49 protein-coding genes and 1 pseudogene (1 of these 50 cut by a window edge) are annotated in these 56523 nt (G+C 73.7%); 24 read left to right on the top strand and 26 right to left on the bottom strand.

Annotated elements, in window-relative coordinates; translation table 11 throughout:
- The 4 genes from AC07DA_RS29990 to AC07DA_RS29975 all read right to left on the bottom strand — a co-directional run.
- Positions 1-226: the 5' portion of a VanZ family protein gene (locus tag AC07DA_RS29990; RefSeq protein WP_479131365.1), read on the bottom strand. 314 nt of this gene lie to the left of the window's left edge; 226 of the gene's 540 nt are visible here — the first part of the coding sequence; it begins with the start codon at positions 224-226; its stop codon lies beyond the left edge, outside the window.
- Positions 227-375: 149 nt separating this feature from the next.
- Positions 376-1038, bottom strand: a complete 663-nt coding sequence (locus tag AC07DA_RS29985; protein ID WP_479131364.1) for a DUF4230 domain-containing protein — start codon at positions 1036-1038, stop codon at positions 376-378.
- 105 nt (positions 1039-1143) lie between these two features.
- Positions 1144-1521, bottom strand: a complete 378-nt coding sequence (locus tag AC07DA_RS29980; protein ID WP_479131363.1) for an anti-sigma factor antagonist — start codon at positions 1519-1521, stop codon at positions 1144-1146.
- 228 nt (positions 1522-1749) lie between these two features.
- Positions 1750-2187 (bottom strand): MarR family winged helix-turn-helix transcriptional regulator, encoded by a 438-nt coding sequence (locus AC07DA_RS29975; RefSeq protein WP_479131362.1) that lies wholly within the window; start codon positions 2185-2187, stop codon positions 1750-1752.
- A gap of 104 nt (positions 2188-2291) precedes the next feature.
- Between AC07DA_RS29975 and AC07DA_RS29970 the strand changes: the two genes are divergently transcribed.
- The gene (locus AC07DA_RS29970; RefSeq protein ID WP_479131361.1) at positions 2292-3746 is read left to right on the top strand and encodes an aldehyde dehydrogenase family protein; all 1455 of its coding nucleotides are present in this window, start codon (positions 2292-2294) and stop codon (positions 3744-3746) included.
- Between the two features lie 23 nt (positions 3747-3769).
- Positions 3770-4918 carry an NAD(P)-dependent alcohol dehydrogenase gene (locus tag AC07DA_RS29965; RefSeq protein ID WP_479131360.1) on the top strand — a complete coding sequence of 383 codons (1149 nt, stop codon included), beginning with the start codon at positions 3770-3772 and terminating at the stop codon, positions 4916-4918.
- Between the two features lie 1055 nt (positions 4919-5973).
- On the opposite strand, the gene AC07DA_RS29960 is transcribed toward AC07DA_RS29965, so the two are convergent.
- Positions 5974-6924 carry an NADP-dependent oxidoreductase gene (locus AC07DA_RS29960; RefSeq protein ID WP_479131359.1) on the bottom strand — a complete coding sequence of 317 codons (951 nt, stop codon included), beginning with the start codon at positions 6922-6924 and terminating at the stop codon, positions 5974-5976.
- 71 nt (positions 6925-6995) lie between these two features.
- Here AC07DA_RS29960 and AC07DA_RS29955 point away from each other — a divergent pair, with 71 nt between their 5' ends.
- From AC07DA_RS29955 to AC07DA_RS29930, 6 genes and pseudogenes are all read left to right on the top strand, one after another.
- Positions 6996-7940 (top strand): GlxA family transcriptional regulator, encoded by a 945-nt coding sequence (locus AC07DA_RS29955; protein ID WP_479131358.1) that lies wholly within the window; start codon positions 6996-6998, stop codon positions 7938-7940.
- Positions 7941-8184: 244 nt separating this feature from the next.
- The gene (locus AC07DA_RS29950) at positions 8185-9954 is read left to right on the top strand and encodes an ATP-binding protein (protein WP_479131357.1); all 1770 of its coding nucleotides are present in this window, start codon (positions 8185-8187) and stop codon (positions 9952-9954) included.
- Positions 9955-9959: 5 nt separating this feature from the next.
- The gene (locus tag AC07DA_RS29945) at positions 9960-10370 is read left to right on the top strand and encodes a roadblock/LC7 domain-containing protein (protein ID WP_479131356.1); all 411 of its coding nucleotides are present in this window, start codon (positions 9960-9962) and stop codon (positions 10368-10370) included.
- A pseudogene (locus AC07DA_RS29940) lies at positions 10367-10737 on the top strand (DUF742 domain-containing protein). The gene AC07DA_RS29945 and the pseudogene AC07DA_RS29940 overlap by 4 nt, the downstream one beginning before the upstream one ends.
- The gene (locus tag AC07DA_RS29935) at positions 10718-11323 is read left to right on the top strand and encodes a GTP-binding protein (RefSeq protein ID WP_479131355.1); all 606 of its coding nucleotides are present in this window, start codon (positions 10718-10720) and stop codon (positions 11321-11323) included. Before AC07DA_RS29940 ends, AC07DA_RS29935 begins: the two are co-directional and overlap by 20 nt.
- Positions 11320-12570 (top strand): cytochrome P450, encoded by a 1251-nt coding sequence (locus tag AC07DA_RS29930; protein WP_479131354.1) that lies wholly within the window; start codon positions 11320-11322, stop codon positions 12568-12570. Before AC07DA_RS29935 ends, AC07DA_RS29930 begins: the two co-directional genes overlap by 4 nt.
- A gap of 51 nt (positions 12571-12621) precedes the next feature.
- Here AC07DA_RS29930 and AC07DA_RS29925 read toward each other — a convergent pair whose 3' ends face one another.
- A complete protein-coding gene (locus tag AC07DA_RS29925) occupies positions 12622-13653 on the bottom strand; it encodes a 7-epi-alpha-eudesmol synthase (RefSeq protein WP_479131353.1) in 1032 nt (343 codons plus the stop codon).
- A 389-nt stretch (positions 13654-14042) separates the two neighbouring features.
- Here AC07DA_RS29925 and AC07DA_RS29920 point away from each other — a divergent pair, with 389 nt between their 5' ends.
- Positions 14043-14435, top strand: coding sequence for a VOC family protein (locus AC07DA_RS29920; RefSeq protein ID WP_479131352.1), 393 nt, complete (start codon positions 14043-14045; stop codon positions 14433-14435).
- Between the two features lie 138 nt (positions 14436-14573).
- Here the strand turns inward: AC07DA_RS29920 and AC07DA_RS29915 are convergent, their stop codons facing one another.
- The gene (locus AC07DA_RS29915; protein ID WP_030845173.1) at positions 14574-14870 is read right to left on the bottom strand and encodes a DUF4235 domain-containing protein; all 297 of its coding nucleotides are present in this window, start codon (positions 14868-14870) and stop codon (positions 14574-14576) included.
- Positions 14871-14953: 83 nt separating this feature from the next.
- Positions 14954-15979 carry a glutathione S-transferase family protein gene (locus AC07DA_RS29910; RefSeq protein WP_479131351.1) on the bottom strand — a complete coding sequence of 342 codons (1026 nt, stop codon included), beginning with the start codon at positions 15977-15979 and terminating at the stop codon, positions 14954-14956.
- Between the two features lie 140 nt (positions 15980-16119).
- Here AC07DA_RS29910 and AC07DA_RS29905 point away from each other — a divergent pair, with 140 nt between their 5' ends.
- Positions 16120-17043: a cation diffusion facilitator family transporter gene (locus tag AC07DA_RS29905; protein ID WP_479131350.1), complete on the top strand. Its 924-nt coding sequence runs from the start codon at positions 16120-16122 to the stop codon at positions 17041-17043.
- Positions 17044-17435: 392 nt separating this feature from the next.
- Here AC07DA_RS29905 and AC07DA_RS29900 read toward each other — a convergent pair whose 3' ends face one another.
- Entirely contained in the window at positions 17436-18068 is a 633-nt protein-coding gene (locus AC07DA_RS29900; RefSeq protein WP_479131348.1) for a LysE/ArgO family amino acid transporter, read from the bottom strand.
- Between the two features lie 350 nt (positions 18069-18418).
- Between AC07DA_RS29900 and AC07DA_RS29895 the strand changes: the two genes are divergently transcribed.
- Positions 18419-19615 carry a cytochrome P450 gene (locus tag AC07DA_RS29895; RefSeq protein ID WP_479131347.1) on the top strand — a complete coding sequence of 399 codons (1197 nt, stop codon included), beginning with the start codon at positions 18419-18421 and terminating at the stop codon, positions 19613-19615.
- Between the two features lie 13 nt (positions 19616-19628).
- Complete coding sequence (locus AC07DA_RS29890; protein ID WP_479131346.1) at positions 19629-19829, top strand: ferredoxin; 201 nt, start codon at positions 19629-19631, stop codon at positions 19827-19829.
- A gap of 70 nt (positions 19830-19899) precedes the next feature.
- Here the strand turns inward: AC07DA_RS29890 and AC07DA_RS29885 are convergent, their stop codons facing one another.
- A complete protein-coding gene (locus AC07DA_RS29885; RefSeq protein ID WP_479131344.1) occupies positions 19900-20451 on the bottom strand; it encodes a TetR/AcrR family transcriptional regulator in 552 nt (183 codons plus the stop codon).
- 93 nt (positions 20452-20544) lie between these two features.
- Here AC07DA_RS29885 and AC07DA_RS29880 point away from each other — a divergent pair, with 93 nt between their 5' ends.
- Together AC07DA_RS29880 and AC07DA_RS29875 are read left to right on the top strand one after the other, a co-directional pair.
- Positions 20545-21003, top strand: a complete 459-nt coding sequence (locus AC07DA_RS29880; RefSeq protein ID WP_479131343.1) for a nuclear transport factor 2 family protein — start codon at positions 20545-20547, stop codon at positions 21001-21003.
- Positions 21004-21067: 64 nt separating this feature from the next.
- Positions 21068-21604 (top strand): flavoprotein, encoded by a 537-nt coding sequence (locus AC07DA_RS29875; RefSeq protein ID WP_479131342.1) that lies wholly within the window; start codon positions 21068-21070, stop codon positions 21602-21604.
- A 2-nt stretch (positions 21605-21606) separates the two neighbouring features.
- Here AC07DA_RS29875 and AC07DA_RS29870 read toward each other — a convergent pair whose 3' ends face one another.
- Positions 21607-22389 carry a hypothetical protein gene (locus AC07DA_RS29870; protein ID WP_479131341.1) on the bottom strand — a complete coding sequence of 261 codons (783 nt, stop codon included), beginning with the start codon at positions 22387-22389 and terminating at the stop codon, positions 21607-21609.
- Between the two features lie 339 nt (positions 22390-22728).
- Positions 22729-23568 carry a phytanoyl-CoA dioxygenase family protein gene (locus tag AC07DA_RS29865; RefSeq protein WP_479131340.1) on the bottom strand — a complete coding sequence of 280 codons (840 nt, stop codon included), beginning with the start codon at positions 23566-23568 and terminating at the stop codon, positions 22729-22731.
- Between the two features lie 62 nt (positions 23569-23630).
- On the opposite strand from AC07DA_RS29865, the gene AC07DA_RS29860 reads away from it, so the two are divergent.
- Together AC07DA_RS29860 and AC07DA_RS29855 are read left to right on the top strand one after the other, a co-directional pair.
- Positions 23631-24545 (top strand): helix-turn-helix domain-containing protein, encoded by a 915-nt coding sequence (locus AC07DA_RS29860; protein WP_479131339.1) that lies wholly within the window; start codon positions 23631-23633, stop codon positions 24543-24545.
- Between the two features lie 238 nt (positions 24546-24783).
- Complete coding sequence (locus AC07DA_RS29855; protein ID WP_479131338.1) at positions 24784-27402, top strand: ricin-type beta-trefoil lectin domain protein; 2619 nt, start codon at positions 24784-24786, stop codon at positions 27400-27402.
- 28 nt (positions 27403-27430) lie between these two features.
- On the opposite strand, the gene AC07DA_RS29850 is transcribed toward AC07DA_RS29855, so the two are convergent.
- Complete coding sequence (locus AC07DA_RS29850; protein ID WP_479131375.1) at positions 27431-28690, bottom strand: SLC13 family permease; 1260 nt, start codon at positions 28688-28690, stop codon at positions 27431-27433.
- Between the two features lie 129 nt (positions 28691-28819).
- Positions 28820-31207, bottom strand: a complete 2388-nt coding sequence (locus AC07DA_RS29845; RefSeq protein WP_479131337.1) for a SpoIIE family protein phosphatase — start codon at positions 31205-31207, stop codon at positions 28820-28822.
- A gap of 257 nt (positions 31208-31464) precedes the next feature.
- Between AC07DA_RS29845 and AC07DA_RS29840 the strand changes: the two genes are divergently transcribed.
- From AC07DA_RS29840 to AC07DA_RS29830, 3 genes are all read left to right on the top strand, one after another.
- On the top strand, positions 31465-34560 hold the full coding sequence (locus tag AC07DA_RS29840; protein WP_479131336.1) for a glycoside hydrolase family 2 TIM barrel-domain containing protein: 3096 nt from the start codon (positions 31465-31467) through the stop codon (positions 34558-34560).
- A gap of 164 nt (positions 34561-34724) precedes the next feature.
- A complete protein-coding gene (locus tag AC07DA_RS29835) occupies positions 34725-36968 on the top strand; it encodes a glycoside hydrolase family 9 protein (RefSeq protein ID WP_479131335.1) in 2244 nt (747 codons plus the stop codon).
- 68 nt (positions 36969-37036) lie between these two features.
- Entirely contained in the window at positions 37037-37828 is a 792-nt protein-coding gene (locus AC07DA_RS29830) for an alpha/beta fold hydrolase (protein ID WP_479131334.1), read from the top strand.
- Positions 37829-37844: 16 nt separating this feature from the next.
- Here the strand turns inward: AC07DA_RS29830 and AC07DA_RS29825 are convergent, their stop codons facing one another.
- Positions 37845-38777 (bottom strand): sigma-70 family RNA polymerase sigma factor, encoded by a 933-nt coding sequence (locus tag AC07DA_RS29825; RefSeq protein ID WP_479131333.1) that lies wholly within the window; start codon positions 38775-38777, stop codon positions 37845-37847.
- Between the two features lie 186 nt (positions 38778-38963).
- On the opposite strand from AC07DA_RS29825, the gene AC07DA_RS29820 reads away from it, so the two are divergent.
- The 3 genes from AC07DA_RS29820 (at position 38964) to AC07DA_RS29810 (ending at position 41515) form a co-directional block, all read left to right on the top strand.
- Positions 38964-39209, top strand: a complete 246-nt coding sequence (locus AC07DA_RS29820; protein WP_479131332.1) for a hypothetical protein — start codon at positions 38964-38966, stop codon at positions 39207-39209.
- Positions 39210-39212: 3 nt separating this feature from the next.
- The gene (locus AC07DA_RS29815; RefSeq protein ID WP_351351073.1) at positions 39213-39590 is read left to right on the top strand and encodes a toxin Doc; all 378 of its coding nucleotides are present in this window, start codon (positions 39213-39215) and stop codon (positions 39588-39590) included.
- A 290-nt stretch (positions 39591-39880) separates the two neighbouring features.
- A complete protein-coding gene (locus AC07DA_RS29810) occupies positions 39881-41515 on the top strand; it encodes an RICIN domain-containing protein (RefSeq protein ID WP_479131331.1) in 1635 nt (544 codons plus the stop codon).
- A 55-nt stretch (positions 41516-41570) separates the two neighbouring features.
- On the opposite strand, the gene AC07DA_RS29805 is transcribed toward AC07DA_RS29810, so the two are convergent.
- Together AC07DA_RS29805 and AC07DA_RS29800 are read right to left on the bottom strand one after the other, a co-directional pair.
- On the bottom strand, positions 41571-42740 hold the full coding sequence (locus AC07DA_RS29805; protein ID WP_479131330.1) for a lactate 2-monooxygenase: 1170 nt from the start codon (positions 42738-42740) through the stop codon (positions 41571-41573).
- 81 nt (positions 42741-42821) lie between these two features.
- On the bottom strand, positions 42822-43520 hold the full coding sequence (locus tag AC07DA_RS29800; protein ID WP_479131328.1) for an alpha/beta fold hydrolase: 699 nt from the start codon (positions 43518-43520) through the stop codon (positions 42822-42824).
- A 395-nt stretch (positions 43521-43915) separates the two neighbouring features.
- Between AC07DA_RS29800 and AC07DA_RS29795 the strand changes: the two genes are divergently transcribed.
- A complete protein-coding gene (locus AC07DA_RS29795) occupies positions 43916-44350 on the top strand; it encodes a protease inhibitor (protein ID WP_479131327.1) in 435 nt (144 codons plus the stop codon).
- A gap of 164 nt (positions 44351-44514) precedes the next feature.
- Here AC07DA_RS29795 and AC07DA_RS29790 read toward each other — a convergent pair whose 3' ends face one another.
- From AC07DA_RS29790 to AC07DA_RS29750, 9 genes are all read right to left on the bottom strand, one after another.
- Positions 44515-44724, bottom strand: coding sequence for a CDGSH iron-sulfur domain-containing protein (locus tag AC07DA_RS29790; RefSeq protein ID WP_479131326.1), 210 nt, complete (start codon positions 44722-44724; stop codon positions 44515-44517).
- Positions 44705-45358: a HemK2/MTQ2 family protein methyltransferase gene (locus AC07DA_RS29785; protein WP_479131325.1), complete on the bottom strand. Its 654-nt coding sequence runs from the start codon at positions 45356-45358 to the stop codon at positions 44705-44707. The genes AC07DA_RS29790 and AC07DA_RS29785 overlap by 20 nt, the downstream gene beginning before the upstream one ends.
- Positions 45359-45379: 21 nt before the next feature.
- Positions 45380-46387, bottom strand: a complete 1008-nt coding sequence (locus AC07DA_RS29780) for an iron-containing redox enzyme family protein (protein WP_479131324.1) — start codon at positions 46385-46387, stop codon at positions 45380-45382.
- Positions 46388-46537: 150 nt separating this feature from the next.
- Positions 46538-46726: a hypothetical protein gene (locus AC07DA_RS29775; protein ID WP_479131323.1), complete on the bottom strand. Its 189-nt coding sequence runs from the start codon at positions 46724-46726 to the stop codon at positions 46538-46540.
- A 60-nt stretch (positions 46727-46786) separates the two neighbouring features.
- The gene (locus AC07DA_RS29770; RefSeq protein WP_479131322.1) at positions 46787-47794 is read right to left on the bottom strand and encodes a Ppx/GppA family phosphatase; all 1008 of its coding nucleotides are present in this window, start codon (positions 47792-47794) and stop codon (positions 46787-46789) included.
- Between the two features lie 339 nt (positions 47795-48133).
- On the bottom strand, positions 48134-50959 hold the full coding sequence (locus tag AC07DA_RS29765) for an NHLP bacteriocin export ABC transporter permease/ATPase subunit (RefSeq protein ID WP_479131321.1): 2826 nt from the start codon (positions 50957-50959) through the stop codon (positions 48134-48136).
- Between the two features lies 1 nt (position 50960).
- The gene (locus AC07DA_RS29760) at positions 50961-53186 is read right to left on the bottom strand and encodes an NHLP family bacteriocin export ABC transporter peptidase/permease/ATPase subunit (protein ID WP_479131320.1); all 2226 of its coding nucleotides are present in this window, start codon (positions 53184-53186) and stop codon (positions 50961-50963) included.
- The gene (locus AC07DA_RS29755; RefSeq protein WP_479131319.1) at positions 53183-53989 is read right to left on the bottom strand and encodes a hypothetical protein; all 807 of its coding nucleotides are present in this window, start codon (positions 53987-53989) and stop codon (positions 53183-53185) included. The genes AC07DA_RS29760 and AC07DA_RS29755 overlap by 4 nt, the downstream gene beginning before the upstream one ends.
- A gap of 127 nt (positions 53990-54116) precedes the next feature.
- The gene (locus AC07DA_RS29750; protein WP_184980091.1) at positions 54117-54332 is read right to left on the bottom strand and encodes a type A2 lantipeptide; all 216 of its coding nucleotides are present in this window, start codon (positions 54330-54332) and stop codon (positions 54117-54119) included.
- Between the two features lie 674 nt (positions 54333-55006).
- Between AC07DA_RS29750 and AC07DA_RS29745 the strand changes: the two genes are divergently transcribed.
- Positions 55007-56368, top strand: a complete 1362-nt coding sequence (locus AC07DA_RS29745) for a S1 family peptidase (protein ID WP_479131318.1) — start codon at positions 55007-55009, stop codon at positions 56366-56368.
- Positions 56369-56523 lie beyond the last annotated feature (155 nt).

Raw genomic sequence — 56523 nt, 5'->3', positions numbered from 1 at the left:
CCGGCTGGTCGAGGTAGGCCCTGAGCGAGTCGCCCGGCTGGAGATTGGTGTGCGTCAGCGCCTCCGAGGCGGGCGACGGCTGCAGGGTCAGCCGTGCCAGCACCACGGCGAAGGCGACCATGAACGCGAAGGCGCACAGCATCGCCAGCAGCCGGAGGGGCAGCGGAAGCGGGCGTCGCTCGCTCCCGGTCCCCCCGGCGCGGGGGCGTGAGGCTGTACCGGCCATTTCTCCTCCAGTCGTCAACGTCCCTGCGTGGTACGGCGGTTACCCAGGGAAACGCCGACGATGCCGCCGTTTCCCGTTCCCACCGTCGGATTCCCGCCTTCCCCCGGAGCACTCGGCGGAGCCGCGCCGCACGCGGGCGGGTGAGCCGGTCAGCCTCCGTACGAGACGCGCACGTCCTTGAATCCCAGGGAGCGCAGCAGCCCTTCCAGCATGCCGGTGGTGTTCGACTCGGCGCGCGCGGTCAGCTCGCTCTCCTCGGCCGCGTCGCCGATGTGCCGCACCGCCAGCTGCTGCACGGCCTGTTCCCCGTTGGGGTTGTCCGAGAAGAGGTCGCCGAGCCGGTCGAAGAGGCCGCGCTGCTTGGACACGGCGTAGGAGCGGTCGGGGTCGAGGGCCGGCTTGCCCAGCCGGGCGTGGGGCAGCCGGAGCGTGGCCGACGTGCGGTCGGCGTTGACCTTCACGTCGTCCTCGCCGACCTTGCCCAGGTCGACGTAGGCGTCGACGGTGCCCGCCCCGACGTACAGGGTGCGGGTGCCGCGGATCGCGTCGGGGAGGAACTTGGCGTCCTTCTCCAGATCGACGACGACCTGGAAGTTGCCGGAGGCGGCGTCGTACCGGCTGATGTCCTGGATGGACTTCAGCAGCGCGGGGCCGGACCGGTCGTGGGTCTCGGTGCCGAACAGGTCCTTCAGGCCCGGGATCACGCTCAGCCGGATCCCGGCGAAGAACACGACGAGCACCAGCACGAGCGCGGCCACCACCTTGGCCCAGCCGGGCATGCGCCTGGGGAGGCGCTTGACGGGAGTCGTCATGCGACGGCCCTCCTTCCTACTCACCGCATGCCCACCACATCCCCTGCCAGACCGGTGAGTTGAGGATTCGGCGGTCCCGGTGGAGACACGCCGGGCGCACGGCCGTCACGGGCGGGGCGCCGCCCGGGCCTGCTCCAGCGCCGCGTCCAGCGTCGGCTGCGGGGGCAGTATCCGGGACAGTCCGGTGATGCGCAGCACGCGCAGGGTCAGCGGGTGCGAGCAGACCAGCAGCACGGAGCCGTGCCGGTCGAGGACCCGGCTGCGGGCCCGGTACAGCAGCCGCAGGCCCGAGCAGTCGAAGAACTCGATCCGGCTGAGGTCGAGCACCACCCGGGCGGCCGGGTGGTCGGTCTCCCGGTCCAGGTGCGGGGCGATCTCCGTGGCCGCCGCGAGGTCGATCTCGCCGCGGAACTCCAGCACCGTGTGCCCCCGTTCCCGGTGGACGCGCAGATGCCGGGTGAGCGGTGCAGGTTCCTGCCGCACGACGAGATCGCCTCCAGCCTGCTCCGTGCGTGGGGAGGGGCGCCGGTCCTCACAACCGTTCCCCGCCCTGCAAGTTACCCTCCAACGAGTGAATTTGAGCATGTTCGATTGACATATGTCTTTGAATTACAGCCGAGTTGGCCGAGGTTCGCGCGGGGGCGTACGCGGTCGTGAGCGCGGGCGCGTCACGGGGGCGTGTGTGACGGCGGGGGAGCCGGTGGCGTGCTGCTACGACAAGGCGTGCCAGGCCTTCCCGAGGGCCTGGCGGAACTGCTCGGTCTGGTGGGCCGTGAGGTTCCGCACCATCCGCTCCTCCAGTTCCCGGACGGGTCCGGCGTGTCGGGCGAGCAGCTCCCGGCCGGCGTCCGTGAGCAGGATCAGCAGCTCGCGGCGGTTGTGCGGATTGCGCTCCCGGCGTACCAGGGCGCGGCCCTCCAGGGAGCGGACCAGGTCGGCGATGGACTGGGCGGTGACGAAGGAGGCGCGGGCCAGCTGGGCCGCCGACAGTCCGTCGTGCCGCTCCAGCACGGTCAGCGCGGTGTACTGCAGGGCGGTGATCCCGGAGGGTCTGACCAGCTCGTCCAGGTGGGAGCGCACGACGAGCTCCACCTGCTTGACCATGTAGAGCAGGGACGGGGGCGCCTTGGCCGCCTGGGGGTCCAGCATGGGAAGCAGGCTAGACCATTGACAGGAAACCTGACCCTCGTGACACTGCGGACCAACAGGAATCCTGTTTGTTGAAATCTTGGCGACGACGCTGAGGAGTGGCGATGACCACCTTCCAGAGGGAACCCGGCCGGCTGTTCATCGGGGGCCGGTGGCGGGAGGCCGCCGACGGGGCGCGCACCGAGGTGGTCGACCCCTCCCGGGGCACGGTCGTCACCACCGTCGCGGAGGCCGGCCCGGCCGACGTCGACGCGGCCGTGCGCGCCGCCCGCGAGGCCTTCGACGACGGCGGCTGGTCCGGCCTGAGCGGCCGCGAGCGCGGCCGGGTGCTGCACCGGGTCGCCCAGCTGATCCGGCAGAACGCCGACGAGATCGCGGCCCTGGAGAGCCTCGACGTCGGCAAGCCGATCACCCTGTGCGGCGCGGTCGACGTGACCAACGCGGCCAACGACTACGAGTACTACGCCGGCCTCGCCCAGAGCCAGGACGGCGCCGTGCGCGACCTGCCGCTGAACGCCCTCGCCTACACCAGACGCGAACCGCTCGGCGTGGTCGCCGCGATCACCCCGTTCAACTTCCCGCTGATCCTGGCCGGCTCCAAGCTCGCCCCGGCGCTCGCGGCCGGCAACACGGTGGTGCACAAGCCCGCCGACGAGACCCCGCTCAGCGCCCTGTACATGGCCGGACTGCTCCAGGAGGCGGGTGTCCCCGACGGCGTGGTCAACGTCGTCACCGGCACCGGCCCGGTGGCCGGCGAGGCGCTGCTGCGCCACCGCGGCGTCGACAAGGTCGCCTTCACCGGCTCCACGGCGATCGGCCGGCACGTGGCGTCCGTCGCGGGGGAGGCGCTCAAGCCGGTCACCATGGAACTCGGCGGCAACGCCGCCCACATCGTCTTCGAGGACGCCGACCTGGAGAAGGCCGTCGGCGCGGTCATCAAGGGCTTCGTCTTCAACACCGGCCAGTTCTGCATGGGCGGCCCGCGTCTGCTGGTGGCCCGCTCCGTCTACCCGGCCCTGCTCGCCGTCCTCGCCGAGGCCGTCCCCGGTGTGCCGGTCGGCGACCCCCGCGACCCGGCCACCGTCGTCGGACCCATGGCGGCCGGGAGACACCTGCGGAAGGTCGAGCAGTACGTCGCCCTGGCCCGCGAGGAGGGCGCCCGCATCGTCTGCGGCGGCGAGCGGCTCGACCTGGACGGCGGCTACTACTACCGGCCCACGGTCATCGCGGACCTGTCGAACGACTCCCGCGTGATCCAGGAGGAGATCTTCGGTCCGGTCCTCACCGTGCAGCCCTTCGACGACGAGGACGAGGCCGTCGCCCTCGCCAACTCCACGCCCTACGGCCTGGCCTCGGGTGTCCAGACCGGCGACCTGGCCCGCGCGCACCGCGTCGCCGGACGGCTCCGGGCCGGGATCGTCTGGGTCAACGACTGGGCGATGCTCGACCCCGCGGTGCCCTTCGGCGGCGTGCGGGACTCCGGCCACGGCCGCGAGTACGGGCCCGAGGCGCTCGCCGCTTACACCAGGGTCAAGTCCGTCGTCGTCTCGCTCGACTGAGCCACCGCCAAGGAGTTCCAGCGATGCCCACCACCACCCGAGCCGCGGTCGTCGAGTCCGGCGGCGCGCCCTTCACCCTCTCCGACGTCGTCCTGGACGAACCCGGGCCCCACGAGGCGCTGGTCCGCATGGTCGCCGCCGGGCTGTGCCACACCGACCTCGGCGTGGCGAGCGGCGGACTGCCCTTCCCGCTGCCCGGTGTCCTGGGCCACGAGGGCGCCGGTGTCGTCGAGGCGGTCGGCTCCGCCGTCACCGGCATCGCGCCCGGCGACCACGTCCTGCTCTCCTTCACCTCCTGCGGCGACTGCCGCAACTGCCGTAACGGGCACCCCGCGTACTGCGCGACCTGGCTGCCGCTGAACCTGCTCGGCGGCAGCCGGGCCGACGGTTCGGCGACGATCAGCCGGGACGGCGAGGCCCTGGGCGGTCACTTCTTCGGGCAGTCCTCCTTCGCCGAACGGGCGCTGGCGGACGAGCGCAGTCTCGTCAAGGTCGACCCGGAGGTGCCGCTGGCGTCGATCGCCCCGCTGGGCTGCGGTGTGCAGACCGGCACCGGTGCCGTCTGGAACGTCCTGAAGCCGGGCACGGGAGACACGGTCGTCGTGCTGGGCGCCGGGGCGGTCGGCCTGTCGGCCGTGATGGCGGCGGCGCTCACCCCGGCCACGAGGGTCGTCGCCGTCGACCGGGTGGCCGAACGCCTCGCGCTGGCGCGGGAACTGGGGGCCACCGACACCGTCGACACCCGCTCCACCGACCTCGACTCCGCCCTCGCCGGGATCACCGGCGGCCGGGGAGCGGACGGCGTCGTGGAGACCACGGGCAACGTCGGCGTCCTGCGCCGGGGCGTCGACGCGCTGGCCGCCCGCGGCACCCTGGTCGTCGTCGGCGCCCCGCCCTTCGGCACCGAGGTCGCCCTGGACGTCAACGGCCTCCTCGGCGGCAAGCGGATCGTCGGCCTGACCCTGGGCGACAGCGAGACCCGGACCATGATCCCGGCCCTGGTCCGCCTGGTGAAGGAACACCGGCTCCCCCTCGACCGCCTGATCGGCACCTACCCCTTCGAGGACATCGACCGGGCGGTCCAGGACATGCGATCGGGCAGGACGATCAAGCCCGTCCTCACGTTCCGAGGCACACCGGCAGCCCAGCGCACCGCGGCGCCGAGCGGGTGACGCGGGCCGGACGGCGCCGGACACGCGGCGGATCGGCGCGGCGGCGGCCGAGCCGTGACGCGGGCTTGCGGGGCGGGGCGGCTACGGCGGCTCGGCGGGGCTGGACGGGGCTGGCCGGAAGACGCGGGGCACCACCTGTCCGGGTGCTGCGGCTGGGGTTGCGCGCGGTGGTGGGTCGGCGGGGCTGGGCGGGCGATGCGGGGCACCGCCTGTCCGGGTGCTGCGGCTGGGGCTGTGCGCTTGGCGGGAGCCGCCTGTGCGGACGCGGCGGCCGGGGGCTGTGCGCTTGGCGGGAGCCGCCTGTGCGGGTGCTGCGGCTGGGGTTGCGCGCGGTGGTGGGTCGGCGGGGCTGGGCGGGCGATGCGGGGGACCGCCTGTGCGGACGCGGCGGCTGGGGGCTGTGCGCTTGGCGGGAGCCGCCTGTCTCGATGCCGCGGCTGGGGCTGAGCGCCGTGGTGGGTCGGCGGGGCTGGGCGGGCGATGCGGGGGACCGCCTGTGCGGACGCGGCGGCCGGGGGCTGTGCGCTTGGCGGGAGCCGCCTGTCTGGATGCTGCGGCTGGGGCTGTGCGCTTGGCGGGAGCCGCCTGTCCCGACGCGGCGGCTGGGGCTGTGCGCCTGGGAGCCGCCCGCCTCACGGCAGCGGCGCGTCCGTTACCGGCTCCCGCCCGCCCGGAGCCCGTTCGCCGGGCGGCGTCGTCCGTCCCCCAGGACGGAGGGGGCCCCAGGTGAGGATGCCCACCCGGGGGCCTGTGCGGCCTCGCGGGCGTTGCCCCCCTGCACGGAGCCGGTTGGTTCGGGAGGGCTGCCCGCCTGGCGGGCGCTATTCGCACAGTTGGGAGCTCACCGAGCCCGGCCGGAGCTGCCCGACCGGCCGGGCGGCCCGTTCGCCCGGCGCGAGCCGTACGTCCGGCCGCAGCCGTCCGGCCGGTCAGGGCCTCCTCCCGCCGGCCGGGACTCCCTGTCCTTGCCGGGCCCGCTCGGCGGACTCTCCCGCCAGGCCGGCGCGGCAGGCCCTCGAAGGCAGCCCCCCGGGACCCTGCGGCGTTCCCCCCGCTCAGTCGTTCACCAGCACCAGCTTCCCCGTCGTGCGGCCCGTGTCGCCCTGGGCGTGGGCCTCGGCCGCCGCGGCCAGCGGGAACGTGCCCGCGATGGTGGCGCGGAGCGCCCCCGCCTCGGCGAGTCGCCCGATCGCCTCCATGCCCGCGCGGTCCGCGTCCACCAGCATGCGCAGCGCCCGGACACCGAGCCGCTCGGCCTCCGCGTAGAAGTCGTCCGAGCCGCCCGGCAGGATCGAGACCACCACACCTCCGGGCCGCAGCACGCGCAGCGAGCGCAGGGACGTGTCGCCGCCGATCGTGTCCAGCACCACGTCGACGTCCTTCACGGCCTCCGCGAAGTCGGTCTCCCGGTAGTCCACCGTCTCGTCCACGCCGAGCCCGCGCAGGAAGTCGTGCTTGCCCGCGCTCGCCGTGCCGATCACGTACGCGCCGCGTTCCTTGGCGATCTGCACCGCGACGTGCCCGACCCCGCCCGCGGCGGCGTGGATCAGCACGCGCTGACCCGGCCGCACGTCCGCGTACTCGGTCAGCGCCTGCCACGCGGTGAGCGACACCAGTGGCAGCGCGCCCGCCTGGACGTGGTCGATCCCGGCCGGCTTGCGCGCGAGGGCCCGCACCGGCGCGATGACGTACTCGGCGTGCGCACCGTGCCCGAAGGGATACGGCAGCATGCCGAAGACCTCGTCACCCGGCACGAACGCCGCCACGCCGATGCCGACCGCCTCCACCACGCCCGAGACGTCCCAGCCGAGCACGAAGGGCGGCTCACCGAGGAACCCGCCGGTCGCGCGGTGCTTCCAGTCGGTCGGGTTCACTCCGGCGGCCCGCACCCGGACCAGCACCTCGTTCGGTCGCGGCACCGGCCGCTCGATCTCCACTTCCTTCAGGACCTCGGGACCGCCGAGGACGTCCTGGCTGATGGCTCGCATCGTGTTCTGTGTGCTCATGGTGATCCAGCGTGCCGGTTCGCACACCCAGCGCCAATGGCAAGATTGCCAACATTCGATAGGATCGTGCCATGCGGCGTGAGCGAGTGGTGGTCCTGGCCCTGGACGGCGTCTACCCCTTCGAGCTGGGCATCCCCAGCCGGATCCTCGGCGCGGCCGACGGCCGGTACGAGGTGCTGACCTGTTCGGTCGACGGCGGCCCGGTGCGCACCAACGCCGACTTCGGCGTCACCGTGGAGCACGGCCCCGAGGTCCTGGCCACGGCGGGCACGGTCGTGATCGCCCCGGTCGCGCCCGACCGGCTGAGCGAGGAGGTGCCGGACGCCGTCCTGGCCGCCCTCGCGCTCATCCGCCCCGGCACCCGCATCGTCTCCATCTGCACCGGCGCCTTCGTCCTGGCCGGAGCCGGGCTCCTCGACGGGCGCCGGGCGACCACCCACTGGCAGGTCGCCGACCGGTTCCGGCGCATGTTCCCGCGCGTCGACCTCGACCCGGACGTGCTCTTCGTCGACGACCACCCCTTCCTCACCTCGGCCGGGGCGGCCTCCGGCGTGGACGTCTGCCTGCACCTCGTCCGCAAGGACCACGGCAGCGGGCTCGCCAACAGCGTCGCCCGGCGCTGCGTCGTCCCGCCGTTCCGCGACGGCGGCCAGGCCCAGTACATCGAGCAGCCCGTGCCCGAGCAGGGCGCCGCGAGCACCGCCGCCACCCGCGCCTGGGCCCTGGAACGCCTCGGCGAACCCCTGACACTGGCCGATCTCTCCGGCCACGCCCGGATGAGCCAGCGCACCTTCGCCCGCCGCTTCCACGACGAGGTGGGGCTCAGCCCCGGCCGCTGGCTCATCCAGCAGCGTGTCGCCCGGGCCCGGCACCTGCTGGAGTCCAGCGACCTGACGGTGGACCAGATCGCGGGCATGGTCGGCTTCGCCACCGGCGCCTCCCTGCGCCAGCACCTGCACGCGGCCATCGGGGTCTCGCCGCAGGCCTACCGCCGTACGTTCCAGACCGCACGCTGAACCGCGCCCCGCCCGCCTCAACTCGCCTGCTGCGGAAGAGCATTTGTCGACCTGTTGCCTTCTCTCGGAGCGTGACGGAACCCTCACCTCCGCCGGGGGTCGAGGTTGATCCTTTCAGGTTCAAACCCGATAAGGTTCCGATCGGCGCTGCGAGTTCGCGATCGCGTCCGGTCGATTCGCAGTGCGTACTCATGAGTGCGATCCACACCCCCCCTTGTCTGATCGTGTTGCTCGAAGGATGCAGATGGAACTCGCCACTCCGCCACCGGCGGCGCGGGCCCCTGTCGCCTGGTACAGCTGGTGGCTGATGCCGCTGGGCCTGGGAGGCGGGACGGTTGCCGCCACGTTCCTGAGTTCGCAGCGAATAACCGTGGCCGTCGCCGGAGTCGCGGCGACGGCGGCCGGCACCGTGTGCGTACGCCTGCTGCTGCGCACCCGGGCGCAGCTGCACCGGGCGGAGCGTTCCTTCCGCACCACGCAGACCGAGCACACCCTGCAGTGGCAGCAGCACGTGGCGGGCCTGGAACGGAAGTCCGCCGCCGAGCGCACCGCCCTGGAGTCCCGGCTCACCGAACAGAACGCCGCCTGCGAGCGGCGCCTGGCCGAGCAGAGCACCACGTACGAGACGCAACTCGCCGAGCAGTCCCGGGCCTACGAGGAACGGCTGACCGAGCAGGCCGCCTCCTACGAGGCCCAGCTCGCCGACCAGGCCGAGGTCTGGCGGGAGCAGCTCTCCCACCAGCTCGCGGCGGTCGCCCGGCTCGCCGACGAGCAACTGCCCGACGCCATGGACAGACTGCGCTCCGGCGAGGCGATCGACGACGTCCTGCCGACGGTCGGCCAGTGCGCGAAGGTCAGCGCCGAACTCCAGGCGGAGCTGCGCAAGTTGCTGCGCACCGCCCTGATCGGCCTGGAGGCGGAGTTCGACCGCTCCACCACCGCCGAACAGGCCGTCATCAGCATCGGCAACCGCATCCACGTCCTGACCAGCAAACTGCGCGGCCGGCTGCACGAGATGCAGGGCGAGCACGGCAGGCTGCCGGCCGTCGCCCGCGGCCTGATGGAGCTCGACCAGGAACTCGGCCCCGCCGACTCGCTCGCCGCCAGCATCGGTGTGCTCGGCGGCTCGGACCGGCCCGGCCGGCAGTGGCAGGAACCGCAGCGGCTGCTGAGCGTGGTGCGCGGCGGCATCGGCCGGATCAAGGACTTCCACCGCGTCCAGGTCCGCCACCTGCCCGAACTCGGTGTCGACGGCGGCCTCGTGGACCACCTCACGCTGATCTTCGCCCATCTCCTGGACAACGCGGCCCGCTACTCGCCGCCCACCGAGCCGGTGCTCATCTCCGGCAGGGAGGTGCCTAACGGCGTCGGGATCGAGATCCAGGACTCCGGCAAGGGCCTGAGCGAGGAGAAGAAGCGGGAGGCCGAGCACGCCCTCGCGGGCACCGCCCCCGGCGCGGGCCTCGGCGGCATCACCGAGGACGCCAGCATCGGCCTGCGCGTGGTCGGCGCCCTCGCCCGCCGCTACGGCATCCGCGTCACCTTCGCGGACTCGCCCTGGCTCGGCACCTCCGTGGTCGTCGTCGTCCCGCACAAGTACTTCAGCCCGCTGCCCTCGGCGACGAGCGTCCCGGGCGCGGCAGCCACCCCCGCCGCGCCCGGGACCGCCGCTCCCGCGGCCGGCCCGGCCCGGGACGGCACCCCCGCGCCGCCGCCGTCCGGGCAGGCGACCGCCGTCCGCGCCGAGACCGTGGACACCACACCCGGCGGCCTGCCCCGGCGCCGCAGCAAGCGCAACGACACGGACGCGCCGAGGCAGCCCGAGCGGTCCGAGCAGCCCGAGCACACGGACCGGACCACCGTCGCGACCGTGCCGCCGGACGCCTCCTTCTCCGGTCTCGCCGCCTTCGCCACCGCGGGACGCGCCGCCGCCGCGGCCCCGCGGGCGGCCGACGACCGCGACATCCCCGCCGGACGCGAGTCCACCGAGCACCGCACCGAAGAGAGCGACTAGTCCTCATGACGCACCAAGGAACAGACGTGAGCTGGGCGCTCCGCGATCTCGTCGAGAGCATCCAGGAGATCCGCTTCGCCCTCGTGGCCTCCAGCGACGGCAAGGCCATCACCTCCTACGGCGCCGAAGACCCCGACGACGTCGACCGCTTCGCCGCCGTGGTCGCCGGACTGCAGGCCCTGGCCCAGCCGGTCGCCGAGCAGTTCCCCAAGTACGCCGGGCAGTTGCGCCTGGCGATGATCGAGGTCGACGGCGGGCACCTCTTCGTCGTGCGCGCCGGTGTGGAGACGTACCTCGGCGTCCTCGCCAGGGAGGGCCTCGACCAGGGGCTGCTCGGGCACCAGATGAGGGACCTGGCCCGCAGGATGGGTGAGCTCCTCGGCACCACCGCGCGCCTGGAGGAGCACTCTGGATGAGTGCCCCCCGCAGGCCGTCCGACCCGTCCGTCTCGAGCGCTACTACGTCCTCACCGGCGGGCGCAGCGGACCGGGCGGTTCGGCCTCGGACCTCGACGTGGCGACCCTGGTGGTCGCCCGCGCCGCCCCGTTACCGGGCATGCAGCACGAGCACGAGGAGATCCTCCGGCGCTGCCGCGATCCGCTGTCGGTCGCCGAACTCGGCGCCCACCTCGGGCTGCCCTTCAACATTCTCGCGGTGCTGCTGTCGGACCTGCTGGAGGCAGGTCACGTCGAAGCCCGTCACCCCATCCCGGCGCACGGCGCCGGCCGCGGGCCCGACCTGGCGCTCCTTGAGGAGGTACTCAGTGGACTTCAAAGGCTTTGACCAACCCGGACAACGGGCGGCCGGGGACACCCGCTCGGTGAAGGTGATGATCGCCGGCGGGTTCGGCACCGGGAAGACCACCATGGTCCGGTCGGTGAGCGACATCAGGCCGCTCACCACCGAGGAGACCCTCACCGAGGCCAGCGCCGGCGTCGACCGGCTCATCGGGGTCGCCGACAAGACGCGGACCACCGTCAGCCTGGACTTCGGCAAGATCGACCTCAACGACAGCCTGGTGCTGTACCTGTTCGGCACGCCGGGCCAGGAGCGGTTCTGGTTCCTGTGGAACGGGCTGTTCAAGGGGGCGCTCGGCGCGGTCGTGCTGGTGGACACCCGCCGGCTGGAGTCCAGTTTCCGGGCGATCGAGGAGATGGAGCGCCAGGAGGTCCCCTTCGTCGTCGCCCTGAACGTCTTCCCCGACTCCCGGCACCACCCCGTCGAGGAGATCCGGGACGCCCTGGACATCCCCGAGCACACCCCGGTCGTGGCCTTCGACGCCCGGGACCGGGCCTCCAGCAGGGACGTCCTCGTCGCGCTGATCCACCACCTGAAGGAACGCCCGACCGTGGCCCTGGAGGCCCGATGAACGATTCGCCCGACACCCCCCTCCAGGCCCCACGCGGCTGCCCCGTCGCCCATCACGGGGCCGAACCGGTCCGCCTGTACGGCCCGGAGGCCGCGGTGGACCCGGCGAGCATCTACGAGCGGCTGCGCAAGGAGCACGGCTCGGTCGCGCCGGTCCTGCTCGAAGGCGACGTGCCGGCCTGGCTGGTCCTCGGCTACCGGGACAACCGGCGGGTGCTGGACAACCCCCGCCAGTTCAGCCGGGACGCGAGGATCTGGCGGGACTGGGCGGAGGGCCGCATCGAGGAGACCTCGCCGCTGATCCCGATGCTGGGCTGGAGGCCGGACTGCGTCTCCCAGGACGGCGAACCGCACCGCAGGCTGCGCGCCGCCGTCACCGACGGGCTGCAGGCCGCCGCCGCCCGGGGCGTCCGGCGCCACGCGACCCACTTCGCGAACAAGCAGATCGACGCGTTCGCCGACGCCGGGCGCGCCGACCTCGTGCGGGACTACGCCGATTACCTGCCGATGCTCGTGCTCACCCGCGTCCTCGGACTGCCCGAGGCGGAGGGGCGCGACCTGGTCCGGTCCTGCGCCGAGGTCCTCAAGGGCGGTGAGGACGCGCTCGCGCACGACGAACGCATCAAGACGATCCTCGCCCGGCTCGCCGAGCGCAAACGGACCGAACCGGGCGGCGACTTCACCACCGCCCTGCTGCGGCACGCGGCGGGCCTGGACGAGGACGAGGTGGTCAGTCACCTGCGTCTCGTCCTGATCGCCGCGCACACCACGACCAGCAACCTGCTCGCCCGGGTCCTGCAGTTGCTCCTCACCGACACCGCCCGGCTGTCCGGGCTGATCGGCGGGCAGCTGAACATCTCCGCCCTCGTGGAGGAAGTCATGTGGAACAGCCCGCCGCTGGCCGTGCTGCCGGGCCGGTTCGCCGCCGGTGACCTGGAACTCGGCGGCCATCGCATCCAGGAGGGCGACCTGCTGGTGCTGGGCCTCGCCGCGGGCAACGCCGACCCCGAGATCCGGCCCGACACGAGCGTGTCGGTGCAGGGCAACCAGGCGCACCTGGCGTTCAGTTCGGGCCCGCACGAGTGCCCCGGGCAGGGCATCGGCCAGTCCGTCATCGAGATCGCCGTGGACGTCCTGGTGCACCGTCTGCCGGGGCTTTCCCTCGCGGTGCCCCCGGAGGAGCTCAGCTCGACCGCCTCCACGTGGGAGTCCCGGCTGGACAGCCTGCCGGTCGAGTTCCCCGCCTGAGCGTGCGGCGGTGGCGGCCGGACCTCTCCGCCGCCGGGCACCACCGCCGCCTCACACGGTCAGCAGGTCGTCCACCGAGCCCCGCCCGGCCAGCTCGGCCGTGGCCACCGGGCCCTCTTTCGCCGCCGCGTAGCGGCCGGTGGTCAGCGCCCACTCGTAGTTGCCGCCGATCCAGTGCTGGATCGCCTCCACGCCCATCCGCACCCGGTCGCGCTCCGCCTCGTCCAGCCGGAGCTCGTCGCACATCCGCGGGACGCGGGCCTGGAGTTCGAGGTACTCGTCGAGGCACCCGGTCGTCATCCGGTACGCCTCGTCGGTCGCCTCCTGCCAGGAGCAGCCGCGTTCCCGGCGGAGCACGGCGATGAGGTTGTGGCCGTCGCCGCGGCGCTCCTCCCGCTCGAAGGAGTGGATGTCGTTCATGAACCCGATGGTGTCCGCGGCCAGATCGCGCATCCGCTCCATCACCGGATGCGCCATCGCCTGCGCCGGCACCTCGAAACCGCGGCTGCGCTCGCCCGCGTCGATGCTGTGGTGGATGCCGACCGTGCGGCGCCGGAACGCGGCGTACTCGTCGAGCCCCAGGGTGCCCTCCAGCCCTCGGGCGGCCAGGTCGACCTCCTCGCAGTGCGCCACCAGGAAGCGCCCCCAGGAGGCGGCGAACCGCGTCCTCCATGTCAGGGACATGCCATGAGAAAGATGTGTCCAGACCTCCGTCCACGCCAGCGTGATCGGACATATGACCCGGGGTGGCCTGCCGACGGGCCGCAGGGGCGTGACGACGAGCTCCCGCGCGACGTCCGCTATGCGGTCGGCCCGGTCCGGCCGGCTGGAGTCGAACTGGTCGTCGAAGAGGAAGGCCAGCGAGAACCAGTTCATCAGGACGACCATGTCGTCCGCCGAGGCGTACGGGTACGTGCGGGCGGCGGCCTGCGGCAGGTCCCAGGACTTGTACTCCTCGAACCCCTCCCGGCTGCGGACCAGGCGCATCTCCCACACCCAGCGCAGATGGCGGGCCCGGGCGTACTCCAGGTGCTCGCTCACGGGAGTGTCGAAGGGGAGGTCGAACCGGACGTCCTGAGGCATGCGCTTCCTTCCGGGAGACGGACCGCGGAGCCCCCCAACCCCTGCGAGCGGACGGCGCACCGCCACCCGCACACTCGAACTCGGCTTCGGGGTCCGAAAGTTGAACCGAGAAGCGGTAGCAGGCTGCCCACGGCGGGAACCAGCCATTCCGTGACCCCGCCGTGATCTCGGTTACTGCGGAAAGCGCCTGAGCTGCATACACTCCCTCCTTCCCCACGTGGTGCCGCGGCCGGTGCGCGCCCGGCGGGAGGCCGACGAGCCGGACGGCCGTGAACCCATGCGCCACGGACGGTGGTTGAACGCCGACTGAAACGGGCGGTCCGGGATATCCGCAAGGTACGGGGCCGCGGGGCACGACCGCCCCGCGGCCGGAATCCTGCGGAGGAGACATGGCACTGGTGAAAGCGGGGGTCATCGTGCTCGACTGCGCCGAGCCCGAGAAGCTCGCCGTGTTCTACAAGGAACTGCTGGAGGGGGAGGAGTCGGACGCGACGGCCAACCGCGTGGAGATCAGGACCGCCGACGGCTTCCGGATCGCCCTGCGGCGGGACATGAACGCCACCCCGCCCAGCTGGCCGCGCCCGGAGAACTCCCTCCAGGCCCACCTGGAGTTCGTGGTGGACGACCTCGACGCCGTGGAACGCCGCGTCGTCAGCCTCGGCGGCCGCCCCCTGGAGGCCAAGGAGGCCTCCGGCCCCCTGGAGGAGCGCGGCTACGCCGACCCGGCGGGCCACTCCTTCACCCTGCGCCGCACCGCCCCGACGGCACCGAAGCAGGGCTGACCCGGCGGGGGCGGTGCCCCGCTGCCGTGCTGCGGCCGGAGTCGCACCTCACCGGGGAGGCGCTCGGGACGCGGCCTGGGCACACAGAACGGCCCCGCCCGGTCCGGGCGGGGCCGTTCGGCGCCGGGGCCGGCCGCGTCAGTCCCGGCCGCCCTTCTCACCGGCCGGCCACGTGCCGGTCGAGCGCTCGATCGCCTTGGCGCCCGCGCGGTCCACGGCACTGCGCACCACGGCGAAGATGGCGCCCTGGATCGCGGCGGCCAGCAGGACCTCGCCCCAGCCGCGGTCCTTGTCCAGCGCGTCGGGCGCGTCCTCCTCGTGCCGGATCGCCATCCACGTCTTGCGGAAGGCGAGTCCGGCCAGCCAGCCGCCCGACCAGCCGAGCACGAACCCGAGCGGCTGGTAGGCGAGGGACATCTTCTTCTTCTTTGCCACGGGGATCTCCTTGGTGACTGAGTGACTGAGTGACTGAGTGACTGAGTGACTGAGTGACTGAGGACGGGACGGGCCGAACGTGGTCAGGGGGTGTGGGCCGCCGGGATCCGCTCCTCGGCGCGGACCGGTCCGGGCGGGGTGCCGTCGCCGAACGGCCGGCCGCCCAGCTCCTCGCGGTGGTGCGGCGTCAGCCAGCCGGACAGGTCCGGCCCCAGCGGCACGACACGGGTCGGGTTGATGCCCGTGTGCACCTGGTAGTAGTGCCGCTTGATGTGGTCGAAGTCGACGGTGTCGCCGAACCCGGGCGTCTGGTAGAGGTCGCGCGCGTACGCCCACAGCACCTGGTTCTCCGTCAGCTTCCACCGGTTGCACTTGAAGTGGCCGTGGTAGACGGCGTCGAAGCGGACCAGCGTGGTGAACAGCCGGATGTCCGCCTCGGTGATCGTGTCGCCGACGAGGTACCGCTGCCGTTCCAGCCGGGCCGCGAGCAGCTCGAGCCGCCGGAACACGCCCGCGCAGGCGGCCTCGTACTCCTCCTGCCCGGTGGCGAACCCGGCCCGGTACACGCCGTTGTTGACGCCCTCGTAGACGTCCGCCATCACCTCGTCGATCTCGTCGCGCAACCGCTCCGGGTACAGGTCGGGTGCCCCCGGACGGTGCAGGGCCGTCCACTCGGTCGCGAGGTCGAGCGTGAGCTGCTGGTAGTCGTTGGTGACGAGCTTCCCGCTGGGGACGTCCACGAGCGCCGGCACGCTGACACCGCCCGGGTAGTCCGTCTCCCGCCGGTCGTAGGCCTCACTCAGGTAGCGGATGCCGAGGACCGGGTCGCGCCCGTCCTCGTCCAGCGTGAAGCGCCAGCTGCGGTCGTCCTGGACCGGATCGGCGACGGCCAGCGACAACGCGTCCTCCAGGCCGAGCAGCCGCCGGGACACCAGCGACCGGCTCGCCCACGGGCAGGCGCGGCTGACGACCAGCCGGTAGCGGCCGGCCTCCACCGGCCAGCCGTCCCGGCCGTCCGCCGTGACCCGGTCCGCGAAGTGCGCCTTGGACCGTTTGAACGTCCTCCTCCCGTAGGCGCTGTTGCCGTCGTCGCCGTCGTCGCGGCTCATGGGGGTGACCTCCTTTGCCGTACGTGTTCCCTGGTGAACGCGTTCCCCGTTTTCCGCGGACGGCACGGTGTGAGCACCGCCGACCGGGGCAATCGGCGGGGGTGACTGAACAAGGATCTGATCGGAGGACACGCGTCACCGTGCTGGTGGCGCTCGCGGCCAACCTGGTGATCGCGGCCGCGAAGGCCGTCGGCGGCCTCGCCGCGGGATCACCCGCCCTGCTGTCGGAGGCGGCCCATTCGGTGGCCGACAGCCTGAACGAGGTGTTCCTGCTCGCGGCCCTGCGCCGCAGCCGCCGCCCCGCCGACCGGCGGCATCCCTTCGGCTACGGCAAGGAGCGGTTCTTCTGGTCGCTCCTCGCGGCGGTCGGGATCTTCGTGATGGGTGGCTGTTTCTCGTTCTTCCAGGGGATCGAGGCCCTGACGAGCGACTCGGAGGAGGACCTCGGCGGCTATGTCGCCGGCCTGATCGTGCTCGGCGTCGCCCTTCTCGCGGAGGGCGGTTCCCTGCTGCGCGCGCTGTACCAGGCGCGACGGCAGGGCGGCGCCGGTGACGGGCTGCGGGACCCGGCCCTGCGGACGGTCGTCGCGGAGGACGGCACCGCGGTGCTCGGCGTCACGCTGGCCATCGTCGGCATGGCGCTGCACATGGCCACCGGGCAGGTGGTGTGGGAGGCGGGCGCGTCGCTCGCGATCGGCACGCTGCTGGTCTACGTCGCCTACCGGCTGGGCCGGGAGGCCCGCGACCAGCTCATCGGCGAGGCGGCCGACCCGGAGGCGAGCGGCCGCATCCGGGCGCTGCTGCGGGCGCAGCCCGAGATAGACAGTGTGGAGGCGCTGTTCACGATGAAGACGGGCCTCGACTCGACCCTGGTGGCGGCCCGCGTGGACCTGGTGCCCGGGCTGGACAGCGAGCGCGTGGAGGAGGTCGCCGTCCGCATCAAGCGTTCCATCGCCAGCACGGTGCCGGAGGCCGACCAGATCTTCCTCGACGTCACGGACCGCCGCCTCGGACGCGAGGCAGCCGAAAGCCCCGCCGCGACGGGGGAGCGCGGCGGGGCCTGACCCACGCGTGCCCGGCCGGCGGCGGTTCATGCACCCGGGCGGAAACTTTCTGCCCCGCCACCCGCTGAGGCGGCCGCTCCGGTCCCGCGGACGTCCGGTCGGCGTCCGGGTGCCGGTCCCGGCCGGGGGACCGCGACCGGAGGCGCCGCACCCCGACTCCGGGCGCCGGAACACGCGCCCGAGGCGGCGGCCGTCACAGCGCGGGCGGCCCAGACCGCGGCCCCGCAGCCGGGCAGGCCTGCTCCGCCGGCTCCAGGACGGACACGGGGCCCTCCTCTCCTCACCCGTGACCTCACGGGCCGTCAGGTCCCGTTGGACGGGACCGTCCTGCCGTTGGGCGAGGGGGTGGCTTGAGGCCGGCGTACTCCACGCGCGGTCGCACGTGGAGTGCTTCACCGAGGCGCCACCGCCATCCGCACGGCCAGCGCCGTCATCACCCCGCTCGCGACCAGCGCCGTCACCAGCCGGCCGCGGTGCCCGGTCAGGGCCCGGCCCAGCAGCGCGCCGCTCCCGGCGAGCAGCACCTGCCAGCTGGCGGAGGCCGCGAAGGCGGCCAGCACGAACACGCCCTGCTGGAACGGCCCGGCCGGACCGGAGGCCTGCGACCCGAGCACGAGCGCGGCGAAGTAGATCACCGTCGTGGGGTTGAGCAGGGTGATGCCGAGCAGTCCCCAGAACGCCCGGCCGGGGCTCGGGGGAGCGGGGACCGTGCGCGTGGCGAGCCGGTGGTCCCGGTACTCGCGCAGTGCGCCGAGCGCGCCCCGCACCGCGAGCCCGAGCAGCACCAGCACGCAGACCCACCGCAGCGGCCCGAGCACCGGCCGCAGCGCACCGGCCAGGGCGGTCCCGCCGAGCGTCGCGGCGAGGGCGTAGATCCCGTCGGCGGTGGCGACGCCGAGGGCGGCGCAGACACCGGTGCGCAGGGACGTGCGGGCGGCGAGGGAGACGAGGTAGGCGCCGACGGCGCCCACGGGGACGGCGATGCCGTAGCCGGCGAGCAGTCCGGCGACGAGCGCGGCGGTCATGACCGGGGCGCTGCCGGACCTCCGGGGCGGCCGGACCGCTGCTGTCGGCGCGCGGCGTGAGCGGCGGCGGACAGCAGCGGGGAGGCGTCGAAGGAAGACATGGCTGGATCCTGCGGCTTGATCCGCCGCGCCGACAACCGGTTTTCGCTGCCGTACCCGCGCGGCCGCCCCGGCACGCGCCCCGGCCGCGCCCGAGCCGGCCGGTCGCACCCGCCGTTCGAACGGGGGGACGGCATTCCCCGGCCAACTTGCACGTCACCCCCGACATGGCCGAAGTTCACGTCGCCGCATAGATGCCTGGGGCATCTAATGAAGATCGGCACGACGCACACTTCGTCTGCGAGGTCTTCATGACGGACACGACCGCACCCGTCGTCTTCCCCCAGAGCCGGACCTGCCCCTACCACCCGCCCGCCGCCTACGAACCGCTGCGCACCGAGCGCCCCCTGACCCGCATCACCCTCTACGACGGCCGCGAGGCCTGGCTGGTCAGCGGACACGCCACCGCCCGCGCGCTGCTGGCCGACCCGCGCCTGTCCTCGGACCGGAACCGGCCCGGCTTCCCCGCGACCAGCGTGCGGTTCGCCGGGTTCCGCAACCGCAGGACCGCCCTGCTCGGCGTCGACGACCCCGAACACCGCGCCCAGCGGCGCATGGTCGTCGGGGACTTCACCCTGAAGCGGGCCGCCGAACTCAGGCCCCGCATCCAGCAGATCGTCGACGAGCGGCTCGACGCGATGATCGCCCAGGGTCCGCCCGCCGACCTGGTGAGCACCTTCGCGCTGCCCGTCCCGTCCATGGTGATCTGCGCCCTGCTCGGCGTCTCGTACGGCGACCACGACTTCTTCGAGGCCCAGTCGCGGCGGCTGCTGCGCGGCCCGGAGGCCGCCGACGTGCTGGACGCCCGGGACCGGCTGGAGAGGTACTTCGGGGAGCTGATCGACCGCAAGCGCGAGGATCCCGGCACGGGCCTGCTGGACGACCTGGTCCAGCGCCAGTCGCGCGAGGGCGGAGTCGACCGCGAGGGCCTGGTCGCGCTGGCCCTGATCCTGCTCGTCGCGGGCCACGAGACCACCGCCAACATGATCTCCCTCGGCACCTTCACCCTGCTCCGGCACCCCAAGCGGCTCGCCGAGCTGCGCGCCGACCCGGCGCTGGTACCGGCGGCGGTCGAGGAGCTGATGCGGCTGCTGTCGATCGCGGACGGCCTGCTGCGCACGGCCGTCGAGGACATCGAGGTGGCCGGGACGACGATCCGCGCGGGCGACGGTGTCGTCTTCGCGACCTCGGTCATCAACCGCGACGAGGCGGTCTACGCCGAGCCGGACACGCTGGACTGGAACCGCCCGGCCCGTCACCATGTCGCGTTCGGGTTCGGCATCCACCAGTGCCTCGGTCAGAACCTGGCCCGCGCCGAACTGGAGATCGCGCTGCGCACCCTCTTCGAGCGGCTGCCCGCCCTGCGCCTGGCCGCTCCGGCCGAGGAGATCCCCTTCAAACCGGGCGACACGATCCAGGGGATGCTGGAACTCCCCGTGCGCTGGTAAGAGGCTTCCGGACATGCGCATCGACATCGACAAGGACGTCTGCATCGGCGCGGGCCAGTGTGCCCTGACCGCCCCGGACGTGTTCACCCAGGACGACGACGGCTACAGCACCCTGCTGCCCGGCCGGGAGGACGGCGGTGACAGCCCTCTGCTGCGGGAGGCGGCCCGCGCCTGCCCGGTGGGCGCCATCACCGTCGCGGAGACGGTGGGCTGACGCCGCTCCCCGGGCGGGGTGGGGAACCGGCCGGTTCCCCACCCCGCCCGGGGGCGGTCCCACGCCCGGTTCACACGGCACGCAGCAGCAGCCGGGCCGCCTCCCTCGCCTCGGCCGCGGGCTCCGCGCTGCCGGTGATGCCCGCCGTCACCATCGCGCCCTCGGCCAGCAGGAACAGCTGCCCGCCCACCGGGGCGGGCAGGCCCGCCGCGGCGGCCAGGGAGTCGAGGTACTCCCTGAACGCCCGCTTGTGCGCCCGCACCCGGTCCGCCACCGGCGCGGACGTGGCGCCCAGTTCGCCGTAGGCGTTGATCCACGCACAGCCCCGGAAGCCGGGCTCGTCGAACCACCGGCCCAGCCAGTCGAACACGGCCAGGATCCGCTCCCGCGCCCCCTCGTGCCCCTCGACGTAGGCGGCCAGCCGCTCGCGCCAGCGCGTGTCGCGCCGCTCCAGGTACGCCTCCACGAGTCGCTCCTTCGCGGGGAACAGCTGGTAGAGCCGCTTGAGCGAGACCCCGGACGCGCTGCGCACGTCGTCCATGCCGACGGACCGCACGCCCCGACCGTAGAAGAGCTCCTCAGCGGCGTCCAGCGCCCGCTCCCGGGCCACCGAACTGTCCATGCGCGACCACTCCTTGACGCGAGAACCAGCGTTCTCCTACGGTAGCAGCCGGGTGGAGAACGCTGGTTCTCCACCGTTGCCCAGGGAGGGCCCATGACCGATCGTCCGCCCCTGCCGCCCTTCACCCGCGAGACCGCGGCACGGAAGGTGCAGGCCGCCGAGGACGCCTGGAACACCCGCGATCCCCACCGGGTCGCCCTCGCCTACTCGGAGGACTCCGTCTGGCGCAACCGCGACACCTTCGTCACCGGCCGCGCCGGGATCGTCGCGTTCCTCACCGCGAAGTGGGCGCGCGAGCGGGAGTACGCCCTGCGCAAGGACCTGTGGGCCTTCGACGGCAACCGCATCGCCGTCCGCTTCCAGTACGAGTCCCGCGACGCCGACGGGCAGTGGTGGCGCTCCTACGGCAACGAGCTGTGGGAGTTCGACGAGCACGGCCTGATGACCCGCCGCGAGGCGAGCATCGACGACGTACCGATCGAGGAGGCGGACCGCCGCATCCACGGCCCGCGTCCGCAAACGGAGCGGGGCCGCACCCTCCCGCTCCGGTGACCCGCTCCCGCTCCGGTGACACCTCCCCGGTGCGGGGACACGCGCGGTCACTAGGGTTGCGGGGATGACCGCACAGACCGCCCGCAAGCCGTTCCTCTACGTCGTCGTCTGCGCCGCCGGCATCGCCGCGGACGTCGGCCGACTCGTCGCCGCCGCGCAGGAGCGGGGCTGGGAGGTCGGAGTCATCGCGACGCCGGTCGCCATGAACGGCTTCTTCGACACCGCCGCCGTGGAGGCCCGCACCGGCCGCCCCGTCCGGTCCGCCTGGCGCACCCCGGGCGAGCCGCGCCCGTTCCCCGCGCCCGACGCCGTCGTGGTCGCCCCCGCCACCTTCAACACCGTCAACAAGTGGGCGGCGGGCATCGCCGACACCCTCGCGCTCGGCACCCTCTGCGAGGCGGCGGGCCTCGGGGTGCCGATCGCCGTCCTGCCGTGCGTGTCCGACGCGCTGGCGGCCCACCCCGCCCACCGGGCCGCCCTGGAACGGCTCGGCGGGATGGGCGTCCGCTTCGGGGAGCCGCACACCGGAGAGCCGGAACCGGACGGCGGGCGGCGGGACTTCGCCTGGGAGCGCGCGCTGGACCTGCTCGACCGCGGCTGAGGTCAGGAGCAGCGGACCGTCGGGCCCTCCACCATGCCGCCGGTGTACAGCGCCTGCCCGCGCGGCATCCAGTAGCCCAGCTTCGAGACCACCGTCGAGCAGGTCGACGCCAGCCGCACCTTCACCCGCACGGTCGCCGGACGCCCCGGCTGCAGGTCGGTGAGCGCGCAGTCCACCGCGTGTCCCAGCCGGTCCCGCGACGGAGCCCGGCCCACGAGCGGATTGACGCACCGCGCGTCCGCCGTGCTGATCCGCACCCCGCTGCCCTCCTCGCCGATCAGCCCGAACCGCGCGCTGCCGTCGCCCTGTTCGCTGTCGCGGTACACCCGGTAGGTCAGGGTGGTGGTGGTGCCGGACCGCAGGGAGTGCCGGTCGACCTCGACGCGGTGGGTGGGCTGCTGCCTGGGCGCGGTCAGGGTGAGCGTGGCCCGGACCGTGCCGCGCAGGTCGACCCCGGAGGGCGTGGACCGCACGTGCACGGAGGCGGTGACGTCGTAGGTGCCCGGGCCGGGGTACGGCTGGGAACCGGGCAGCGTCCCGGTGGCCACCGTCGCGCCGTCGCGCCGCGCCGTCCAGCTGCCCGAGGTCAGGCACGCGTACCGGACGGAGGTGCCGGGGCGGCGGCAGGAGGCGGGTGCCGAGACGGCCATCACCGGGGTGCCGCTGCCCGCGCAGAGACTGACCACGGCCCGCTCTCCGCCGGGGCCGCGCAGTACGCCCGCGGGCGCGCACAGCGTCGCCGGCCCCTCGGCAGCCGCCCCTTCGGGCAGGGGAGCCCCGGACACCCGCCCTCCGGGCGCCGATGCGCCAGAGGCCGATCCCTCGGTCACAGGTGCCCCGGCCGTCGGCGCTCCGGTCGCCGGCGCCCCGGCCCGGACCTCGGCCGGCGGTACCGGCCGGCTCCACGCGGTGGAGACGAGCGCGACGGAAACCGCGGCCGCCCCGGTCAGGATCCTGAGTGTCCTCCGTCGTGCCGCCACGTGTCCTCCCGTAGGTGACCGACCGGCCGGACGCCGGTCGCCTGCGCCGAGGATGCGCCGCCCACCGGGCCGGCCCGCCGCTCCCACGCCGGACGGTCACCTGAGAGGGGGGCGGCAATCGCCGCGGGCCGCCGGACGGCCCAGCTAGTGGGGCCCCCGCGGCGCGAACTCCGTGCCGCAGGGCCCCGCGCCCTCGCTCTCCGGCAGCAGCACCCGCGCCCCGTTCATCGACAGGGTCCGGTAGAACGCCCCGATCCGCTCGGCCGACCGCCCCACGTAGTGCCCGATGAACGACCGCCGGAACCGGTCGGCCGTACGGTTGGGCTGCGAGCCGTGCACCAGGCTGCCGTTGAAGAACAGCACGTCCCCGGGCCGCATGTCGACGGGCACGGCCTCCAGCCCGGGCGGCGGCGGCACGTACTCCCGCGCGAAGGACACCGCCGAGTCGGCGAGCTCCGGACAGAACAGGTCCATGCGGTGCGTGCCCGGCACGACCTCCAGACCGCCGTTGTCCCGGTCGATCACGTCGCAGGCCAGCCACGCCGCCACACACGTGCCCGGCTCGACCCGCAGGTAGAAGTTGTCCTGGTGCAGCGCCTGTCCCCGGGCGCCCGGCGGCTTGAAGTAGAACATGCTCTGCGCCGCCAGCACCTCCTCCCCGAGCAGCGCCTCCAGGACCGTCCGCAGCCGGGCGTCGAGCAGGACCTCGCGCGCGAGGTCGTCGATCTCGTGCGGGTGCATCACGCGCGGCCACACGTGCAGCGGATCCGCGTCCGGCCCGGACGCGCGCGGCTCGAAGTGCCCGGGCACCGGCCCCGCCTCGCGCAGCGCCGCGAACTCCGCGCACAGCCGGTCGGTCTCGTCCGCCCCGAAGAGACCGCGGACCACCGTGAAGCCGCCCTCCTCGAAGGCCTCCCTGTGCCGCCGGAGCAGCGTGTGGTCCAGGATGGGAGCGCCGGTGGCGCCGTTGCCCGTGACGGTCATGAACGCACTCCTCGGTCGGTGTCCGCCGGCCCTCACGCTAGGCCGCCGCGTCGTCGAGGAGGATGCCCGTGCGTGCTGACGGATTGCCCCGCACTGCTGCGCGGGGCGGCGGCGGTGACCCGGCCCCGCCGCCCGGCCTGGTCGTGCTGGGCCACTTCGACCAGGTCTCCGGATACGCGGTCAGCCGGCCGCAGGGTTCACCGAGTTGGCTCGTCACCTGGACCACCGCGGGCCGGGGCCGACTGTGGCAGGGCGGTACGCGGGCGTCGGCCGGCCCGGGCGAGCTCGTCGTGCTCGCCCCGGGCGTCCCGCACGGCTACGCCGTCGAACCCGGCGCCCGGCACTGGCGGTTCTGGTGGGCGCACTGCCAGGCCCGCCCTGCGTGGACGGCGTGGCTGCGGCCGTACGACGCCGGCGACGGGGTGTACGCCGTCCCGCCGGTCCCGGCCGCCCTGCACGGCCGGGTCGCGGCGGCCTTCCGGCGGATGCACGCCGACGCCCGCTGGACCGGGACCGGAACACCGCCCGACCCGGACCCCACGGACGGCCAGGTCGCCGTCGCGCACGGCAGCGCGGCCCGCGAACTCGCCCTGTGCGCCCTGGAGGAGATCGTCCTCCTGGCCACCGCCCCCGCCCGGCCGGCCGAGGCGCGGCCGGGTCTGGACCCCCGGATCCGCCGGGCCGAGGAGCTGATCGCCGCCGACCCGGCCGCCCCGCACACCGTCCGCTCGCTCGCCGAGGACGTCGCCCTGTCGCCCTCCCGCTTCGCGCACCTGTTCAGCGGGCAACTCGGCCAGTCGCCCATGCGGGCCCTGCGCGAGGCCCGGCTGCGGCACGCCGCGCGGCTGCTGGAGAACACCGACCTGCCCGTCGAACGCGTCGCCGCCGCCTCCGGTTTCGCCAGCCCCTTCCACTTCAACCGGGTCTTCCGGGAACGGTACGGGATACCGCCCGGCGCCTACCGGGCCCGCCGCTGAATCCGGGAAGAGAACCGAAATCCCTTTTGCTCGGCTGGTTGACATCCTGTCAAAAGGCGCTGGCCGCGCACGCAATGCACGAAACCGCGCGATCCCTTGTTCCCTGTCGCTGACCTGTGCAAAGGTGTGCGGTACCGGCGTGCGGACAACACGCCATTCTTTGTATGCGCGAGGCCGACGTGCCGGCATACCCCTTGGTCCGGACTTTATTCCGCATGTCCTTGAGAGGAATGCTGCCGTGAATGACGCAGGCCCGTCGAATTCCCCGGCCCCGTCCCGCGGGTCCGGAGCGACGGACGCGCAGCTGAGCGCCGAGCTCAGGAAGTGGACCGGGGCGACCCCGGCGCCGCATCCCGTCGGCGAGCTGCTGGACCGCCACTGGGAGGCGGGCTTCGCCTACGCCCGGCTGTGCACCGACGGCCCCCGTTCCGCCGGCGTGCTCACCACCGCCGCGTTCACCCGTCTGTTCGGGGAGGCCCTGCGCCAGAACGGCCCGGCCTCCGCCTGGCGTCCGCACCTGCTGGTGACCGTACGGCGCATCGCGGCCGAATGGGCCGGTGACCACCGACGCGACATGCTCCACCCCGACCTGTGGACCGGGGGCGGGGACCGGCCGGCCGCCCGGCTGCTGCCGCCGCCGCACCGGCGTCTGCTGTCCGGGGCCTTCCCACGGCTGCCCCAGGCCGCCCGTTGCCTGCTGTGGCACGTCGAGGTCGAGGCGGAACCGCTGACCACCCCCGCCGGGTTGCTCGGTCTGGACGAGGAGGGCGCTCGCGCCGAGCTGGAACGGGCCCGCGACCGGCTGCGCGAGGAGTGCCTCCAAGTGCACCGCGAGCTCGCCCCCGACGAGGTGTGCCGGCGCTACCTCCGCCTGCTGGACGTGACCTACCGGCGGGGCGGCCGTGACATCGACCCGGATCTACGCGCGCACATCGGCGGCTGCGGGCACTGCGCGGCCGCCGCCGACCAGCTCGACCACTTCAACCGGGGGCTCGGTGCCGCCCTGGCCGAGGCGGTGCTGGGCTGGGGCGGGCGGCAGTACGCCGAGGCACGGCTGCGCGGCGCCGTGGAGCTCCGCCCCGCGAGCGGCCTGCCCACGGGCGGGCCGGCCGAGGCGCCCCCCGCCGCCCCGGCCCCCGAGCTGTTCACGGCCCCGCTCGACCCGCCGCGTCAGGCCACCCCCGCCCCGGCCGGGCCCGCCCGGGACGCGTTCCCCGACCCGGTCGCCCTCGCGGGCGCGATCGGGGAGTCGTTCACCGACCCCGCCGGGCCCCCGGGCGGGAGCGCCCCGTCATCGGCTGCGGCGCGGGACGGCGGTGCCGCGTCACCGGCTGCGGCTTGGGAAGGTGGTGTCTCGTCACCCGCTGCGGCTTGGGATGGCGATGCTCCATCGCACGCTGGGGCCTGGGAGGTTGGTGTCTCGTCACCCGCTGTGGCCTGGGATGGCGATGCTCCATCGCACGCTGCTGCCTGGGATGCCGGTGTCCCGTCACCGGCTGGGGCGCGGGGCGGCGGTGTGGCGTCGTCGGCCGTTGCTCGTGGCGACGGTGCGGCGTCATCCGCTGCCGCTCGGGGCGACGGTGTCGCCTCACCCGCGGCGGCCCAGGACGGCGGTGTCGCGTCATCGGCTGCGGCGCGGGGCATCGGCGCCCCTTCCTCCGCCGCGGCCTGGGCCGGCGGCCGTGCCCCAATGGACGCAGCGGGCCGGGAGGGCGGCACCCCGTCACCCGTCGCGGGCCGGGAGGGCGGCGCCCCGTCACCGGCCGCGGCCCGGGGCGGTGGTGCCCCGTCGCCCGTCGCGGTCCCGGCCGGCGGTGAAGACGCGCACGCGCTCCTCGTGCCCGCGCCCGACACCACGGCACGCTCCCGGGTGAACGCCGGGCCGCGCGCCCCGGGTTCCCGCGCCGCCGCCCGAAGAACCGCCCACAAGGCGGCCCGCCGCGCCGCCCGTCGCCGGCACCTCACCGCGGGCGTCCTGACCGTCAGCGGGCTGGTCGTGCTGCCGCTGGCCCTGTGGTCCCTCGCGCACCCCGGGGACGGCGGCCCGTCCGGCGCCGGGCGGGGCGAGGAGGCACCCGGTACCGAGGCGGGCGAGCAGAGTCGTGATCCGTCGTGGGTCGGGGCGGGTGAGGCCGAGAAGGGCGCCCTGCGCGGGCGGCTGCACAACGTCGGCTCCGGCCTGTGCGTCGGCGTCGACGGCGAGAAGGCCGTCGAGGACGCGGAGGCCGAACTCGTCCCGTGCTCGGCGGACTCCACCCAGCAGTGGACGTACGAGACCGACGGCCTGCTGCGCAACGGCGCCGCTCCCGGCCTGTGCCTGGACTCGCGCCTCGGCTACTCCGTGCGGCTGGCCCCCTGCACCGGCGCGTCCCAGCCGGACACGAGGAACGTCCGCTACGACTTCACCCTCCAGGGCGCCCTGGTGCCCCGCACGGACCAGGACCTGGCCCTGGCCCCGGCGGCGACGGACGGTTCGGGATCCCTGGTCCTCAAGGCCCGCGCCGAGCAGGACGAGAAGCGGTGGGTGATCGACACCTCCAAGGCCGACCTGCGGATGGAGGCCGTCAACTGGGACGCCGCCCTGCCGTCGCCCCGGCCCACGCCCACTCCGACCCCGGCACCGGCCCCGTCGAGGACGACCGCGCCCCCGCCGGCCCCCCGAACCACGCCCGCCCCGGCGCCGGGCAGCACGACCCCCGGCGAACCCTCCTGCGCCCGCTACGGCCACCACTGCGACGACGACGGCCGGTACGGCGCTCCGGGGTACGGCTACCCGGGCTACGGCTACGGCTCTGGCGGTCAGGGATACCGCGACGGCTACGGCGGCTACGGATACGGCGGGGACGGCCGCCGCTGACCGCGGGCCAGCCGCAGCTGCCCGTTCCTCACACCCCCAGGACGCGCAGCGACAGCCACAGCGCCGCCACGGCCGGTACCAGCGCGGCCGGCACCGCGAGGAGTCCCAGCCGGGTGAACTCCCCGAGCCCGACCCGGTGCCCGTGCTGCCGCACGATCCGCCGCCACAGCAGGGTCGCCAGCGACCCGGCGTAGGTCAGGTTGGGGCCGATGTTCACGCCGAGCAGCACGGCCAGCACCGCGCCGGGGCCGGACCCGGCACTCAGCGGCAGCAGCACCAGCACCGCGGGCAGGTTGTTGATGAGGTTCGCCAGCACGGCGGCCAGGGCGGCCAGGCCCAGGAGGGCGAGCAGACCGTCACCGCCCGGCAGCACCCGCTGGAGGGCGTCGGCCAGCCCGTGGTCGACGACCGCGCGCACGACCACGCCGAGCGCGAGCACGAACGCCAGGAAGGCCGGCGCCGCCGAGCGCACCACCGTCAGCGGGGTGGCCCGCCGCCGCAGCAGGGCCCGTCCGGCCAGCACGAGCGCTCCGGCCAGCGCGGCCCAGGCCGGTGACACGCCGACGGCCGAGGCCACCACGAACCCGGCCAGTGTGCAGCCGACCGTCACGAGCGCGAACAGCGGGAGCGGCTCGGGCGGCCCGGTGGTGCCGGGGGAGGGCAGCGGGGCGCTGAGCTCGTCGTCGAAGAACCGCCGGAACACCAGGTACTCGGCGGCGATCGCGACCAGCCAGGGCAGCGCCATGAGGGCCGCGAACCGTGTGAAGCTCAGCCCGCTCGCCGTGAAGGCCAGCAGGTTGGTCAGGTTGGAGACCGGCAGCAGCAGCGAGGCGGTGTTCGACAGGTGGGCGCAGGCGTACAGGTGCGGACGGGCGCGGACGCCCATGCGGGTGGCGGTGGCGAGCACGACCGGGGTGAGCAGGACGACCGTGGCGTCGAGGCTGAGCACGGCCGTGATGACGGAGGCGAGGGCGAATACCGCCGTCAGCAGCCGGGCGGGGCGCCCCGCGGCCCAGTGGGCCATCCACGCCCCGCAGGCGGTGAAGAGGCCCTCGACATCGCAGAAGTGGGCGAGCACCAGCACGGCCGCGAGGAAGCCGACCACGGGGCCCAGCCGCTCCATCTCCTCCCAGGCGTGCCCGGGCGAGACGAGTCCGGCGGCGACCGCGAGCGCGGCGGCCGGCACCGCCAGCACGGCCTCGGGCAGCCCCTTGGGGCGGGCGACGGCCCACAGGAGCACGGCGGCCAGCAGCGCCACGGACAGGACTTCGGCGAACGGGGTGTGCAGGGGAGTCCTCCGGGACGCGGGCAGATCGTGCCCGCCGAGGGAACCAGGCGCAGGTAAGAGAGGCGTAAAAGCCGCGTCGGCGCCATGGGCGCGTTCCCCGCGCGGGGCATCGCGCCGGCCCGGGCCGGGTCAGACCTCGTCGAGCAGCGCCAGCTCCGCCCAGATCGTCTTGCCCTCGGTGGTGTGCCTGCTGCCCCACCGCTGGGTCAGCTGCGCCACCAGGAGCAGGCCCCGGCCGCCCTCGTCCCAGGTCTTGGCCCGCCGCAGGTGCGGCGCCGTGTGGTTGGTGTCGGAGACCTCGCAGATCAGCGTGGACGCGTCGTGGATCAGCCGGAGCCGGATGGGCGGGGCGCCGTAGCGGATGGCGTTGGTGACCAGCTCGCTCACCACCAGCTCCGCCGTGAACGTGGCCTCCAGGAGTCCCCAGCGTTCGAGCTGGTCGACCACCTGCTTGCGGATGGGGGCGACCAGTGCCGGGTCGGCGGGGATGTCCCAGGTCGCGACCTGGGAGGAGGGCAGGCCGCGGGTGCGGGCGAGGAGCAGGGCCACGTCGTCGGCGGAGCCGCCCGGCGGGAGCAGGGCGTGCAGCACGCGGTCGCAGGTCTCGTCGAGGGAGTCGGCGGGCGCCGACAGGGCCTCGCGGAGCATCCGCTGGCTCGCGTCGACGTCCCGCTCGCGGCCGGCGAGCAGCCCGTCCGTGTGGAACGCCAGGACGCTGCCCTCCCGCAGGTCCACCTCGGCGCACTCGAACGGCAGCCCGCCGACGCCGAGCGGGGGGCCCGAGGGCAGCTCGAGCTGCCGGGCCGGGCCGTCCGGCGGGGCCAGCAGGGGCTGCGGGTGCCCGGCCCGGGCCAGGGTGCAGCGCCGTGACACCGGGTCGTAGACCGCGTACAGGCAGGTCGCGCCCACCTCGCCGGCGCCCGCGTCGCCGCCGCCGGATTCCTGGGAGAGCCGCACCACCAGATCGTCGAGGTGGGTGAGCAGCTCGTCGGGGGCCAGGTCGATGTCGGCGAGCGTACGGACGGCCGTGCGCAGCCGGCCCATGGTGGCCGAGGCCTGGATGCCGTGGCCGACGACGTCCCCGACGACCATGGCGACCCGCATGCCGGACAGCGGGATCACGTCGAACCAGTCGCCGCCCACGCCGGAGCGGGTGGCGGGCAGGTAGCGGGAGGCCGCCTCCACCGCCGCCGTGCGCGGCAGGGTGCGGGGGAGCAGGCTGCGCTGGAGGGTCAGGGTGGTCTCGCGCTCGCGGGAGTAGCGGCGGGCGTTGTCGATGCAGACGGCGGCGCGGGCGGTGACCTCCTCGGCCAGCAGCACGTCGTCGTCGGTGAAGGCCTCCGGGCGCCGGAAGCGGGTGAAGACGGCGACGCCGAGGGTGGTGCCGCGGGCCTGCAGCGGGACGGACATCGTGGAGTGGATGCCGTACTCGCGGACCCGCCGGAAGCGGGCCGGGTCCCAGGCGAGCCACCGCTCCAGGTCGGCGGAGGACCCGGAGGCCACGACCGTGTGGCCCGCCACCAGGGAGGCGGCCTGCGGGGAGTTCTCCGGGTAGACGTCCACCTGGCCCGGCTTGGCGACCGCCTCCGGGCTGCCCGTGTTGACCGACTGGTGGGCGGCCCGGCGCAGGCTCACCGGCGGCGCCGGCGGTCCGGGCGGCTCGCCGCCCTGCGCCGGCGGGTCGAGCAGGTCGACGCTGACGAAGTCGGCGAGCGCCGGCACGCACACGTCGGCCAGCTCCTGGGCCGTGCGGGTGACGTCGAGGGTGGTGCCGATGCGCACGCTCGCCTCGTTGACCAGTTGCAGCCGCTCCCGTGACCGGTACTGGTCGGAGAAGTCGTGGGCGGTCACGCACACGCCCCGCACCCGCCCCGCGTCGTCGGTGAGGGGCGCGATCCGGGCCAGCCAGGCGTGCGGCCCGCGGTCCTCACCGGTGGCCTCCATGTACGTCTGCATGTCGTGCCGCCGGCCGGTTCGCAGCACCCGGCGCAGGTGCTCCTCCAGCTCCCGGTTCTGCGGCCGGCTGCCGATGTCGGTGGGCCGCAGTCCGCGCAGGCGGTCGGCGGGCAGTCCGACGAGGTCCGCCATGGCGTCGTTGACGCCGTGCAGCCGCAGCCGCTCGTCGAAGATCATCGTGGCGCAGGGGGACTGCGTCAGCGCCGCCCGCAGCAGCGGGTCGTCCGGGGCGTCGCGGTCCGGCATCTCCGGCGGGGCGACGGCGAGCCACTCGGTGGCCTCCGGGCCGTCGGGAGGCCGGCGGTGGGCGAGGACCCACACCGACACCGTGCGGCCGTCGCGGTGGCGCAGGCCGAGCGTGCCGCTCCAGCGGGCGTCCGCGGGGGCGGGCGGTGCGTCCGCCCCGTCGGCCAGCAGCTCCGCGGCCGGGCGGCCCACGACCTCGTCGGCCGTGTGTCCCAGCAGGCGGCGGGCGCCCTCGCTCCACCCGGTGAGCGTGCCGTCGGCGGCGATGACGGCACGGGCGGCCACGCCATCGTCCAACGGCTCGTCCGGGCTCATCGTCGCCACTCCATACGGACACTCACAGTGATCAGGGAGGTCGCTTGAGTTCCAGACTAGTCCGTGGACGCCCGGCGTGGACGGGTATCCCCCCAGCGGTCCGGCCCGGTGCGGTCAAGGCCGCGATCCGGTCGATGTGCCGGCGGGCGGAGAAGCCGCCGCCCGCACCCTTGACGGCCCCGTGTGACACCTCGACAGAATCTGTTTGTTCACGATCAGTTGTGAGTACTTCTGGGCCCTAATGAGGGAGAGCCGTCATGTCGGTTACTCGCAGATCGGTCCTGCTCGCCTCGGCGGCGGCACCCGCGGCCGGAGCGCTCCTCGGCGCCCCGGAGGTGTGGGCCGCCGAGGAGGCGCGCGGCGCGTCCGGCCGCCGCACCGTCGCCCTGCGCGACGGCTGGCGCTTCGCGCTGGCCGATCCGGACGGCGTCACCGACCCCACCGGCGCCTACGCCGACGCCGCCCGGCCCGGCTACGACGACTCCAGGTGGCGCGAGATCACCGTCCCGCACGACTGGAGCATCGAGCAGACCCCCACCACCGAGCACGGCACCACCAGCGGCACCGGCTTCCTTCCCGGAGGCCTCGGCTGGTACCGCCTCGCCTTCACCCTGCCGCCCGCCCTCGCCGGCCGGCGCGTCTCGGTGGAGTTCGACGGCGTCTACATGGACGCCACCGTCCACTGCAACGGCACGGAGGCCGGCCGCCACCCCTACGGCTACACCGGCTTCGCCCTGGACCTCACCGACCTGGTGCACACCGACGGCACCACCGAGAACGTGATCGCCGTCCAGGTCCGCAACCGGCTCCCCAGCAGCCGCTGGTACTCCGGCAGCGGCATCTACCGCGAGGCCCGGCTCGTGATCACCGAGCCGGTGCACGTGGCCCGCTGGGGCACCCGCGTCACCACGCCCGAGGTCACCGCCGAACGGGCCGTCGTGCGGGTGGCCACCACGGTCGCCGACGCGTCGGGCACGGGCCCGGACGTGGAGGTCGTCTCCCGGATCACCGACCGCGGGGGCCGGACGGTCGCCCGCACCGCCTCCACGGTCACCGTCACCGGCGAGCACACCGAGACCCACGAACTCACCGTCCGGCACCCCGAACGGTGGGACATCGCGGCCCCGCACCGCTACACCCTCCACACCGAGCTGCGCGTCGACGGGCGGACCACCGACACCTACCGCACGGTCTTCGGCATCCGCACCTTCCGCTTCGACCCGGACGAGGGCTTCTTCCTCAACGGCACCCACCACAAGATCAAGGGCGTCGACCTCCACCACGACCTGGGCGCGCTCGGCGCCGCCGTCAGCGCCGACGCCGTCCGCCGCCAGCTGGAGATCATGCGGTCCATGGGCGTCAACGCCCTGCGCACCGCCCACAACCCGCCCGCGCCGGAGGTGATCCGGGCCTGCGAGGAACTGGGCGTGATCATGCTGGTCGAGGCCTTCGACTGCTGGCGCACCGGGAAGAACCGCTACGACTACGGCCGGTTCTTCGACGAGTGGGGGGAGAGGGACGCCACCGAGATGGTGCTGGCGGCCCGCAACTCGCCCGCCGTGCTGATGTGGTCCATCGGCAACGAGGTCCCCGACTCCACCTCCACCGCCGGCCTCGCCATGGCCGACCGGATCATCGGGGCGATCAAGGCGGCCGACGACACCCGCCCGCTGGTCATCGGCTCGGACAAGTACCGCCGCCTGCCCGCCAAGGGCTCGGCGGCCGACCTGATGCTGGCCAAGCTGGACGGCCTCGGCCTGAACTACAACACGGCCAAGTCGGTGGACCAGCTGCACGCCGCCTACCCGCACCTGTTCCTCTTCGAGTCCGAGTCCTCCTCGGAGACCTCCACCCGCGGCGCCTACCAGGAGCCCGAGCACCTCAACACGGGCGAGAACCACACCCCCGGCAGGCGCTCGACCTCCTCCTACGACAACAACCTCGCCTCCTGGACCATGAGCGGCGAGTACGGCCACAAGAAGGACCGGGACCGCAAGTGGTTCGCCGGGCAGTTCCTCTGGTCGGGCATCGACTACCTGGGCGAGCCCACGCCCTACGACGTCTTCCCGGTCAAGGCGTCCTTCTTCGGCGCGGTCGACACCGCGGGCTTCCCGAAGGACATGTACCACCTCTTCCGCAGCCAGTGGACCAGCGAGCCGATGGTCCACCTGCTGCCCATGACCTGGAACCACGCGCCGGGCGACACCGTCGAGGTGTGGGCGTACGCGAACGTCGACACCGTCGAGCTGTACCTCAACGGCGTGTCGCTGGGGGTGCGGCGGTTCGACACCAAGAAGACGCTCGACGGCCGCGCCTACCTGGAGACGACCGAGCCGACGGGCGACGACAAGACCGTCACCGACGGCCCCTGGCCCGGCAGCTACACCAGCCCCAACGGCAGCGCCGGCAAGCTCCACCTGACCTGGCGGGTGCCCTACCGGCCGGGCGAACTGAAGGCCGTCGCGCGGCAGGACGGCAAGGTCGTCGCCACCGACGTGCTGCGCACCGCGGGGGCCCCGCACGCGATACGCCTCAGCGCGGACCGCTCCTCGGTCGCCGCGGACGGCCGGTCCCTGGTGTTCGTGACCGCCGAGGTCGTCGACCGGCACGGTGTCGTGGTGCCCGACGCGGAGCACCTGCTCTCCTTCGAGGTGGCGAACGGCTCCCTCGCCGGGCTCGACAACGGCCGCCAGGAGAGCGCCGAGCGCTATCAGGCGAGCACCCGCACCGCCTTCCACGGCAAGGCCCTCGCCATCGTCCGGTCCGGCACCCGGACGGGCACGGTGAGGGTCACCGCCCGCGCCGGCGGCCTGCGGGCGGACGCGGTGGCCGTGCGCGCCACCCGGGCGGCGGACCGGGCCGAGACGGCTCCGCCCGCCTTCCGGCCGGAACACCCGCGGCCGCTCGACCACCCCCACGCGGACGCCAGTTACTCCGGCCGCCCCGACACCCTGCCCGCCGCCATGCTGGACGGGGACCCGGCCACCGCCTGGTCCAACGGCTTCTTCAAGCAGGCCACGGCCCTGCTGCCCGCGTTCGACGGGGCACGCGCGGAGGACTGGGTGTCCGTCGACTACGGACGCGTCCGCGGCTTCGACCGGGTGGAGGTCTCCTTCACCGTGGACGCCACGCACAGCCTCCCCGCGGCGATCGAGGTGGCGGTGTGGGACGGCCGCGCCTGGCGGGCCGTGCGGGACACCGCGGTCGACTGGGCCACCGCGTCCGGATCTCCGACCGTGGTCACCTTCGGCGCCGTCCGCGGCTCCCGGATCCGCCTCACCCTGACCAGCCGTCACCCCGACGAGGCCCGGGGCGCGATCCGCATCAGCCGCCTGGACGCCCCGGCGGCCTGACCCCGCCCCGCCGCGGTCCGGACGGGGCCGAGCAGCCCCCGGCGAAGACAGTCCTGTCCGGACCGTTGACGGGGCGTCACGTCAGCCACAACCATGGCCTGCGTCCGCTTCTGGGAGCGCTCCCATGAGGAGCGCCACCCGCACCTCCCCAGAGGAGCCCAGGCGTGAAACGACGCAGAACCGCCCTGCTGTCCCTGACGGCCCTGCTGGCGACCGCGCTCACCGCGCTGCCGTCCGCACCGGCCGGGGCCGAGGAGGCCGAGCAGGTCAGGAACGGCACCTTCGACACCACCACCGAACCGTGGTGGACGACCAGCAACGTCACCGCCGGTCTGTCCGACGGCCGGCTCTGCGCCGACGTCCCCGGCGGCACCACCAACCGCTGGGACGCCGCCGTCGGACAGAACGACATCACCCTCGTGAAAGGGGAGTCGTACCGCTTCTCCTTCCGCGCGACCGGCAGCCCCGCCGGGCACGTGGTGCGCGCGATCGTCGGCCTGTCCGTGGCGCCGTACGACACCTACCACGAGGTGACGCCGCAGCTCAGCGTCTCCGGCGACACCTACTCCTACACCTTCACCTCACCCGTCGACACCGCGCAGGGCCAGGTCGGCTTCCAGCTCGGCGGCAGCGCGGACCCCTGGCGCTTCTGCATGGACGACGTGTCCCTGCTCGGCGGGGTGACCCCCGAGCCGTACGAGCCCGACACCGGGCCCCGGGTGCGCGTCAACCAGGTCGCCTACCTGCCCGCCGGGCCGAAGAACGCCACCCTCGTCACCGACGCCACGTCCGGGCTGCCCTGGCAGCTGAAGAACTCCGCGGGCAGGGTCGTCGCCCGGGGCACGACGGTGCCGCGCGGCGTCGACGCCTCCTCCGGGCAGAACGTGCACTCCGTCGACTTCGGCGCCTACCGCAAGAAGGGCTCCGGCTACACGCTCGTCGCCGACGGCGAGACCAGCCGCCCCTTCGACATCGACGCGAGCGCCTACGAGCGGCTGCGGCTGGACTCGGCGAAGTACTACTACACGCAGCGCAGCGGCATCCCGATACGCGACGACCTGCGGCCCGGCTACGGCCGCCCGGCCGGTCACGTCGGCGTGGCACCCAACCAGGGCGACACGGACGTGCCCTGCCAGCCCGGCGTCTGCGACTACACGCTCGACGTGCGCGGCGGCTGGTACGACGCCGGCGACCACGGCAAGTACGTCGTCAACGGCGGCATCTCCACCTGGGAGCTGCTCAGCACCCACGAGCGCGCCCTGCACGCCCGCACCGGCGACCCGGACAAGCTCGGCGACGGCAGCCTCGCCATCCCCGAGAGCGGCAACAAGGTGCCCGACCTCCTCGACGAGGTGCGCTGGGAGCTGGAGTTCCTGCTGAGGATGCAGGTGCCGGACGGCGAGCCGCTGGCGGGCATGGCCCACCACAAGATCCACGACGAGCAGTGGACCGGCCTGCCGCTGATGCCGCACGACGACCCGCAGAAGCGCGAACTGCACCCGCCGTCCACGGCCGCGACCCTGAACCTGGCCGCCACGGCCGCTCAGGCGGCCCGTCTGTACCGGCCCCACGACAAGGCGTTCGCGGGCAAGGCGCTGGCCGCCGCGCGCAAGGCGTGGTCGGCGGCGCTCGCCCACCCCGACCGCCTCGCCTCCGAGAGCGACGGCATCGGCGGCGGCGCCTACGCCGACGGCGACGTGTCCGACGACTTCTACTGGGCGGCGGCCGAGCTGTACCTCTCCACCGGCGAGCGGCAGTTCGAGGAGTACCTGCTGAAGTCACCGGTCCACACGGCCGACCTGTTCAAGCCCATCGGATTCGACTGGGCCCGCACCGGCGCGGCCGGCCGTCTCGACCTCGCCACGGTGCCCAGCAGGCTGCCCGGCCGGGACAAGGTGCGCCAGTCCGTGATCAAGGGCGCCGACCGCTACCTGGCCACCCTGAAGGCACACCCGTACGGCATGCCGTACGCCCCGGAGGGGAACAAGTACGACTGGGGCTCCAGCCACCAGATCCTCAACAACGCCGTCGTCCTCGCCACCGCGTACGACATCACCGGCGCCTCGAAGTACCGCGACGGCGCGCTGCAGAGCATGGACTACATCCTGGGCCGCAACGCGCTGAACATCTCCTACGTCACCGGCTACGGCGAGGTCAGCGCCCAGAACCAGCACAGCCGCTGGTACGCCCGCCAGCTCGACCCGAACCAGCCCAACCCGCCGCGGGGCACCCTCGCGGGCGGGCCGAACTCGAGCATCCAGGACCCCTACGCCCAGAGCAAGCTGCAGGGCTGCGTCGGCCAGTTCTGCTACATCGACGACATCCAGTCCTGGTCGACCAACGAGCACACGATCAACTGGAACGCCGCCCTGACCCGCATGGCCTCCTTCGTGGCGGACCAGGGCTAGCCCCGCCGCCGGTGCCGGAGGCGTCCGCGCGACAGGACGCCTCCGGCACCCGCGCGTAGCCTGGTGCCATGCACGCGGTGCGGGTCGACGGCATCGAGGTCGCGTACGACCGGGTGGGCCACGGCCCGCCCCTCGTGCTCGCGCACGGCGCGACGACCGACGCCCGCCTGTTCCGCGGGCAGCTGCGGGACCTGTCCGACGAGTTCACCGCCGTCGCCTGGGACGAACCGGGCGCCGGCCGGTCCTCCGACGTACCGCCCTCCTGCGCCCTGGCCGACTACGCCCGCTGCCTGGCGGCCGTCGTCCGGGACGTGGGCCTGGGCCCCGCCCACGTCCTCGGTCTGTCCTGGGGCGGGACGGTCGTGCTGGAGCTCTACCGCAGGCATCGCGAGCTCGTGCGGACGCTGCTCCTCGTCGACACCTACGCCGGCTGGAAGGGGTCCCTGCCCGCGGCGGAGGTCCTGGCCCGGGTCGAGGGGGCCGAGCGGATGCTCGCCGTCCCGCCGCGGGAGTTCGCACCGACCATGCCCGGCCTGTTCGCCGGGGCACCGCCCGCCGACGCCGTGCGCCTGCTCTCGGTGATGTCGGCCGACACCCGGCCCGGCAGCATGCGCACCGAACTCTCCGTCATGGCCGAGGCCGACCTCAGCGACCTGCTGCCCGAGATCACGGTGCCGACGCTCCTGCTGTGGGGTGAGCTCGACCGCCGCTCCCCGGTGGACCTGGTCGCCCGCGCGTTCCTCGCGGCGATCCCCGAGGCCACGCTGGTGGTGCTGCCCGGCGTCGGGCACCTCAGCAACATCGAGGCCCCGGAGCCGTTCAACCGGACCGTCCGGGAGTTCTGCCGCACCCGCTCCTGACCCGCCCCGCCCGCGCTCACACCGCCGCCCGCGCCAGGTGGGCCAGCTTGTCCGGGTTGGCCACGACGTAGATGCCGCGCACCCGGTCGCCCTCGGGCGTGAGGTCCAGGACCAGGACGGCGAAGGGAGCGTCGCCGTCGAACAGCACCGCCGCGTCGTCGCCGTTGACGCGCCGGTAGCGCCACACGGGGTGGTCCGGGCCGCCCCGGCCGGACGTGAGCAGGCGGGTCACCTTGTCCCGGCCGTGCACCGGACGCAGGCCCGCCCGCCTGCGCTTGCCGCCGGCGTCCGTCCACGCCGTGACGTCCGGCGCGAGGACCTCCATCAGCTCCCCGATGTCCCCGCCGAGCGCCGCCCGCACGAACCGCTCGGTCGCCTCCCGCCGCACCCGCGGATGCGCCTGGTAGCGCGGACGTCGCGCGTGCACGTGCTCCCGGGCGCGGTGCGCCAGCTGCCGCACGGCGGCGGGGGAGCGGTCGATGATCCCGGCGATCTCGGCGTGCGGATAGCCGAACACCTCGCCCAGTACGAACACGGCCCGCTCCAGCGGCGTCAGCGACTCCAGGACCACCAGCATGGCCAGCGACACCGCCTCGCCGCGCAGGGCCGGGCCGTCGGCGGTGCCGGCGTCCTCGTCGGCGACCAGCGGCTCGGGCAGCCACGGGCCGACGTACGTCTCGCGCCGGCGGCTGATCGCGGCGCGGCGGCGCAGCGCGTGGTTGACCGCCACCCGGACCAGATAGGCGCGGGGGCTGCCCACGCCGGCCAGGGGGGCGCCGCCGCCGCGTGCCGTCCAGGACAGCCACGTCTCCTGAAGGACGTCCTCGGTGTCGGCGACGCTGCCGAGCATGTTGTAGACGACGCCGAACAGCAGCTCGCGGTGGTTGACGAACACCCCGGTCGCCTCGTCGAGCCGGGCGTCGGTGCCGGGTGCGGAGATCTCGGTCATGCGTGGCCCTCCCGTGGACGCTCACCCCTGCGAGCCGGGCAGGGCCCCGGAATGTGACATGACGACGGGGGCCTGTGACCCACATCTCACCCTCCGGGACGGCGGGGCACCTGGGTGGTACCGCCCCGTATCCGCTGTGACCTGCGGGTATTTACGGGCCAGTACCCCGGGCGCTACCGTGAAGGCATGCCAGCTCTCAACGTCGAGTTCAGCGAGCGCGAACTTGAGGACCTGCGGCAGATCGCCAAGGAGCGCGGTACGTCCATGAAGGCGCTCGTCCGGGAGGCCGCCGCGGCCGACATAGCCCGCCACCGGGCGCTGCAGGAGGGCGCGGAAGCCTTCCGCCGGTTCTTCGCGACCCACGCCGACGAGTTCGCCGCCGCCTTCCCCGACGACGAACCGCCCGTCAAGGGCGAGGGGCGGGCCGCCTGACCGATGGCACCCGTCCTCCACATCGACGTGCCCTGGTTGCTCCAGCGCCACGAAGAGGTCCTGCCGGACCAGCCCACGATCAACGACTTCTCCGCGCTGGTCGCCGCGGTCGCCCGGCACCGCGTCGACCCGCCGCGCCTCGGTGTGAATTCCGACCCCGCCTGGCGGGCGGCCGCGCTGCTGCACACCCTCGCCGTGCTCCGCCCGCTGCCCTCGGCCAACGCCCGCTTCGCCTGCGCGACCGCCGTGGCCTACATGTTCGTCAGCGGCGTCGGCATCGACCCGCCGTACGGCGCCCTCGTCGATCTGGCCCGCGATCTGATGTCCGGCACGACCGACGTCTACGGCGCGGCGGACCGGCTGCGCGCCTGGCAGATCTAACAGGGTCGAAAACCGGTGCGACCTGCGGCAAGGCGTTCTGCTTCTGACTTTCTGTCAATGGCGGGGATGTGGTCCGTGCGCCTTGTTGGCCGTGTGGGGACTGTGCAAGAGTGCAACGCACGTGCGGGGGGAATGGCCAAGAGTCGCACGGCATTTGTTGACCGGGTCCGATTCGCCGTCGGCGAATTCGCGCCCCCCGCGCCGCGCCCGAAAAGGTACGCACCAACCGGGCTCCTTTTTCGGCGGCAGGACTTCTGTGTGCCACCTGCGCGTGGGAAGGAACCATCTCAGTGCCCACCCCCCACCCCCCTCGTCCTCCCTATCCCCCGCCCGGCGGGGATCCGGGGGAATCCGACGAAAACCTCGCCGCCCCCTTGAGAGGCAGCCCGGAGGGCGGGGTAGCCGCTCATTCCGTGGCGCTGCTGATGGCGCGGCACTGGCAGCCGGTGCACGACTACGCGGTCATCTGTCTCGCCTCCTCGGCGCAGGTCGCCGCCATGGTCACCGGGACCGCGTTCCACCGGACCCTCAACCGCCTCGCCTTCGGCGAGTCGGCCGTCGCGCTGCGCCCGGCCCTGCTGGTGACCGTGCGCGACACGATCCGTGAGTGGTCCGGCGACGATCGAATATCGGCCGTTCTGCCCGCGCTGCAGAAACCGGCCGGAGGGCGCGGCCTGCGCGCCGCCACCTCCATGACACCCGAGAATCGGGTCCTCGCGGAGCGCGCGTTCCAGGCACTTCCCGCGGCCGCGCGCGGTTTGCTCTGGCACGTCGAGGTCGAGGCCGATCCCATAACCGTCCCGGCCGGTCTGCTGGGCATGGACACCGACCTCGCGTCGGCCGCCCTCGAACAGGCGCGTGACACATTCCGCGAAGGCTGTGCACGGGCCCACCGCGAACTCGCGCCGACGCAGGACTGCCGGTTCTACAACCGCCTGCTCGACGTCCCGATCCGCCGGGGCGGCGCCCTACTGCCGGACGTCCAGGACCACATGGACCAGTGCCGCTACTGCCGGGACGCGGCCGAGCAACTGAGCCACTTCGAGGGGCCGCTGGGCCCGCTGATCGCCGAAGCGGTGCTCGGCTGGGGCGCCCGCCGCTACCTCGACTCCCGTCCGGGCCGGGCCTCGCCCGGCGCGCGGAGCGCTCGCGCCGGGCGCCGCGGCGGGCGGCGTGGCACCGGCGGCCACCGCCTGCTCTCCCGGATCCCGCTGCCGGCGCGCCGGACAGCGGGCGCACGGGTCCCGCAGGCACTGCGCTCCTCCCGGGCGCTGCTCTCGGGCGTCGGCGCCGTGTCGGCCGGGGTGCTGACGGCCGTGCTCATCCTCAGCGCGACGTCGTACGACGGCGGGGAGGCCGACCCGGCCGGTTCCAACAGCGCCGCCGGAGGCGACGGCGCCACCTCCGCGACGCCCCCCGGCACGGCCGGACTGCCCACGGCGCCGGGCGTGACGCGGCTGCGCAACACCGGTGCCGGCCTCTGTCTCGACATCCGGGACCTGCCGAAGGAGGGCGCGGGGGCGAAGCTGGCGCCGTGCTCGGCGGTGTGGACCCAGCAGTGGACGTACGAGAAGGACGGGTCGCTGCGCAGCGTCGCGGATCCCGGGCTGTGCCTGGACTCGCACAAGGACGCCGGCGTCGTGGTCCTCGGCACCTGCGCCGACGAGGATGCCGAGCGGGGCGACGACGTGCGCTACGACCTCACCGTGCGCGGCGAACTGCTGCCCCGCTGGGACGAGCAGCTCGCCGTGGCCCCGGCCGGCGACGACCCGGACGCCGACATCGTCGTCAGGGTCCGCGACCGCTCCGACGCCCAGCGCTGGCAGGCGGAACCCGTGCCGACGGCGTCGGGTTCCCTGTCGATCGAGGAGCGGGAGAGCCCGGCGGCCCGCCAGGTGACCGCCCCGGCCGGCCGCGCCGGCTGAACCCGGGCCCGCGGCGAACGGGGCCGCGCGACGCTCGGGCCGCGCGGCCCCGTCGTCAGGCCGGGTCCTCGACGAGGTCGTCCGGCCCGGCCGTGCCCGGCGTGGCGTGGCCCGCCAGGGCGAGGGTCAGGTCGAGTTCGGCCAGCAGGCAGCGGATGACGTGCTCGACGCCCGCCTGCCCGTCCAGACCGAGACCGTAGACGTACGGGCGGCCGAGCAGGACGGCGCGGGCGCCGAGGGCGAGGGCCTTGAAGACGTCGTCGCCGGTGCGGACACCGCTGTCGAAGAGGACCGTGAGCCGGTCGCCGACGGCCTGGGCGACGCGGGGCAGCGCGTCCGCCGCCGCCACCGAGCCCGCCACCTGCCGCCCGCCGTGGTTGGAGACGACGACGCCGTCCACGCCCGCGTCCGCGGCCAGCCGGGCGTCGTCCGGGTGCAGGACGCCCTTGAGCACGATCGGCCCGTCCCAGTTCTCCCGCAGGAACGCCAGGTCCGGCCAGGTCTTGGCCGGGTCGGAGAACAGGCCGACGAAACGCATCACGGCCGCGTTCGGATCCTCGTGCACCGGCTTGGCCAGGCCCGCTAGGAAGGCCGGGTCGGAGAAGTAGTTCGCCGTGCCGACGCCGTGCAGGAACGGCAGGTAGGCCTGGTCGAGGTCGCGGGGCCGCCAGGACAGCAGCGGCGTGTCCAGGGTGACGACCAGCACGCCGAACCCGGACGCCTTCGCCCGGTTCAGGAAGCTGCGCGCAACCTCCGGGTCCTTCGGCCAGTACAGCTGGAACCACCGCTCGGCGTCGCCCATCGCCTCGGCGACCCGCTCCATCGGCGTGCTGGACGCCGAGGACAGGATGTACGGCACGCCCTGGGCGGCGGCGGCGCGGGCCGCGGCGGACTCGGCGTCCGGATGCATGATCGACAGCACGCCGACCGGGGCGAGCGCCAGCGGGGCCGGCAGGGAGCGGCCCAGCACCTCGACCGACAGGTCACGCTCGTGCACGTCCCGCAGCATGCGCGGCACGATCCGGCGCCGCTCCAGGGCGGCCCGGTTGGCCCGGGCGGTGCTGCCGTTGCCCGCGCTGCCCGCCACGTAGCCGACCGGCCCGGGCCCGAGCCGCTGCTCGGTCAGCTCCTCCAGCCGGGTCAGATCGGTGGGCAGCCGCGGTACGGCACCCGTCATCCCGTTCAGATAGATCTCGTACTGGAAGTCCGCCCAGTGCTTGCCCACCGTACGTACCCGCCTCTCGTCGTCTCCTCGTCGAGACCGTGCCGTACGGGGACGATACCGAGCGGTATGGACGGTGCCCGGTCAGGGGCGGTCCGCCGCCGCGCGCAGGACGCGGGCCAGTTCGCGCGGCTCGGAGAACATCGGCCAGTGGCCGGTGTCCAGCTCCACCCGTTCCCAGCTGTCGCCGCGCAGCAGGCTCGCCACCGCCGGCATCGGCTCCTCCCCGTCGAGCAGGCACTTCACGTAGGTCGCCGGGAGGCGGGCGAGGGAGCCGGAGAGCTCGGCCGGCTCGGTGAGCGTGACGCCCGGGTGCGGTGTCGCCCCGCCGAGGAACCGGGCGAGCTGCTCGTCCGTCAGCCCCTGGCCCGCGCAGTCCTCCGGGCCGGGCGGCGGCCAGCACCCGCCGTGGTCGTCGAGCGCCCGCCGCACGTGTTCGCTGGGCCAGCCGGACAGGAACGACTCCCCGTGCACCGGCACGTTCGCGTCGACGAACACCACGCGCTTGAGCCGCCCGCCGATCCGCTCGGCGGCCTGCCCGACCGGGACGCCCGCGTAGCTGTGCCCCACCAGGACGACGTCGCGCAGGCCGAGGCGCTCCACCTCCTCGACGATGTCCCGCACGTGTGCCTGCCGCCCCGGCACGCGCCTGTCCTGCTTCTCGGCGAGACCCGTGAGCGTGAGCGGGTGGACGCCGTGGCCGGTGCCGCGCAGTTCGGCGGCCACCTCGTCCCAGGCCCACGCCCCGAGCCACGCTCCTGCCACCAGTACGAGATCACTCATGCCGGCAACGTAGCCGAGGGGTGTGACAACGCCGCCGGCCCGACGGGCGCGGGGCGGACGGCCGGGCCCGCCGCACGACGAATACGCGACGGGAGCATGAACGCAAGCGGTTGCAAAGTGGTCAGCCACGAGCGGAATCGGAATGTTTCAGGCCTATTAACCAGCATGTGGAAATCGGCCATCTGGCCGCTTCGCGACACCGAAGTCCGTGCGGTTACGGGCTTCACCCGCTCCGGTTCCGTAACTTCTCGCCACTGATTCAATACGCAAGGTTACTGAAACCCGTGGGGTCGATGTGTGTTTCCGTCGCGGACTCGGCAGACTCGCGCTCGCCGACCCGGCACCTACCGGGCACGGGACGGCACACCCTGTAGTCGAGCGGAAGGATGCACACAATGCGGACCACCGCGCGCTGGGCCATGACTGTCGGAGTGACGGCCACCGCCGTCTGCGGACCCCTTGCCGGGGCCGCGCTCGCCGACCCGGGTCAGGCCCCCACCGCGCTCTACGCCCCGTCGGCCCTCGTCCTCACGGTGGGCCACGGCGAGAGCGCGATCTCCGCGACTCCGGAACGCGCGGTCACCCTGACCTGTGCCCCGCGGCCCTCGGGCACCCACCCGGCCGCCGCCCAGGCCTGTGCGGAACTGCGCGGCGTCAGCGGCGACCTCAACGCCCTGACCGCCAAGGAGGGCGTGATGTGCACCAAGCAGTACGACCCCGTGGTCGTCACCGTGGACGGGGTCTGGCAGGGCCAGCGCGTCTCCTACGAGCGCACCTTCTCCAACGAGTGCATGAAGAACGCCTACGGCACGGGCGTCTTCTCCTTCTAGGGGCCGGCACTCCCATGAACCGGGATCGCGCCGTTCCCGTGAGGCACAGCGGGCCGTGGCTGGGGAGCCGGGCCGTTGTCACGGGGAGCCGCGATCTCGTCCAAGGGGGCCGGCGGGCGGAGTGGGGCCGCCCGCCGGCCCTCGGGCCTCAGGTGTCCCGGGGGTCAGGCCCGGTCGCGGTGGCTCGTGTCGCACCACGGATAGCGGCGGCTGCGGCGGCAGGTGCACAGCGCCACGCGGAAGCGGTCGGAGGAGACGACGGAGCCGTCCTCCAGCTCGACCTCCACCGGGCCCTCCATCAGCAGCGGACCCTTGCGCTGGACGGAGACGCGGCGCGGTGCGCCGGGCGACCGGTCAGACGGGGAGTTCGGCACGGATCACCACCAGCTCTTCCTTGTCCTCGTCGGCGGACAGCAGCCCCCGCTCCCGCAGCCACCGTTCCCGGCCGCGCAGCACGGGACCGAACGCGATCCGCTCGCGCCGGGTCACCGCGGCCTTCAGCCCGGCGGCACGCAGCTGCGACACGGTCAGATCGGGACCGCTGAGCGCCGACTGCACCAGCAGCAGCACCCCGCCCGGGCGCAGCAGTGCGGGCGCCTCCCGGCAGATCCGGTCGACGACCAGCCGCCCGTCGCCCCCCGCGTCCCACGCCCGGGCCGCACCGCGCGGCGCGCGGTGGCCGTCGGGAGCGGGCACGTACGGCGGATTGGCCAGAATGAGGTCGAAGGTCTCTCCGCGCACGGGACCGAAGAGGTTGCCGTGCCGGATGCGGACACGCAGCCCGGCCAGCCGGGCGTTCAGCCGGGCCGCCAGCACGGCGCCCCAGGACACGTCGACGGCGGTGACCCGCAGACCGCGCCGGGCGGCCTCCAGGGCCAGGGCGCCGGACCCGGTGCCCACGTCGAGTACCTCCGCGCCCGGCGGGAGCGGTTCGTCGGACAGGGCACCGGCCAGCAGCTCGGTGTCTTCCTGCGGGGCGTACACGCCCGGGAGTACCAGTGGATTCACGGGCGCCGAGTACCCCGCTGTTCAGGAGATATGGGTCGCCTCGCGGGCAAGCGGTTGACACAGTGACGAACGTGACGCGCGCCAGTCCGCCAGCAGCCGGGCCCCGAGACGCTCCTCGACGAACTCGGTGGCGTCGATCCCGAAGGCGACGTCCGCGGCGAGGTGCGGCTCCTGCTCCAGCAGTCCGCCGATGACCTCGTGCCGCACGACCTGCTCGTGGACCGCGTCGGCCTCGACGTGCTCGTCGTAGAAGTGCTCGGCCGCGGGCCCGGCGCCCGTGCGGCGCATCGCCTCGGCGAGTCGCCGTGACCCCGGCGACGAGGTGATCTCGACCGCAGCGAAATGGCCGACCAGGGCGCCCCTGAGCGACCGGTGCAGACCGAACAGGGACATCATGTTCACCGTGACCAGCGCCTCGGCGGACGCCGCGTCGAGGTAGCGGCCGTACGTGGTGTCCAGGCCCAGGTCCGTCATCAGGTCGGCGAAGAGGCGGGCGTGCACCCGGTCGGCGCGGCCCCCGCCCCACTCGTCGAACTCCACCGCCGCCATCCCCGCCTTCGCCCGGCCCCACAGCCGCGGCAGCACCCAGGCGTGCGGGTCGGCCTCCTTGAGGTGGTACAGGGAACGCTGCGCCGCGTATTCACGCAGGTGCCACAGCTCGCCCTCGTCGCGCAGGAAGTAGGAGACCCCCTTGCCGTCCACGGGCTCCACCAGCAGCTCCGCCAGGGCGTCGTCGACACTGTCGTGGACCTGCGCGTCGGTGCGCAGCGCGGACAGGAAGCGGTGCTCCATGGCCGCGCGCACGCGCAGCAGGTCGGGGTCCCACTCGCGTTCCGCGGGAACCCCCGCGAAACCGCGGTAGTGCAGCTCGTAGCAGAGATAGAGGGCGAGCTGGAGGTCCTCGCCGTACACCGCGGCCCGGGCGACGTCCTCCATGCGGGGCAGCCGGCCCGCGCCCCGCAGATACGCCTCGACGCCCCTGCTCAGCGGGCCGCGCGGCGTCGGCAGTCCTGGTTCTTCGTGCTCCATGGGCGCCGGGTACCCGGACGGGGCGCAAGGTCACCGCCGGAACCGGAGATCCCGGTCATGGCCCCGCGGCGACGGCGCGGGCCCGGGGGGCCGGCGGCCGCGTGGTGCACCGCCGTGACCGGCCCTCCGGGCCCGCACCGGGAACGCCTCTCACTCTCCTTCGACCCGCTCCTGGGCGCCGGTGTTGGGAGAGATGGCGTCACCGGCCTCACCCCGGTGGCGCCGCCGCTCGGCGGAGTCCTGGGTGCGCGTCTCGGCGTCCTCGATCTCGCGCAGGACCTCCTCGAGAGCCGTCTCGGGCTGCTTGCCGGACTGGTCGCGGTCCTGGTCGTGGGACACGGGGTCTCCTTTCCTCGGTGCGGTGTGCGCATCGCCGGTGGGTGCGCGGGGTGGCAGGCCTCAGTTCGAGGCGGTCGCGATGCGCAGTGGTACGGGCTCGGCCGGGGCGGTCTCCGCGTTGCGCCGGATCACCTCAGCCCACCAGGACGGGCCGTCCTCGATGTGCCGCAGCATCACGCCCTCGCGGATCGCCCAGGGACAGACGGTGAGGGTCTTGAGGCCGGTCAGTTTCATCGCCGTGTGCCCGACCACGGCGCCGGCCAGGCTCTGCGCGGCCCGCGGGGCGGAGATGCCGGGCAGGCGCGCGCGGTCGGCGGCGGGCAGCGCGGCCAGCTGCGTGATCGCCTCCCGCAGGTCGGCCCGGCGCATCTCGCGGTCCACGAACGGGCCGTGGCGCCCGGGTGCGGCACCGCACAGCCGGCCCAGCTGCTGGAAGGTGCGGGAGGTGGCGACCGCGGTGCGCGGGCCCTCCCAGCGGATCCGGGCCGCGACGTCCCGCAGCTGGTGGCGGACCTTGCGGCGCAGTTCGCGCAGCCGCTCCGGGGAGGGCGGGTCCTCGTCCTCGAAGTACTCGTGGGTGAGCCGTCGCGCCCCCAGCGGCAGTGACGCCACGAAGTCCGGCAGGCGGCCGCGCCCGAAGGCGACCTCCAGGGTGCCGCCGCCGATGTCGAGCAGGGCGAGCGGGCCGGAGCGCCAGCCCATCCAGCGGCGGGCCCCGAGGAACGTCAGTTCCGCCTCGACCTCGCCGGGCAGCGTGCACAGGTCCACGCCCGTGCGGGCCCGCACGGCCTGCAGGACCTCCAGCCGGTTCGGCGCGTTGCGCACCACGGCGGTAGCGAAGGCCAACGGTTCGGCCGCGCCCCACCGGCCGGCCGTCCTGCTCGCCTCCGCCACCGCGTGCACCAGCTGCTCCACGGCCTGCTCCGGAATGGGTCCCCCCGGTGTGACCTGCTCGGACAGCCTCAGACGCCACTTGGCGGTGTGCACGGGCAGCGGCACCCCGTCCTCCGCGTCCGCGACCACAAGTCTGACCGTGTTCGATCCCACGTCCACCACGCTGATTCGCATGCGCGGTGGGTACCCATTTCCGGCCCGGACCAACGGATGGGTGCGGGTGACAGGGCGAGGATGCGCCACCGGACGGCGGGAGGGGGCGGCCGCGTGCCCGCACGGGCGCGGGACCAGGGTGACGGGTGCGCCGGCCGCACCGCGCGAACGCCGTCGGTGACGACCCAGGCCACGCCCCAGGTCAGCGGTACGTCCCAGGCGTGCGTCCCGGGTGCGGGAGCGGCCACCCGCGGCGCGCGGCGCGCGGACGCGGACCAGAAAGGCCGGTTCGCGTCCGCCGCGACGGCCGTCGCGGGTGCTGGACGGCACGGGAAGCAGCCCGTTCCGAGGGGCGGCACGTCACGCCATCTGGCGCCGCACCAGCTCGTGCAGCCGGCCGGTCGTGTCCGCGAGCAGCTGTGCGGGCGGGCCCTGCTGGACGACCTTGCCGTCCTCCATCACCACGACCCGGTCGGCGTCCAGCACGGTCGACAGCCGGTGCGCGATGACGATCCGGGTGGCGTTCAGGGCCTTGGTGCTCTCGATGACGGTGCGCTGCGTCTCGTTGTCGAGCGCGCTGGTCGCCTCGTCGAAGAACAGGATCCGCGGCCGGCGGATCAGCGCCTGGGCGATCATCAGCCGCTGGCGCTGGCCGCCGGAGACGGCCCCGCTGCCCGAGACGATCGTGTGCAGGCCCATCGGCATCCGCTTGATGTCCTCCGCGAGCCCGGCCATCTCCGCTGCCGCCATCGCCTCCTCCGGCGTGTACGGCTCGGTGCCGCAGATGACGTCCAGGATCGAGCCGGTGAACGGCTGCGCGTGCTGCAGCACCACCCCGCACTGGCGGCGCACCGCCGACTGGTCGAGAGCCGCGAGGTCCTGGCCGTCGTACAGCACGCTGCCCGAGACGGGCCGGTCGAAGCCGATCAGCAGTCGCAGCAGCGTCGACTTGCCGCAGCCGCTCGGGCCCACGATCGCGACGAACTCGCCCGGCCGCGCCTCGAACGACACGTCGTCCAGGACCAGTGGCCCGTCGTCCGCGTAGCGGAAGGACACCCGCCGCGCCTCGATCGCCCCGGTCAGCGGACCGGGCCGGGTGCTCGCCGCGCGCACCTCGGGCGTGGCGTCCAGCACCGGCTTGACCTCCTCGAACAGCGGCAGCGCCGCCACCGCCGAGACGAAGGCCCCGGTGAGCTGGGTGACCGAGGTCAGCAGCATCGTCACCGAGGTGTTGAAGGCGAGGAACGCCGCCGCCGACATCGAGCCCCGGGCCGGACCGGCCAGCAGCATGAACATCAGCAGCGTGCACACCGGCAGGTACACCGCGCCCAGCACCGAGGTGACGTTCTTGATGCGTCCGACCTTCTGCTGGAGCTCCCGGCTGCGCGCGAACTGAGCGGCCCAGGCGGCGTAGGCGTAGTTCTCGGCGGCGGCCACCCGCAGCTTGGGCAGGCCGCGCAGCGTCTGGAACGCCTGGTTGTTCAGCTTGTTGGAGAGCACCACCAGCCGTCGCTGCCAGCGCACCTGCCACAGCCCCAGCCCGAGGAACACGGCCGCGATGACGACGAGCATGCCGATCGCGGCCAGTGCCATCGGCACGCTGAACCACAGCAGCAGGCCGAGGTTCATCGCTCCGACCGTCACCGACTGGGCGACCGTCGGCCCGACGCCCGCCAGCAGCCGGCGGATGGAGCTGATGCCCATGGCCGCGCTGGCCAGTTCGCCGGTGGAGCGCTCGGTGAAGAACTTCGTCGGCAGCCGCAGCAGCCGGTCCCACACGGCCGGTTGCAGCGTGGCCTCGATCCGGCCCTCCAGCCGCAGGATGGTCAGGTTCTGCAGCAGCATGAACGCCGCCGCCACCACGCTGCTGAGCATCACGGCCAGACACACCTGCACGATCAGGTCCGTCTGCGCCTTCGGCACGAACTCGCCGAGCACCTTGCCCGTGGCGAGGGGCACCAGCGCCCCGATCGCCACCGTGACCAGGCCGCTGAGCAGCAGGGCCGTCAGGTCGCCGCGCATGCCCCGTACGCAGAACCGCAGCAGCCGCAGCGGGCTGAGCCCCCGCTCGGGCAGCGGACGGTAGAACATCACCGCGCGCGGCTCGAACTCGTCGGCGTTGGCCTTCTCGACCGGCGTCTCACGCCCGGTGGAGGGGTGGACCGCGACATAGCCGCCGCGCCGCCACAACAGCGCCACCGGCGCGCCCGACAGGGCCCGCCGGCCGACCAGCGGCCCCACGTCGTCCCGCCACCATCGTCCGTCGAGGCGCACGGCCCGGGTGCGGACCCGGGAGGCCAGGGCGACCTGTTCGACCGGGTCGAGGCGGTCGCCGCCGGTGCCCTTCTGCGTGGGCTCGGCGAGGCTGATCCCGGCCGCCTGCCCGACCAGCCGGCACGCCGCGTACGTGGCGTCGGCGTCCGCCGCGGTGGTGCCCTTCGAGGACCGCTCGCCGATGGAGGCCAGCAGGGTCCGGTCGGCCTGGGCGCGCACCGCCTCGCCCGCCTTGATGCCCTCGGCCGTGCGGTCCTCGTGGGTGCGCTCCAGCTGCTCGATCCAGCGGTCCAGCGTGGTCAGCAGCCGGTACTGCTGGTCGACCATGGACTGCCACAGCGCGGGGTCCATCAGCAGGTCGGCCGCCGCCTCCGCGCCGTAGAGCGAGCCGTACTGCACGCTGCCGGGCGGCACCTGCATCCAGAACACGTCGTCGTCGGTGGGCGCCGCGGCCCGCTCGGTGGCCATCGGAGCCTGGAAGAGGATGGACAGGCTGCGGCCGACGCCGAGGGCGAGCGCGTACTCCAGGGGGCTCGTCGTCGGCGGTACGTACTGCGGGTTGCCGTACTCGTCGTACGACCAGGTCGCGGTGTTCGCGGGCTGGTACAGCTCGCGCAGGCCGATGCGGTGCACCACGCAGTCCCGCAGCGGGCGGGCCACGAGGGTGTGCTGGGGTCCGGCCACCGGGCCGAGCACCAGCGAGCCCGCCTCCAGCCGGCCCAGGTGGTGCCAGTGGCCCTGCCGGCCGGCGTCGACCGCGAACAGGTCGACCGCGCCGGACGCGACCAGCCACAGCACCTGGGGGCCTTCGAGGTCGAGGCGGCTGAACCCGGCGCAGTCCAGGCGCGAGCCCAGCTGCCCGAAGGCGCCGAGCACCAGGTCGCCGTCGTGTCCTTCGTGGACGGTCGTCATCTCACCGTTCCCTGACCAGTGCCGCGTAGGCGCCGCCGCGCGCCACCAGTTCCTCGTGCCGTCCGCGCTCGACGACCGTGCCGTGCTGCAGGATGACGATCTCGTCACTGTCGCGCACGGTGCTCAGCCGGTGCGCGATCACCACGCAGGCGCAGCCGCGCCGGCGCAGGTTGTCCATCACGACCAGCTCGGTCTCCGCGTCCAGCGCGCTGGTCACCTCGTCGAGCACCAGGATGCTGGGGCGGCGCACCAGCGCCCGCGCGATCTCCAGCCGCTGGCGCTGCCCGCCGGAGAAGTTGCGGCCGTCCTGCTCGACCTTGCTGTGGATGCCACCGGGCCGGCGCGTGATCACGTCGTACAGGGCGGCGTCGCGCAGCGCGTCCTCCACCGCGTCGTCCGGGATCGACGGATCCCACAGCGCCACGTTGTCGCGGACCGTGCCCTCGAAGAGGAACACGTCCTGGTCGACGAAGGAGACGGAGGCGGCCAGCGCCCCGCGCGGGATGTCCTCGATGCGCTGCCCGTCGATGCGGATCACGCCCTCCCACGGCGCGTACAGGCCGGAGATCAGCCGGGACACCGTGGACTTGCCGCTGCCGGAGCCGCCGACCAGCGCCACCTGCTGCCCGGGTCCGACGGTCAGGTCGAAGCCGGTGAGCAGCGGCTTGTCGAGCGGGCTGTAGCCGAAGGTGATGTTCTCCAGCTCGACGTGGCCCTGCAGGCGGCGCGTCGACTCGCCCGCGCCGGGGCGGCCGTAGAGCGGGTCGGCCTTGAAGTTCTCCACGTCCTTCAGCCGGGCCACGTCGGCGGCGAAGTCCTGGATGCGGCCCGCGACGCCGTTCAGCCGGGTCAGCGGCGCGGTGAACCGGGTGACCAGGGCCTGGAAGGCGACCAGCAGGCCGACCGAGATGTGCCCCTCGACCGCCCGCATGCCGCCGATCCAGAGGATCAGCGCGCTGTTGAGGGTGGCGAGCGTCGGCGCGACCACGCCCAGCCAGGCGCTCGGCACCCCGAGCCGCTGCTGCTCCTCCAGGGTGGTGGCGTGCTGCCCGGCCCACTTGCGGAAGTAGGCGTCCTCGCCGCCGGTGGCCTTCATCGTCTCGATGAGCTGCAGGCCGGTGTAGGCGGTGTTGGTGAGGCGGGCCGTGTCGGCGCGCAGCTTCGCCGTGCGGGTGGCGCGCAGCCGTACGACGACCCGCATGGCCACGATGTTCAGCAGGGCCACGCCGATGCCGACGAACGTCAGCTGCGGGTCGTAGGTGTACAGCAGGACCGCGTACAGCACGACCACGATCGCGTCCACGCCCGCCGCCGCGAGGTCGCGGGAGAGGGTCTCGGCGACGGCGTCGTTGGACTGCAGCCGCTGCACCAGGTCGGCCGGGCTGCGCTGCGAGAAGAACGTCACCGGCAGCCGCAGCAGATGCCGCAGGAAGCGGGCGCTGGACAGCGTCGAGGAGATGATCCGGCCGCGCAGCAGGTTGGCCTGCTGCAGCCAGGTCAGCACGACCGTGAGCAGCACGCACGCCGCCATCGACGCGAACAGCACCCCGAGCAGCGAGGTCCGGCCGCCGATCAGGAACTCGTCGATGTAGGTGCGGCTGAGCGCGGGCACCGCCGCGCCGACCGCGACCAGCAGCAGGCTCGCCAGGACGGCGGCCGGCAGGGTGCCCGCGGTGCCGCGCAGCCGGGCGGGCATCGCGCCGAGGACGCCGGGCCTGCGGCCGCCTCGCGCGAAGTCCTCGCCGGGCTCCATGACCAGCACGACACCGGTGAAGCTGCCGTCGAAGTCCTCCATGGGCACGAACCGGCGGCCCTTGCCGGGGTCGTTGATGTAGACGCCCCGGCGGCCGAAGCGGCGGCCCATGCCGTCGTAGACGACGTAGTGGTTGAACTCCCAGAACAGGATGGCCGGCGACCTCACCTCGGCGAGGGCCGCCAGGTCCATCTGCATGCCCTTGGCGGTCAGGCCGTAACTGCGGGCCGCCTTCAGCAGGTTGCTGGCGCGCGAGCCGTCGCGGGAGACGCCGCAGGCGATGCGCAGTTCCTCCAGCGGGACGTGCCTGCCGTAGTGGCCGAGCACCATCGCCAGGGAGGCGGCGCCACACTCGACGGCCTCCATCTGCAGCACGGTGGGGGTGCGGACGGTCTTCGCCCCGGCCTTGGGCACCTTGCGCTCGGGCGGGGCGGCGCGGCGCCTGCCCCGGGTCTCCTGTGCGGCCGGGCTCATGGCAGCAGCCAGTCGACGGGACGCTGGTCGGCCAGCTTGATGGAGCCGGAGGCCGGCGTCATGGACGTCAGCTCGAACGGTGGCCCGTCCGCGGAGGACCACGCGTAGCCGCTCTTCGTGGCGGAGGACTTGTCCAACCGGACCGTCACGGCCACCGGCCTGCCCTTCTTCGTGAACTGCTCGCCGAGCTGGCTGTCCCCGAGGAACGCGGCGATCTGCTGCGGCGACTGGGCCGAGCGGTCCACGGACTTCACGTGGCCGCGCAGCACTCCGTACTCCTGCGCCGGCACCGACTGCACGGTGAGGTCGACGGGAGCGCCGTCGGGGATCGTGGCGGCGTTCTGGGCGGGCACGTAGACCGTGGCGTAGAGGGGGTCCCCGGTGCGGGCGACCTTCTCGACGGCGGCGACGTTCGCGCCGGTCCGGATGATCTGCCCGACGCTCGCGGCGAGCGCGGAGACGCGGCCGGCGTCGAGCGTGCGGACGACGGTCTCGCCCTCGGGGGTGCGGACCTTGAGCACGGGGGAGTTCGCCGGGAGCCGTTCGCCCTGCTCGGCGAGGACCGCGGTGACCTGGCCCGCGACGGGGCTCTGCAGGACGTAACTGCCCTGCCCGTGCGTGAGGATGGCGGGCGCGCCGACCGTGGAGGCCACCGAGCCGGTCACCGCCCACACCGAGGCGGCCGCCATCGCGACCACCGTCACGGAGAGGACGAGCCAGCCCTGCGGTCGGGCGAATCGCACCGGCAGGTCGAGCTCCTCCGGTGACTGGAGTTTGGCGAGGGCCTGTTGGCGGAACTGCAAGGAACTTCCCTCACCCGTAGAAGAGGTTCTTACGGAGGTGGCGGAGGCTGTCGGGGTGCCCTGTCACGGCACCCGAAGATCCCGGAACCGCCGGCTGCGGCTCCGGGAGTCAACGGCACTGGCCGGATCAGAGACCGGCGACCAGGTTGGTGACCGGGGCCGTGTTCAGGCCGGTGACACCCTCGACGGTGCCGACGGCGGTGTTCACCAGGCCGGAAACCGGAGCGATGCCGTCCACGGTGTCGGTGACGGTGTTCACGGCGTTCACGGACAGGCCGCCGGAGACGGCGTCGAGCTCGGCGTCGGCGATCTCGACGGTCTCGACCTGGGGGGTGGAGTTCATGATGGAACTTCCCTTCATATGGATATCTCACAAGGGGGGAGCGGCCCCCTCTGGGGACAGATGACGGCCGCGACCACGAGCGCCGGACACGCGTTTCCGCATGCCCTTCGCGGCCCCCGCGGTGCGATGGATCAAAGCACGCTGCGGGCGCGGGCTTCCAATCAACCACCCGCCTCACCAGGCAACTTGCGGCGCAGAAGGGTCCGTCCGTGCAGAATCGCGCACGCCTTGGTGGCGACTTCTTCACATGCGTCACGGCATCGGCTCATTCCACGTCCTGAATCGCCGGACGGCGAATCCGGCACTCCGGACCCAAAGGAGTGACCGACGCGAAGGGCATGGGGAAGACCCGATTTCCGGTGACCGGGTTGAGTATTCGATGTGCAGATTCGCTGGAGGCGGGATTCAACTCGCCGACCACAACGGAGCGTTCCCGTGTGGACACGGAACGTGTCGGGTTGTCGAGGTCGTGGGGGCCGTCCCTCTGACAGGCCGTCACCCGGCCGCGAAAGGGTAGTTGGCTGATTCCGCCGGCTGATTTCGCAGTGCGAAGGGGCGACTTGTAAACGGAATTGAACGCCCCGAGTGGCCCGTGCGTACCAACAGCCATCCAGGCGCCCCCCAGGACGCTGCCGGACGGCGGCACCCACTCCGTCCCCCAGGAGGAGAGAAGTTTGAGTCACAAGCGAATCCCGAAGCGCAAGGCCGCGATAGCGGCGGGCGGCGTGGTGGCGCTCGGCGCGGCCGCGATCCTGCTGCCCAGCGCCAACGCCTCGCAGGACGGTTCGTCCGACGGAGCGGCGGTCGCGCCGAAGACCCTCAAGGCCGGCGACGCCTCGGATCTCGCCTCGCAGCTCGCCGGGGTCCTCGGTGACGCGTTCGGCGGCTCCTACTACGACGGCGACAGCCGGCAGCTCGTCGTCAACGTCGTACCGGGCGACGACAACAACGTGATCGCGCAGGCCAAGGCGGCGGGCGCGAAGGTGCGCGAGGTCGACAACAGCTGGTCGGAGCTCCAGCAGGGGGCGTCGACGCTCAAGTCCGAGGCGACCATCGCGGGCACCTCGTGGTCGATCGACCCGCGCACCAACAAGCTCCTGGTGACGGCCGACAGCACCGTGACCGGCGCCAAGTGGGACAGACTGGAGTCCACCGTGCGGAGCCTCGGCACCGGCATGGCGACCCTCAAGAAGTCCGCGGGCACCTTCAAGCCGTTCGTCTCCGGCGGCGACGCCATCTTCGCCGGGGGCTCGCGCTGCTCCCTCGGCTTCAACGTCACCGCGGGCGACGGCTCCCCGGCGTTCCTGACGGCCGGTCACTGCACCCTCGGCGGCAACGAGTGGTCCGACACACAGGGCGGCCGGCCGATCGCCACGGTCGACCAGTCGACCTTCCCCGGCAACGGCGACTTCGCACTCGTGAAGTACGACGACCCGGCGACCGAGGCACCCAGCGAGGTCAACCTCGGCAACCAGACCGTCCAGATCACCGAGGCCGCGGAGGCGACCGTCGGCCAGGAGGTCTTCCGGATGGGCAGCACCACCGGGCTCGCCGACGGCCAGGTCCTCGGACTCGACGCCACGGTGAACTACCCCGAGGGCACGGTCACCGGCCTCATCCAGACCAACGTCTGCGCCGAGCCCGGCGACAGCGGCGGCTCCCTGTTCACCCGGGACGGCCTCGCGATCGGCCTGACCTCCGGCGGCAGCGGCGACTGCACGGTGGGCGGCGAGACCTTCTTCCAGCCGGTCACCACGGCGCTGGAGGCCGTCGGCGCGACCCTCGGCGGCGGCGCCGCGGGCGGCGGAGCGGGCGCGGACGCGGGCGACGAAGCGGGCGCCGGTGCGGGTGACGAGGCCGGTGCCGGTGAGGAAGCGGGCGCGGGCGCCGGGGACGAGGCCGGTGCGGGTGCCGGTGCAGGTATCGGTCAGGGCGCCGGTGCGGGCGAGGAAGCCGGTGTCGGTCAGGACGCCGGGGCCGGTCAGGACAACGGCCGGGGCGTCGAGGACGACTCGGGCCTGACCGAGTCGCGCTGACCCCCCACCACGTCGGCAGCCGGTCCGACGCCGCCGGGCCGGTCCCCGCCCCCTTCTTCCCTGGCGGGGACCGGCCCGGGGGGGGGGGGGCCCCCCCCCCACCCCCCCGGGCCCCCCCCCCCCGGGGGCCCGCCCCCCCCCCCGGGGGGGCGGCG

Source organism: Streptomyces sp. NPDC044921 (assembly GCF_056432865.1).
The sequence above is the reverse complement of the archived record's forward strand: the minus strand, read 5'-3'. Positions and strand labels throughout refer to the sequence as shown.

Coding starts and splice junctions, on each gene's coding strand:
- AC07DA_RS29985 (WP_479131364.1), bottom strand. CDS start 1,038: ATGACGACTCCCGTCAAGCGCCTCCCCAGGCGCATGCCCGGCTGGGCC.
- AC07DA_RS29975 (WP_479131362.1), bottom strand. CDS start 2,187: ATGCTGGACCCCCAGGCGGCCAAGGCGCCCCCGTCCCTGCTCTACATG.
- AC07DA_RS29970 (WP_479131361.1), top strand. CDS start 2,292: ATGACCACCTTCCAGAGGGAACCCGGCCGGCTGTTCATCGGGGGCCGG.
- AC07DA_RS29965 (WP_479131360.1), top strand. CDS start 3,770: ATGCCCACCACCACCCGAGCCGCGGTCGTCGAGTCCGGCGGCGCGCCC.
- AC07DA_RS29960 (WP_479131359.1), bottom strand. CDS start 6,924: ATGAGCACACAGAACACGATGCGAGCCATCAGCCAGGACGTCCTCGGC.
- AC07DA_RS29955 (WP_479131358.1), top strand. CDS start 6,996: ATGCGGCGTGAGCGAGTGGTGGTCCTGGCCCTGGACGGCGTCTACCCC.
- AC07DA_RS29950 (WP_479131357.1), top strand. CDS start 8,185: ATGGAACTCGCCACTCCGCCACCGGCGGCGCGGGCCCCTGTCGCCTGG.
- AC07DA_RS29945 (WP_479131356.1), top strand. CDS start 9,960: ATGACGCACCAAGGAACAGACGTGAGCTGGGCGCTCCGCGATCTCGTC.
- AC07DA_RS29930 (WP_479131354.1), top strand. CDS start 11,320: ATGAACGATTCGCCCGACACCCCCCTCCAGGCCCCACGCGGCTGCCCC.
- AC07DA_RS29925 (WP_479131353.1), bottom strand. CDS start 13,653: ATGCCTCAGGACGTCCGGTTCGACCTCCCCTTCGACACTCCCGTGAGC.
- AC07DA_RS29920 (WP_479131352.1), top strand. CDS start 14,043: ATGGCACTGGTGAAAGCGGGGGTCATCGTGCTCGACTGCGCCGAGCCC.
- AC07DA_RS29910 (WP_479131351.1), bottom strand. CDS start 15,979: ATGAGCCGCGACGACGGCGACGACGGCAACAGCGCCTACGGGAGGAGG.
- AC07DA_RS29900 (WP_479131348.1), bottom strand. CDS start 18,068: ATGACCGCCGCGCTCGTCGCCGGACTGCTCGCCGGCTACGGCATCGCC.
- AC07DA_RS29895 (WP_479131347.1), top strand. CDS start 18,419: ATGACGGACACGACCGCACCCGTCGTCTTCCCCCAGAGCCGGACCTGC.
- AC07DA_RS29890 (WP_479131346.1), top strand. CDS start 19,629: ATGCGCATCGACATCGACAAGGACGTCTGCATCGGCGCGGGCCAGTGT.
- AC07DA_RS29885 (WP_479131344.1), bottom strand. CDS start 20,451: ATGGACAGTTCGGTGGCCCGGGAGCGGGCGCTGGACGCCGCTGAGGAG.
- AC07DA_RS29880 (WP_479131343.1), top strand. CDS start 20,545: ATGACCGATCGTCCGCCCCTGCCGCCCTTCACCCGCGAGACCGCGGCA.
- AC07DA_RS29875 (WP_479131342.1), top strand. CDS start 21,068: ATGACCGCACAGACCGCCCGCAAGCCGTTCCTCTACGTCGTCGTCTGC.
- AC07DA_RS29865 (WP_479131340.1), bottom strand. CDS start 23,568: ATGACCGTCACGGGCAACGGCGCCACCGGCGCTCCCATCCTGGACCAC.
- AC07DA_RS29860 (WP_479131339.1), top strand. CDS start 23,631: ATGCCCGTGCGTGCTGACGGATTGCCCCGCACTGCTGCGCGGGGCGGC.
- AC07DA_RS29845 (WP_479131337.1), bottom strand. CDS start 31,207: ATGAGCCCGGACGAGCCGTTGGACGATGGCGTGGCCGCCCGTGCCGTC.
- AC07DA_RS29840 (WP_479131336.1), top strand. CDS start 31,465: ATGTCGGTTACTCGCAGATCGGTCCTGCTCGCCTCGGCGGCGGCACCC.
- AC07DA_RS29830 (WP_479131334.1), top strand. CDS start 37,037: ATGCACGCGGTGCGGGTCGACGGCATCGAGGTCGCGTACGACCGGGTG.
- AC07DA_RS29825 (WP_479131333.1), bottom strand. CDS start 38,777: ATGACCGAGATCTCCGCACCCGGCACCGACGCCCGGCTCGACGAGGCG.
- AC07DA_RS29820 (WP_479131332.1), top strand. CDS start 38,964: ATGCCAGCTCTCAACGTCGAGTTCAGCGAGCGCGAACTTGAGGACCTG.
- AC07DA_RS29815 (WP_351351073.1), top strand. CDS start 39,213: ATGGCACCCGTCCTCCACATCGACGTGCCCTGGTTGCTCCAGCGCCAC.
- AC07DA_RS29800 (WP_479131328.1), bottom strand. CDS start 43,520: ATGAGTGATCTCGTACTGGTGGCAGGAGCGTGGCTCGGGGCGTGGGCC.
- AC07DA_RS29795 (WP_479131327.1), top strand. CDS start 43,916: ATGCGGACCACCGCGCGCTGGGCCATGACTGTCGGAGTGACGGCCACC.
- AC07DA_RS29780 (WP_479131324.1), bottom strand. CDS start 46,387: ATGGAGCACGAAGAACCAGGACTGCCGACGCCGCGCGGCCCGCTGAGC.
- AC07DA_RS29770 (WP_479131322.1), bottom strand. CDS start 47,794: ATGCGAATCAGCGTGGTGGACGTGGGATCGAACACGGTCAGACTTGTG.
- AC07DA_RS29765 (WP_479131321.1), bottom strand. CDS start 50,959: ATGACGACCGTCCACGAAGGACACGACGGCGACCTGGTGCTCGGCGCC.
- AC07DA_RS29760 (WP_479131320.1), bottom strand. CDS start 53,186: ATGAGCCCGGCCGCACAGGAGACCCGGGGCAGGCGCCGCGCCGCCCCG.
- AC07DA_RS29750 (WP_184980091.1), bottom strand. CDS start 54,332: ATGAACTCCACCCCCCAGGTCGAGACCGTCGAGATCGCCGACGCCGAG.